Here is a 57671-nt window from a genome sequence, read left to right as displayed (position 1 = left end):
TTGTAAAAGAAAATTATACCCCATCTGAAAAACTTGCCGCTATAACCGTAATGTATAAGATTGACGGTTATAATCCTGAAGGTGGTGACTGGTTTTGGGTTAAATACACTCCAAAAGGGGAAGTTCAGGTTTCTGGTAAAATCAAAGGGTGTATCACATGTCACTCTGATGTCAAAAATTATGACTGGTCGTTCTTAAAAGCTCAAATGTAAAAAAAAAAAATGCCCCTCTTCGGGGCTTTTTTTAAATGCGTCAACCTGACGCATATAACATCTAAACTCAGCTAAATCCGCTTGGACCACCACTACATGATGATCCACCACTTCCTCCAGAAATGGATGAAATTGTAGAAATTAATTTTTCTACATTCTTACTTTTACAGTGTGGACATTCTACTTCATCATTAAGCCTAAAAACAAGCTTTGTAAATTCCTTGCCACACTCTTTACATTTGTACTCATATATTGGCATACACTGCCACCTCTTTATAAGTATTTGTTTAATGCATCAAGGTAAACGCCTTTAGGTTGAACACCAATAAATTGTTCAACAACTTTACCATCTTTAAATATCATAACTGTTGGGATACTCATGATACCATATCTTGCAGCAAGACTTTGATTCTCATCAACATTTACCTTACCAACTTTAACCTTACCTTCTAACTCAGTAGCGAGTTGGTCTATTGTAGGTGCAAGCATTTTACATGGTCCACACCATACTGCCCAGAAATCCACTAGAACAGGAATATCACTTTCCAATACCTCTTTCTGGAAATTTTCTTCTGTAAAATTCAAAGCCATATTCAAACCTCCTTCAAATATTCATCGTTAATATATAACTTCTCTTATAATTGTCAATTAAAAAGCATTGCTTTTTCCATTCACAAGATTCACACGACTCAGATTTTGTATATTTGCATCTATAAATCATTCCAAGCCTTGTTATTGCAAAATCATATTTCACAGGATCATCCTCATCAATACTTTTAAAAAAATCAGTTATTTTTTCTACGTTTTTTCTGCTATTAATTTTATTATTTATGATATTATGTTTATATGCATATGTCAATATATGTATATCCAAAGGGAATTTCAACTCCTTTTTATTGTATCCTGCCCAAAGTCCGAAATCTATTTCATCTTTTCTAACCATCCATCTAAAAAACATCCTAATTCTTTTAGCAGCTGATTTCATTATATCTGGTAGCAAAAATGTTAATCCATTTGTTACATCATGGTCAAAATAATCAAAAAATTCATTTCTAAATTTGTCATAAGCCACTTCAATATTAGCAGATTGTTTTATAAAATAGTTATATAGGGATCCATAATCTTTATATATTTTGTGTAAAAACTGATAAAGTTTGTAAATATCGTCTTCTTTCTGAAACCTATAATATATACTCTTTTTATTCTTTTTCTTAAAAGGATCTACCCCATATTCTGTAAAAAATAGGTCTAAAAATCTTTGAATTAAACTAACTTTGCCGTAAGCAAAAACTGACGAAATAAAAGCAATAAACTCTTTATTACCAGCTAATTTATGGGGATAGATTACAGGATCAGTACCAATATAATCTTTATTATTGTACTTTTTATAAATGATATCCAAGAAATCTTTCATAAAAATAAAAGGAGGGACTTCCCTCCTAAATGAGCTTATTATTCTTTCTTTTCAAAGCTGTTTTGAGAACCACATTCAGGACATTTTCTAGGTTTACATCTACCTTCTTTTTCGTAACCACAGTTTTTACATTTAAAAACTGCCATTTATACCTCCTCTTTACTGTTTTTTACAGTTTTTACAAACACCAGAAATTGTTATATCAATATGGTCAATTTCAGCTATTATTGTTTTATCATAATCAAGATTAACTGATTCTAAATCATAAACCTTTTTACATACCCTACACACAAAATGACCATGTTCGCTTGTATCAGGGTCAAATCTGCTACAATTTGGATCTACATTTATCTGCTTTACAGCTCCAGATTTTACAAGAGTATCAAGAGTATTATAAATAGTCGCAAATGAAAAGTGCTTATTCTGTCTTCTCAAATCATCATAAATTTCTATTGCTGATGGATGGTTTTTATTGCCGTCAAGATATTCAACAATCCACATTCTTGGCTTAGTTAATTTAAATCCTGCTTTTTTCATGGCTTCCACAGCTTTTTCTTTAAACATAAGCAACTCCTGAAATTATTTTATTGGGTATATATTTGTTCTGCTAATATTTAATTTAGAAATATTATAATCCCAAAATTTAAAAAATTCAAGTAGATTAAATCCTCCCATAGGAGTTATTTTTAACTCTATTCTGTTTTTATCTTTGTGTATCAGATAATTATCAATACATACAATTTTCTTTTTGCCTTTTTTACTTATTTTCTCATAATAGTTTTTACCCTCAATTAACATTGATGAAAATATTTCTTCTGTAGCATCATCAAATTTGAACACTTGAATACAGTTATCAAAATTTTCACCATTATACTCAGTTATTGATTTTATTTTAAAACCTGATCTGAATTTTTCATTTAATTCATTGACTATTCTTTCAGTATCTAAAAATTCACTACATTCTACTACCATTATTTCATTTTCTCCGCTTATTCCCAAAGGAAGAGGATAAATGTAATTGATTTTCGGTTGTGGATTAAAACCACGGCTAAATTGTAGCTCAATATTATGTATTATAAAAATATGCTGGAAATATCTAGAGGTATCAAGAGCAGAATAAAAAATAGCATCACCTTTTTTTTCAAACCTTACTATATAGGTTTTTATATTTGTTTCTTTTTTACTTTTTATAGTTACAGCTTCTTTTTTCGCAAAAATATTTTTTATATTTTTAAAATCACAAACTCCACAACCCGTACACTTATCAAATCTACAATCTTCTGTAACTAAGCTATTTTTTGCTTTCTCAAGTTCATTCATCAAATATTTTTTCTCTAAACCAACATCAATATTGTCCCACGGCAAATCTTCGTAAAGACTATAGCCTTTGCTTGCATATTCATAAATATCTTGTCCATTTTTCTCAAAAATATTTTTCCATTTATCAAAATTAAAAAATTCACTCCATCCATCAAATATTAGCCTTTCATTGACAGCATCATAAAGCACCTTGCCCAGCTCAACCCCTCCCCTTGAAAAACAAGCCTCAAGAATACTCTGACCTACATCATGTAATTTTAGTTTTATTTTTCTTTTGCGCATTTCTTTTCTAAGTAAATCTTGCTTCTTTTTAAGAGAATAAACATGATCCTGACCTAACCATTGATAAGGAGTAAAAGGTTTTGGAACAAAATTTGAAACAGATACTGTTATTTCAAATTTTCTGTCAACTTTTCCTTTTATCTTTTCAGCAAGTGTTGCGATTGCAAGGACATCTTCATCTGTTTCAAAAGGCAAGCCTATCATAAAATAAAGTTTTGCATGATTAAAACCACCCTTATTTGCTAATTCAACCGCTTCTATTATCTCCTCTTCAGTTAAATTTTTATTAATACTATTTCTTAATCTCTGTGACCCTGCCTCAGGAGCAATTGTAAAACCAGATTTTCTTACTTTGGATAATTCTCTGAATATGAAGCTCTTTATTTGATCAGCCCTTACAGAGGGTAAACTAATAGAAATACTCTTATCTGATAAGCACTTGTTAGTTTCTACCAATAATTGTTCAAGATTACAAAAATCTGCTGCTGATAGAGATAAAAATGACAACTCAAAATAGCCTGTATTTTCTATTTGCGTTAATGCATTTTCTATTAAAGAAACTATTCCTCGCTCCCTTACTGGGCGGTAAATGAACCCTGCCTGACAAAAACGGCACCCTCTCGTACATCCTCTGCTTATTTCCAAACTAACTCTATCTTGAACAACAGAAAAATTTGGGACAATCGGTTTTTTACAAAAACCCTCCAAAGGAAAATCAACAAAAATTTTTCTTCTCACTTTCTTATCTTTTTCGACTTGAGGAACATATGTAAAATGAAATTTATTGAAAAACTCTAGCTTTTCCTTTCTACTCACATTTGCATTGTTACTAAATACTTCTAAAACATTCACTAGATCTTCTTCCATTTCTCCAATAAAAAAAACATCAACAAAATCTATTAAAGGTGCTGGATTTACAACACAAGGACCACCAGCAATAATTATGGGATCACTATCTTTTCTTTCTGTAGATAAAAGGGGGATATCAGACATTTTTATGATATATAAAAGATTTGTATACGAAAGCTCATATTGAAGAGAAAAACCAATTAAATCAAATTCTTTTAAAGGAGTATTTGTTTCTAGTGAAACAAAAATATCCTTACCAAAATAATCAATAGCATCTATCCATGGCATAAAAAATCTTTCACAAGCTATCTGACTACATTCATTTAATTTTTCGTATAAAAGTTTGAATCCATAATGAGACATTCCTACTTCATAAACATCAGGAAATGACAAACAAAAACGTATTTTATAATTATTCTTTACAACTGAATTAAGCTCACCACCTATGTAACGTAGTGGTTTGCTTATCATCAATAATTCTTTCTTATCAACTGACAATGTCATATCTCCTCATTGATATTGAATTAATTATTCCTGTTAACGTGAAAAATGTTATAATAGATGAACCACCGTAGCTTACAAAAGGCATCGGAATACCTACTACAGGCATTAACCCCACAGTCATAGCACTATTTACAAATGTTTGGAAAAAAATCAATGAAGCTCCCAGTAGACAAATAATCTTTCCTCCCGGTTCCTTAACAACTAAACCTACATACAAAATCTTAAAAATAAGCAAAAAAATGATACTCAAAATGGCTATACCACCAAAGAAGCCAAATTCTTCGTTAATTAATGAAAAAATAAAATCTGTATGTCTTTCTGGTAAGAATCTTAAATGGGATTGCGTCCCTTTTAAGAAGCCTTTTCCTTTCAAACCGCCTGACCCAATAGCAATTTTAGATTGAATGACATGATAACCTGCACCGAATGGATCTTTTTCTGGATACAAAAAAGTTATAATACGCTTTTTTTGATAATCCTTAAGTTGGCTCCATCCTATAGGTAAACTTATCAACATAAGTATAATTGTAACAAATACTGTGTACTTCCTAACTCCACAAAAAAGAAGAGCAATCCCCCAGAGAAACACATATACAAGAGCCGTACCTAAATCTGGCTGTAAAAAAATTAGTATAAAAATAGGGGCCAAAAACAATGCTTTTTTAAAAATATCTAAAAATGTAGAATAGTATATTTCATGGGTACTAAATTTTTTTGCCAAAAACAGAATCCATACAACTTTTATAAATTCTGATGGTTGAAGTCTAAATCCACCTATATTAATCCACCTTTGTGCACCCATACCAATATGTCCTTTGATAAGAACAAATCCTAAAATAATTAAACTTATATAATAAAAGATATGTGAATATTTCAGTAAGAACCTGTAATTAATAAATGTAAACAAAAAATAACTTATGATTCCAATAGTAATCCAAATTATCTGCTTTATATAAAAACCTTTAAAACTATTAGTATTTAAATCATATGAAGCAGAATATATAGCAATAACACCAAAAACAGAAATTAAGACAACCAATAAGGTCAAAATATAATCAAAATATTTAAAGTGTTTTCTATTTAATTGAAACATAACCTAAATCCACCAGTTTATTCGCTATTGCTCCAACAACTGGAGCTGCTCCCTTACTACCAGAACCACCATGTTCAACAAATGCCACAATTACATATTTAGGAGAATCAACAGGGACAATTCCTGCAAACCAAGAATGATCTCTATACTTCCATGGAATTTCATTTTCATCTTTATCTTTAAATTTTTTCAATGATATCACCTGTGCAGTTCCTGTTTTACCACCTATTTTTATTTTACTTACTCTTGCCCTATAACCAGTTGCATGTTTTGAATAAACTGTATCATATAATGCATCTAATATTTCTTTTGCATAAGTTTTATTTATATTTAGTTTATTATTAATTTCTACTTTTTTCTCAATAAAACCTTTATCTTCAAAACCATAAACTACTGTTGGCTTAAAGACTATCCCACCATTAAAGAGAGCCGATAACATCACAGCAATCTGAATAGGTGTTGTTGAAATGTAACCCTGACCAATAGAAGCAATAATTGTTTCACCTGGATACCAAGGCTGATGAAAACGTTTTTTCTTCCATTCTCTTGTTGGAAATATCCCAGCTTTTTCATTAGGTAAATCTATACCAGTTTTTTTCCCAAGATTGAAATTTAATGCATATTCTGAAATTTTATTTATGCCTAATACAAGTCCAACATTATAAAAATAAACATCACAAGATTGAACTATTGCATCATGCAAATCTAAATTGCCGTGTCCACCCTTTTTCCAACAACCATATTTATATCCATTAAAATCCAGCTTACCACCACAGAAGTATTGTGTATTGAAAGTGATAACTCCTTCGTTGAGTCCTATATAAGCCATCAAAATTTTAAAAACAGATCCAGGAGGATATGCATCTTCAATTACCCTGTTTGTCAAAGGTTTGTATGGATTTGTTATAATTTTATCCCAATCATCTTTTTTTATAAAAGGTATAAATTTATTTAAATCATAGGTAGGAGAAGAATACAAAGCCAAAATTCTCCCCGTTTGAATATTCATTATTACTACACCACCAACTTTATCACTAAAGATGTTTTTGACTGCCTTTTGTAAATCGTAATCAATACTCAAAATAAGGTTTTTACCTTTAACTGGTTTTTTAACCGATAACTCTTTTGAAACAAAACCTAAACTATCAACCTCAACCTGTCTGGCTCCATCAATTCCTCTAAGTTCATCTTCATATACTTTTTCCACCCCTGATTTACCTATCAAATCACCTACCTGATACCCTTTATTCTTCCTCAAATCATATTCTGTAACTTCTCCCATATAGCCAATTATATGACTCAAACTTTTACTGTCATAATAAGACCTTACGGTATCTACATCCAGTTTTATCCCTGGGAATTGTTCGTGATGTTCTAAAAGATAACTCAATTGCTGTTCTTTTAATCCTCTATAAATCATAAATGTACTATAATAGTATGCTTTTTTATATCTTTCACGAACAAGATCTTCATCAATTTCAATAATATCTTTCAGCTTTTTTATGAGATTATCAAAATCTTTTATATCAGATTTTGTAGCCATTAAATTATAACTAGGCTGATTCGTTACGAGAAGCGTACCATTTCTATCTCTAATAAATCCTCTGTCAGCTTTAATTCTCAAAATCCTAATTCTATTATTTTCAGACAAGTTCTTATATTTCTCGTATTTAACTATTTGTAAGTAAAATAATCTTCCCATCACACTCGAAAAAAATAAAAAAAACACAACTGTATATATTAATAACCTTTTGTTAAAAATATTATTTACTCTGTCACTCAGTGCCTTAAACAAAATATCTCTCCAATACAAAATTTAATAAAAGCATACTTATGGAGTTTACTAATAAAACTTCAAACAATAATGTTATATTGTTATTATGGTAATATAAAAAAACAAATCCAATAAAGACCAAAAGTACTGCCACTTTACCCAAAAAGATATAATACTTTCTTGTATAAAATAAATTAAGATATTTTGAAAATAAAAATTTTAAAATAAAGAAAACCAATAAACTAACTCCAAAGAACAAATCATTGATGTAATCTGAAAATAAAGATAAAATTATATCAGTTTCATTAATATTGATAATATTTATCCTTTTTGAAGCAATTAAAATCAAAATTGGATATTGAATCAAACCTAGAAATCCATCAAATACATTTGTAATAATATAAAAAAAAAGTAGTAAAAATAAATACTTACTAATTGTTTTGAATCTTTTCATTTTTTAGTATTACCAATACATTTTCTAATTTATTAAAATCCACAATGGGCTTTAAATAAACTTTTTTAAAAAGACCATAATCTTCGTTTTCATATTTCACAACAACACCCACAGGTAATCCTTTAGGATAAAGCATACCAAAACCTGATGTTATAAACAGATCTCCAATATTTACTTTACCAATATTCGAATAAAAATTTACTTCTAACAAACCATAGTCGGTACCAGACACAACTCCCGTCTCTCTCGTATTGAAATTCATAACAGCAACTTTCAAGCTTCTATCAAGCACAATTTTTACTTTGGCACTATGCCTGTACAATTCTACTACTTTCCCTACAAGCCCCTTGCTACTTATCACAGGCATATCCACATCTAAACCGTCATTACTACCTCTATCAATAATTATATACTTAATTAGCCCATAATTATTCCTACCGATCACATTGCATGCTATAGTATTAAATTCAAAAGCTTCTTTAAAATTAAGAAGTTTTTTTAACCTATCAAGTTCTTTCAATTTTTCTCTAAGTTTAATATTTTCAAAGTTTAATTTATCTAATTCATTTTTTAGTTTTTTATTTTCTTCCTTTACATTTATTAAATTGATATATTTATCAAAAGTTGATGTAAAAAAATCTACCGTATTATCAGCTAAATAAATAAAAGGATTTAAAATATTTCCCAGCAACCCCTTGATAGGCCTGTAAGTTTGGGGCATTTCAAACTGCATTAGAATTATAAAGAGTAAAATCAAAAATAAAAAAATATATCTTTTTTTAATAGCAAACATTAATCAATGGCAACTTTCCTCAATAAATCTAATTCCTCTAAAACTTTTCCAGAACCTAAAGCAACAGCAGTAAGAGGATCATCAGATACTATTATCGGTAAACCGGTCTCCTCAGATAATCTTTTATCCAAACCTTTTAACAACGCTCCTCCACCAGTTAAAACTATACCTTTATCTACAATGTCAGCTGCAAGTTCAGGAGGAGTTTTTTCTAAAGCAATCTTTACGGCATCAACAATTTTGCTAACTGCATCATTTAACGCTTCTCTAACCTCGTCGTCAGTGATTTCTATTGTTTTAGGTATTCCTGTAACTAAATCCCTCCCCTTAATTTCCACACTCATTTCTTCTTCTGTTTTAAAGGCAGAACCTATCTTCATTTTAATCTGCTCTGCAGCATTCATCCCTATTAAAAGATTGTATTTTCTCTTGATATAATTCACGATTGCTTCATCCATTTCATCTCCGCCCACTCTTACAGAGTTGGCATAAACAATACCAGAAAGAGAAATTACTGCCACTTCCGTTGTCCCACCACCAATATCCACAATCATATTACCTGTGGGCTCTTGAATAGGTAATCCTGCACCAATAGCAGCAGCCATTGGCTCTTCAATTAAATATACCTCTCTTGCGCCTGCTTGTATTGCAGAATCCTTTACAGCCCTTTTCTCTACTTGGGTACCACCAGATGGTATACAAATAACTATTCTTGGTCTTACAAGTGATTTTCGATGATGAACTTTCTGTATAAAATAACGCAGCATCTTTTCGGTAACTTCAAAGTTTGCAATTACTCCATCTTTCATAGGTCTTATAGCAACAATATTTGCAGGCGTTCTACCCAACATGCTCTTGGCTTCATTCCCTACAGCCAGTATTTCATTAGTATTATTGTTTATAGCAACAACAGATGGTTCATTACACACAATCCCTTTTCCTCTTACATAAATCAATGTATTAGCCGTTCCCAAATCTATGGCTAAATCGTTAGAAAATATGTCAAATATTTTATTAAAAATCATCCTTCACCTCCAAAATGCACTATATCAAACTTTTCAAATTGTATCAACATCTATAAATTCCACATTAAATTCGTTGGTATCTAATATTGCAAAAGTAGCAGAATCTGCCAAATAACCTGCTAATGTCCCTGGATTAACAATAAGTTGCCCATTTTTATTAAAGCTATACTTCACATGAGTATGACCGTAAAAAACAAAATCTATACTATTATCAATAAACATAGCAATATCACCCTCATGTAACAACAAGAACTTTTTATTATCTAATTCAAATAAGTAGGGAGGTTTAAAAATTCTGTTCTTAGATATCTCTTTTAGGTTTAACCATTCACCATCGTTATTTCCAAAAACTGCCCTATAATCACATTTCAATTCATTCATAACTTTTATTGTAAATGGTGAAATTATATCTCCGCAATGAAAAACAAAATCTACTCCAATATTATTCAGATAATGCACACACTTTTGCATATTGATTAAATTATCATGACTATCAGAAATTATCCCTATTTTCATAACACACCTCTATAATCAGTTATCGCTGAAAATGCTAACTGATTAAAAAACATCATGTATAAAACCTCCACCCAAAACCAAGTCATCCTGATAAATAGCAACCATCTGTCCTTTTGTTGGTGCAAATTGTGGTTCATCAAATAGAATTATTGCTTTATTCTCAGGTAAAATTTCCACCATACAATCAGCTTCTTCCATCCTATACCTTATTTTTGCTTTTGCTCTAAATATCCTTTTCCTATCATTTACGATATTTACATTTCTTAATTTTACTCCTCTCTTAAAAACATCATCTTTTTTTGCTAAATAAATATTTCCACTTTTTGCATCAATATTTGTAACATACAATGGTTCATGATAATTGAGGCCTAACCCCCGTCTTTGTCCTATAGTAAAAAATTCTATCCCTTCATGTTGTCTCATCTTTTTACCATTATAAATCAAATACCCCTTTTTAAACCTTTTAGAATCAATCCTTTCTTTTAAAAATTCTCTATAGTCCTTGCCACATAAAAAACAAACTTCCTGACTATCTTTTTTGGAAGCCACTTTTAACCCTATTTTATTAGCTAATTCTCTAACTTCATCTTTAGATTCTACATCTCCATGTGGAAAATATAATAAACTTACTTGAAACTCATCCAGCAACGCCAAGTAATAAGATTGATCCTTTTTCAAGTTTTTAGCTTTGCCAATATATTTTAAACCATCTTTTTCAACAACCTTTGCATAATGCCCAGTCACAATCATTTCAGCATTGTTCTTTTGCATTTCATTGAAGAGATAAACAAACTTTGCATTTTTATTGCAAAAAGCACATGGATTTGGTGTTTCCCCTTTTCGATAACTGTTTATAAAATAAGATATCACTTCTTTAAAATAACTACTATAGTCTGCAAGATACCATTTTATTCCAAGTTTTTCCGCTACATTTTTTGCATCTTCTATAAACTTAGTTGGGCCATCAAACAGTTTAAGAGTTACACCAATAACATCATAACCTTTTTCTAACATTTTATACGCAGCAACAGAGCTGTCAACACCGCCACTCATTGCAACCAAAACTTTTTTACTCATAATTCACCTTGTATTAATTTTTATGTCAAACTATTATATATTTTCAAAACATAACTATTGAAAAAAAAACAAAAATGCAATAATGATTTTCAAAAATAACAAAAAGGAGTGGAAAGTATATGGATAATCACAGAGTTGAAAAGTTAAATGATTTAAAAGCAATGGGTGTAAATCCTTATGTAAACTCGTTTAAAGTTCCATTTAAAATTTCTGTTATCAAAGAAAAATATATAAATACCTCAAACAACGAATTATTAGATAAAAAGTACAGAGTTACTGTTGCAGGTCGTGCTATGGCAATAAGAGAGTTTGGTAAAGCTGCCTTTATAAGTATAAAGGATAGAAGTGGAGTTATTCAGATATATATTTCAAAAAAAGATCTAAGCGAAGAAGAATATACTGTTTTCAAAAAAACAGATATTGGAGACTTTATTGGGGTTTCTGGATACCTTTTTAAAACTAAAACAGGAGAACTAACTGTCTTCGCTGAAAACTATAAAATCCTGACAAAGGCATTAAGAGATTTGCCTGAAAAATGGCACGGTTTAAAAGACGTAGAAAAAAGATATAGACAAAGATATGTGGATTTAATTGTAAATGATGATGTAAGGGAACTTTTCATAACCAGAAGCAAAATAATTCAGGAAATGAGAAAGTATTTTATAGAAAATGAATTTATAGAAGTAGAAACTCCTATGATGCAACCTATTGCAGGTGGAGCAACTGCAAAACCATTCATTACTCATCACAATGCTCTTGATATGACGCTTTATTTGAGAATTGCTCCAGAACTTTACTTAAAAAGATTAGTTATTGGAGGGCTTGAAAGAGTTTTTGAAATAAACAAAAATTTCAGAAATGAAGGTATTTCAACAAAACATAACCCAGAATTTACCATGGTAGAATGGTATATGGCATATGCAGATTATTATGACCAGATGGCATTTACTGAAAATATGTTATCTACCATTGCCCAAAATGTACTTGGTACTACTAAAATTACTTATGGTGATTACGAAATTGATTTAACACCACCATGGGATAAATTAACTTTAGAAGAGTCAATTGAGAAATACACAGATATTAAAAAAGAAGACTTAAAAGATTTTAACAAAGCAAAATCGATAGCTGAAAATCTTGGTATTAAAATTGAGAAAAACTGGGGACTTGGAAAAATAGTCCTTGAAATTTTTGAGAAGACTGTTGAAGAAAAATTGATTCAACCAACATTTATTATTGATTATCCAAAAGAGGTTTCACCACTTGCTAAATCAAAATTTAATAATCCTGAAGTTACTGAAAGGTTTGAGCTTTTTATAGCAGGAATGGAAGTTGCAAATGGTTTTAACGAACTCAATGACCCTATAGACCAAAAAGAGCGTTTTCAAAAACAAGTTGAAGCAAAAGAAGCTGGTGATGAAGAAGCTCACATGATGGACAATGATTATATTAGGGCTTTAGAATATGGACTACCACCCACTGCTGGACAGGGGCTTGGCATAGACAGATTAGTTATGATATTTACCAACAAAAATTCAATTAGAGAAGTAATCCTATTTCCACATATGAGGCCTGAAGAGGTATAATGTATTTAATAACGGAAGGATTAGAAAAATTTTTAATGGAAAGTAATGTATTTAAAAACTTATCATTAAAATTCTTAGAAAATATTCATGAAGCAGAAAAACTAAACGATGAAATAATTATTTTAAGGTATAACAATTGGTTATCAAACATAATAAAGAAACTTTTAAAAAAAGAAAACTTATTAATTATTTTGTATGATGATACTAGTGAATCACCTGAAAAAAATATTACTCATGAAAACACAATTATTATTAATATGAGTTTTTTGGAAAATGAACATTTTCATTTATTTTTATCTTCACTTTTAAAATGTTTAAAGTCTAAGCTTAATCATATACAAATGTTAAATGAAAAAATTTTTGATCTTGCCATAGCTTCTACAAACGTATTAGAAGAAAAAGAACGAATAGAACAGCTTGCAATCAGAGATGGACTTACAGGACTATACAACCATGCTTATTTTCAAGAAACACTAAACAAAACATTCTTAGAAGCTAAAAGATATGGTAAAAACTTTTCTTTAATAATAATCGATATAGATCATTTCAAAAAAGTAAATGATACATATGGACATTTAGCAGGTGATTTAGTTCTAAAAGAATTTGCAAATATTTTGGTTTCTAACTCAAGAAAATCTGATATTATTGCTCGATATGGTGGGGAGGAGTTTTCCGTTATTTTGACAAACACTTTTTTTGAAGGAGCAAAACAATATCTTGAAAAATTAATGTTCAAAATTTCAAATCATATTTTTGATTTTCAAAATTCTGTATTTAAAATTACATTTAGTGCTGGCTTTACACAATTTAAAGATAGCTATGAATCTGCTAAAGATATGCTAGACAAAGCTGATAAAGCACTTTATATAAGTAAAAATAACGGTAGAAACAGATACACTTATCTAGAATAAATATGGAGATGGTAGAAGGAATAAATTCTCTTTTAAAAAGAATTTATCACGAAAAAATTCTTGCTAGAAAAATAATAGATGATTTTATTAGAGAACAAAATTTAAGTTCTAAAGAAAGAAGAAAAGTAACAGATTTTTTATATGATTGTATAAGATTTATTGGATATGTGAAAAATAAAAATTTCAATGTTACATTTAATGAAATTTCAGAACTTAAAACCAAAGAGTTTACTTTAGATAAAAACACCTTGATAAATACTTTTGGATTTAATGAAGAAATTGCCGAAAAAATTATAAAAAGTATTGATTCCTTAGACCTATTCAAGCTTTTTTTAAATCGTGCACCATTAACCATAAGAGCAAATATGTTAAAAACAACTAGAGAAAAGCTCCTTTTGGAGTATTCTAAAAAATTTAAAAAATATGAATTAAAATTTACAGAGTTTTCACCTTACGGATTACAATTTGATAACCATATCAATGTGAGAGCCCTAGATAAATTTAAAAAAGGATACTTTGAAATACAAGATGAAGCCAGTCAGCTTGTAACATTTATAATACCTTTAAAACCTGGAAATAATATATTAGATATTTGCGCAGGAGCAGGAGGCAAATCACTATCTTTAGCAAGCCATTTTTACAACAGTGTATATATTGATGCTTATGATATTGATAAAAAAAGATTAGCTATTTTAAGACAAAGGGCAAGAGTATCTGAAGCAAAAATAAATATTGTTAAAAAACCAAAACCTTTTTACTACGACGTTGTACTAGTAGATGCACCCTGTTCTGGACTTGGAACTTGGCGTCGAGATGTGGATTTGAATATAAGAACAACTAACAGTTCCTTAAAAAAGAAAATTGAATTACAACAAAATATTTTTGATAACGCATTAAATGCAGCAAAAAAAGGGGGATATATAGTATACGTCACTTGCAGCTTCTTAAAAGATGAAAATGAAATGCAAGTAGATTATTTTTTAAACAAATATAAAAATAAAATTGAACTAATACCTGTATCTGAGTTTCTAGATCCTAATTATTATTCGCAATTAATTGACAATGATTTTTTCAAAACAACTCCAGCTCAAAATAGTATGGATTCATTTTTTGGAGCTATTTTCAAAAAACTAGTTTAAAGATTCTTCACTTCGCTCAGAATGACTAAAAAACCGTAACGATAATACCGTAACACGTAACGCGTGACAACCGTAACGCGATTTACGCTTTACGCGTTACGTATCACGCTTCCCACATTACGTGTTACGCATTACGCGTTACGATTTACGGCATCTGAAGGCGCATAATCCGGAAAATCTTTACGTATCAGTTAATTGTAAGCTTAAATTCTTTCTATTATGCATCCCCTCAAAATATTTTTTTCTTTTCGCTTGATTTTAAAATTGCGAAATGCCATTATATTGTTAAACAAACTCATCACTGCATGAGAAGTTAAATCAGGAGAGAAATTATGGTAAAAAAGGTACTTGTATCAATTCTGTTGCTATTGGTAACAGTAGTATTTGCTATCGCTGAAGACAAAATGGTAGCTAAAGTAAATGGTTCTCCCATTTATGAGTCTGAGGTAAACACAGTTTTTGCAGAAATTTTATTAAAAAACGGTATCGCACCAAGTAGTGTCGACTTTAACAATCCACAATTCAAAGAAATTAAAGAAAAAATACTCGATCAATTAATTGATAGAGAAGTACTTGCTCAGCACTCTGAAAAATTTGCTTATAAAGATATTGAAGAAGATATTAATAAAAAGCTTTCTGATTTAAAATCAAGCTTCAATAATGATAAAGAGTATCAAGATGCATTAAAAAGAAATAATTTAACTGAACAAGAACTAAGAAATAAAATAAGGAAAAATATTCTAGTTAGAAAACAAATTGATGCAATTAAAAGCAATATTAAGGTAACTGAAGTAGAAAAAAAAGAGTTTTACAATAAGAATATAAATAAATTTAAAACTACAGATAGTGTCCACGTAAAACATATTATAATTTTAACCGGAGAAAAAAGAAGCGATGCAGATGCAAAGAAGCTAATAGATGAGGTTTACAACAAGCTTAATAAAGGTGAATCCTTTGAAGAATTAGCAAAAAAATATTCAGAAGATGCTTCCGCTCAAAAAGGTGGAGATTTAGGCTTTATTACAAAAGGAAAAACTGTTCCAGAGTTTGAAAAAGTAGCTTTTGCTACGGAAACAGGAAAAATCAGCAAACCATTTAAATCACAATTTGGTTATCATATTTTAAAAGTAGTAGAAAATAAAAAAGGAAAAACGTTAACTTATGAAGAAGTTAAAGAGCAAATTGCTAAGTTGTTAGCAGATAATAAATTAGAGGAAACGATTCAAAACAAAATAAAAGAATGGCGTAAGAGTGATAAAATTGAGAAATACTTATGAAAAATAAACCGTTTATAGTGTTTATCTTATTTATTGTGATGTTTGGTGTATTATACGCAGTTTTTTCTTCAAAAACTGCTGTTCTTTCACCAAAACAACTTGCTGAAGAAAAATGTTCAAAATGTCATCATACATTTGAAGTCGTTAAAGATAAAAGACTTACAAGATTAGAATGGATTTCCATAATGGATAAAATGCAAAAAAATGGAGCAAATCTCAATAATAAAGAATATAAAATAATACTAAACTATCTCGTAAAAGAGTTTGGTAAAAAAAATAATTGATTATGAAGTTAAAAATAAGAGAGCCGGTCAATGCAGTTACACATTTGATTGGCTCTCTCTTCAGTATTGCAAGTTTTTATTTACTAGTTAGTGATAACTTACCTTTTTATAAAAAAATTGCTTTTTCTATTTACGCATTGGGAATGTTTTTATCTTTTACATCAAGTTTTATTTTTCACTCCATTACCAATAAAGAAAAATTGATTTTTCTTCTCAAAAAGATTGATCATATTATGATTTATATTTTCATTGCAGCTTCTTATACTCCAATATCTCTCATTGTATTAGAAAAAAAATGGGGTATTTCCATATTTGTAACTGTTTGGATAATAGCTATAATCGGGATATTAATTGAAATCTTATTTAAAAATATTCCTCGTAATCTTTCTACGGCAAATTATCTTCTCATGGGATGGACTGCAATTGTAGCAATTTATCCTTTATATACTTCTTTACCTCCTAATGCTTTTTTCTTATTAGTATTAGGCGGAATTTTTTATACAGTTGGTGCTGTTATTTATGCTGTTAAAAAACCGAATATTTTACAAGACGTTCTTGGATTTCATGAGATTTTTCATCTATTTGTGTTGATAGGAAGTTTCACACATTTTTTATTAATGTTTTTTTACATTAAAGGATAATTTCTGCAAAATAATTGAAGGAGGTTATCAATGGCTAAAATATTGATTTGGTTAGCTTCCGGTAAGAAAGAACTTCTTGAGCCTGGCATTACGTATGGTATTAATGCAAAAAAATACGGCTGGGTAGAAGATGTTAAATTTGTAATTTTTGGACAAGCTGAAAAATTATTGTTAGAAGATGAAGAGCTTTTTAAGACACTGCAAGAACATGTAGAACCTGTTTATTGTAAATTTGTTGCTGATCAAAAAGGAATCTCTGAAAAACTCGAGGAAAAAGGAGCAAAAGTGATATATGTCGGAGAATTTATATCAAATCTTATAAAAGAAGGATACGAAGTCCTCACCTTTTAAAAGGTCGTAACACGTGAAGCGTTATACGTAACATGTGATGCGTAACGCGTGACTCGTGATATAAATACCTTGACACGTAAGAGGTGGCAACCATAATGCGTTTCACTATTAACTCTTTACTGATCACGCTTCACGTATCACGCATCACGCGTTACGTACTATGGGGCACAGCTTTTCCCCTTGATTTCAAAAAAATTTTCCTTATTATCACACTTCATGAAAATACTTGTATTTAATCCATCTTTTATTGGTGATTCCATTCTAACAACCCCTCTCATAAAAGCATTAAAACATTTTTATCCTGACAGTAAGATTGATTTTTGTGTAAGACCAGAAAGTGCACCTCTTTTCAAAAATTTAAAATTTATTGATGAAGTAATAATCTTCGATAAAAGAAAAACTGAAAAAGGGGTGAGGAATTTATTCCGTTTTGCAAAAAAATTAAAAGAAAAAAATTTTGATTTGATTATCTCCTGTCACAAATCTTTAAGAAGCACATTAATAAATTATTTTGCAAATCCTAATAAATCTATCTCTTTTAAAGAATCTACCCTATCATTTTTATACACAAAAACTATCAATCGAGATATGAGCTTACATGAAGTGGAAAGAAACCTATTGCTACTCAAACCACTTCTAAAAAATATTAACTTTCAAGAGATTAAGAAAATTGCCGGAAAACCAGAAGTTTCTTATGATGACATATTATACATAAAAATTAAAAAATTTTTGAAAGCTTCATTTCCAAATAGAAAAATTGTGGGAATAGCTCCAGCGAGTGTGTGGCCTACAAAAATGTGGCCTGCAGAATATTTTTCAAAGCTCATCGAAAAATTATATAAAAATAATTATATACCCATAATTTTTGCATCCAAAAATGAAATTCCAGTGGTTAATAAAATTAAAACTTATACTTCCACACCATTTATAAATTTAGCAGGCAAAACATCGATTTTAGAATTATCCACGTGGATAAAATCTGTGGATCTGCTTATTTCAAATGATAGTGCTCCCCTTCACATAAGTGTAGCCCACAATAAGCCTGTTGTGGCTATTTTTGGGCCTACTGTAAAAGAGCTTGGTTTTTACCCCTATGATGATAAAAGCATTGTAGTTGAAAACAAAGGGTTAGATTGTCGTCCCTGCGGACTGCACGGGGGTAAAAAATGTCCTAAAAAACATTTTAAATGTATGCTTGATATCAGTCCAGAAGAAGTTTACAACGCATTTTTAAAGGTGATTAATGGGTAAGAAAGTACTTTTCGTAAGATTTTCATCAATTGGAGATATAATTCTAACCACTGGAGTAATAAACCTTTTTCATAAACAATATCCTGAATATGAAATTCACTTTTTAACAGCTAAAGGATTTGAAGATTTAATAGCTTCAAGACCTGAAATTAAAAAAATTTTATCAATAGACAGAAAAAGCTCTCTTTTTGAATATCTAAAATTTATACAGGACAATATCAATGATTACGACTACATATTTGATCTGCATAGTAATTTAAGGACTTTTTTTCTAAAGATTTTTTCTCCATCAGAAATAAGTTCTTATAAAAAGGATTCGTTTAAAAGAAGAATGTTTGTCAAATTTCGTCTATTTAAAAACTCATTGGAAAAACATGTGGTTGAAAAGTATTATGATGCTGTAAATAAAATACTGCCTGTAGAAATCGATACTATCGAAGATTTGCGCCCTACTCTAAAAAAAATAAGTCAAAAAGAAGATACAATTGTTATCCACCCCTTTGCTAGTAAAAAAACTAAAGAATGGCCTCATTTTGATGAGCTTGCCATAAAACTAGCTGATAAAGGGGAAAAAATTACTATTGTAGGCAACGGTAATTTTAATATTAAACATAAAAATATTTGTGATCTCACAAATAAAACAACTTTTACGGAACTGATAACAATTATAGCAAAAGCAAAACTTTTAATAACAACAGATTCAGGTCCCATGCATATCGGTATAGGCTGCAATACAGCTACAATTGCTATTTTCGGCTCAACTACAAAAGAATTAGGTTTTTACCCTATCTTTGAACACTCCCATGTTATAGAAAACAATTCTCTTGACTGTCGCCCTTGCCACATACATGGTTTATCAAAATGCCCCAAAAAACACTTTAAATGCATGATGGATATAAATGCAGATGAGGTATACGAAAAAATAAAAACTTTTTTAAGAAGTATATGAAAAATGACTTTTGTAATTTCTAAACTTTTTACATATTTTTTATTGCCACCAGGAGTTTTCATCTTACTTTTATTAATTATATCAATAAGTTTATCACATATTTTAAAGTTATTAAAGAATTTTAAAGGTTATAGCATTTATAACAAACTAAACAAACACATTAAACTTATTAGACTCTTTTCAATTATATCTATTTTTACAATTTATTTGCTTTCCATTGAACCGACAAAAGATTTTTTACTTTTACCTCTTGAAAATAGTTACCCACCTTTAAATTTTAATACTATAAAAAATGCTGACATTATAATTGTTCTAGGTGGTGGCAGTTATGACAGATCTCCAGATGAACATTTCCATGCATCAGTAAAACCTGACCCATTTAAAAGATTGATTTATGCATACTACATTCATAAAACCACTAACCTACCAATTCTAGTAAGTGGCGGACGCGTATTTAAATCCGAAAGAATTGAATCCGAAGCAAATGCTATGAAAAGAGTTTTGATCAAGCTGGGAGTAAGCGAATTCATGATCTTCACTGATACAAAAAGTAAAAATACCTATGAAAATGCTTTCTTTTGCAAAAAGATAATGTCAAAATTGAAAATAAAGAATGCTATATTAGTAACATCAGCATACCATATGAAAAGAGCAGTATTATCTTTCAAAAAAGTAAATGTTAAAGTAATTCCTGCTCCCACCGACTATAAAACAGATAGAACAGGTTACAATTTTGACAGCTTTATGCCAAAAATGAGCTATCTTTACGATACATGGTGTGCCCTTCACGAATACATAGGCTTAATTTACTACTCATTTAAATACTAAAATAAAATTATTATAAATGCACAAAAAAGATATTGACATATGATTATTCACAAAATAACATTACTTATTATAAGGAAACTAGGAGGTATATTATTATGAACAAAAAAGGTTTCACGTTAATTGAGCTTGTAATTGTAATAGTGATTCTTGGTATTCTTGCAGCAGTAGCTGTACCAAAGTTCATTAATTTGCAAAGTGATGCTAAAAAAGCAGCTGTGAGTGGATTGGGTGGAGCTGTTAAATCAGCAGCAAATTTAGTGAAAGCACGTTGGATGGTTGATGGAGGGACTTCTGATAATGTTACAATAGAAGGTAAAACTGTTAATGTTTTAGGCGGTACAGGTTATCCTGATGCGACAGCAAATGGTATAGGTTCAGCAGTTGATTATGATAATGAAACATTTGTTTTTACTAATTCTGGTGGTGCTACAGGTACTGCTACATTTTTATATGACAATACTTCAAATTGTGGTGTAAAATATGAGGTAAATTCCTCAGATAATACTACTACTGTTACAATACTTACAGATGGTTGTTAATAATATATACATTTATAAGAAAAAGGGGCTTTTTGGCCCTTTTTTGTCATGAATAAAAAAAATTATAGCGGATTTACATTAATAGAGTTGATTTTAGTTATTGTAATCTTGGGTATCCTTGGCTCTCTTATCTTTGCAAAGTTTACAAGTTTAAAAAAAGACAGTGAGATTGTCAAAGTAAAAGCTATTGCAAGAGCATTTCAAGAAGGTGTAAGATTAATTCATGCCAAGTGGATAGTATCTGGTGCCTCTTCTTGTGTGGAAAATATTGTTGATGATATTGATGTTAAGAATGGTTGGCCAATAGGTGTAAATGGGTGTGTTTTTGCATGGCAGGACTGTGATGATATATTAACATCTGTATTAGAGTTTTCTCCAACTGCTGGATATTCTACAACAAAACAATACAAAGGAGAAGAATTTAAAACTAGAAAAGTCAATGAAACTTGTGAGTATTGGCTGGCAAGTGATGAAACATTAAAGTTTGTTTACAACCCATCTGATGGCTCAGTTGTATTGTTATTTAAGTGATTTTTTGTTAAAATAAAATAAAACTTTAAACAGGAAACTTATCTATGCGTTTTTACTACAGTGCAGTAGCTCCTCGAGGACAAAAGGTCACTGGCTCACTTGAGGCAATCTCGAAAGAAGATGCTCTGAGAATGTTATTGGATGAAGGTCTTGATATTGAAGAAATCAGGCAATATACAACAATAGATTTTTTAAAGGAAAACTTTAAAAATTTAAGTAGAAAATTTACAAATGTCAAATTAGAGGAACTGATTGTTTTTACCAGACAATTTGCCACCCTATTTTCTTCCGGTATCCCTGTTTTAAAAATTCTTGAAAGATTATCTTCTCAAAACTTTAGCGATAAACTTTTAACAGCCCTTAGACAAATCAAAAATGATGTGGAAGCAGGTCTATCATTATCCGCAGCTTTTAGTAGACATAAAAACATTTTTTCTCCTCTTTATATAAACATGATAAAAGTGGGAGAAGAAGGTGGTGTGTTAGACATTACTTTACAAAGGCTTGCATCAATCCTTGAATCTGATCTTGAAACAAGAAACAGGATAAAAACAGCCACAAGATATCCAAAACTTGTTGTCAGTGCCATTGTAATTGCTTTTACAATTTTGGTGACCTTCGTTATACCAAAATTTGCAAACATGTTTGCAAGATTCAAAACAGAACTACCTCTACCCACAAAAATTCTTATCTGGATAAACAAGTTTGTGCAGGGGTATTGGTATATCATCATTTTTATTATACTTTTTTCAATTTTTGCTTTTAAAAAATATAAAAAAACAGAAGAAGGTAAAAAAAAGATCGATGAATATATATTTAAAGTACCTATCATTGGTCCCCTTGTACATAAAATTTATATCTCAAGAATTGCCAGAATCTTAGCGTTACTCTATAAAAGCGGTATCAATATTTCAAAAAGTTTTGATATCGTCTCAGAGATTTCTGGAAACGAAACTTTGAAAAGAGAACTACTTATGATTAAAGAACAAGTAGCACGTGGTTCTAATATTTCTTCAGCATTTAAACGTTCAAAATATTTTCCTCCTGTAGTATCTGATATGATAGAGTCTGGTGAAGAGACAGGTAATTTAGACGATATGCTTTTCAAAGTAGCCGATTACTATGATGAAGAAATAGATTATTCAATAAAGACTCTATCTCAAGCTATAGAACCTATTTTACTAATATTTATAGCAGGTATGGTAATTCTACTGGCCCTTGGTGTATTCTTGCCAATGTGGGACATGATAAAAGCATTTAGATAAAGTTGAAAGATTACATTAGTTTATTGAATTATAAAGTTTTTTCAAGCAAAATAACTTGAAAGTATGAAATATAAACTGTATCATTTAAATATAAACTATCTACCATAAAAAGTTATTAAGGAAAAACATGATAAGTCAATCGACTAAAGAACTTGATAATCATAAATACGCATATCAAGATTATCTCACTTGGTCAGATGATAAACGATGGAAGATTATTGATGGTGTGCCATATAATATGAGTCCTGCATCTCCTATTAAACATCAGATAATTTCAGAAAAAATTTATGGCACAGTTTACGAGCAAAGAAAAAAACTAAAAGGATGTAATTTGTTTAATACTCTTACTGATATTGTTTTTGACTATTTTAATGTTGTCCAGCCTGATATATTCATAGTTTGTGATAAAAATAAAATCACTGAGAAAAACATTGAGGGTTCACCAAATTTAATCATTGGAATGAAACTTTTGGAAATTTTTAAAAAAGAAAGCCATAATGATACAGAATAAAAAAGGATCCAAACCATTAGAGATATTAATTGTTCTTCTGATTATATCTATTATGATTGCAGTTATTTATAAACGATACAATATGTACCGAAAAAGAATGATAGAAAATCTCGTAAAAATGGATTTAAATAATATCAAGTTTGTCATAAAGTTATATCAAATAAAATATGGAAAACTCCCTGACAATCTGTTAGAATTAAAGAAAAAAGGATTTCTCCTTGATGAAAATGGAAATCCTATCCTTGCCGCAAGTAAATTTGAAAACAATAAATTAATAACAAAAGATGGGAGAAAAATACTATATGACAATGGTACAATTTTTATTACTAATTAATATATTGGAATGTTGTGTTTTTTAATTTAAAAGAGGATCAGTATTACCACTGTTTATGAAAAAAGTAAAAGATAATAATATGAAATGGCTTTCGGTTTTGGTATTTTTACTGCTAACATCTACACTATATGCTGCTGTACCCCCACCTATAGCTGAATGGAGAATGGACGAATGTCAGTGGAATGGAATTGTAGGAGAAGTCAAAGATAGTAGTGGAAATAACTATAATGGAACAGCATACAATAGTACAACAATATCAGGAAAGATTTGTAGAGCAGGAGATTTTAGCAAAGATAGTAAAACTGACTATGTGAGTTTAGATTATAGAGTAATGAATGGTTTAGATGATTTTAGTGTTTCAGTTTGGATAAAAACCTCAAATAAGTATGATTATCAGACTATTTTATCAGGGAAAAAAAACAATAGTTGGTTTAATAATGAATTGCTTATATGGCTCAAAAATGCAACGACACTTGAAGTATGGGTAAATAGTAAAAAAGCTTCCATAGATATTCCAGATATAGCTGATGACCAATGGCATCATCTAGTTTGGACAAGAAGTGGAAAACAAAATTGTCTTTATGTAGATGGTGAACAAATAGAATGTATAACCATTGCTAGAAGTGATGGAATAATAGAAATAGCTAATGGTGGATTAATAGTAGGACAAGATCAGGATAAAGTTGGTAGTAATTTTGATGAATATCAGGATTTTGAAGGAAAAATAGATGAATTAAAAATATTTGATACAGTATTAACAGCTTCTCAAATCCAAGAAATCTACAACAATGAAAAGGCGGATAAAAATTATGATAATAGTGAAAGAACTTGTGAAAATTGCCAGCTATCTTACCCTATAGTCGAATATCATTTTGATGAATGCAGTTGGAATGGTACAATAGGAGAAATAAAAGATAATACTTCTAATGGTTATAACGCAACGGCACAAAATGATTCCACAACTATTGATAATGGTAAAATTTGCAAAGGAGGAGATCTTACAGATAACAATTATATTGTTCCTGAAAAAGACATTCCTATCGGTAACGAATATACAATATCTTTATGGATAAAATTTCCTTTGGATGAAAAAGGACATACTGATTACAGTAATAACCCGAATCGAGAAATATATTTTTTTAATATTGCAGATAGACCTACTGAAAACGATGATTTTATCTATTTTACAATGGAAAAACGAAACAATAAGACTTTGTTAACCTGGACAGTTCAGGGTGATATTATAGCTGATAGTGAATACTTTCCAAGCGACTTGAACGATTGGCATATGATAACCTTTGTAGCGCAAAATGGAATAACAAAACTATATATAGATGGAAACTACTATAATTATGTTACAGCGGTTTCTTACGGCAAACTTTCCTTGATAGGCGCATCAGATTATAATAATGATGAAAATGGACAGACTATAGGTGCATATATTGATGAATTTAAAATTTTCAATTATGCTTTAACTTCTTCTGAAATTAAAGATATCTACGATAATGAATTTTTTGGTAAAAACTGGGATGGAACAGAAAGAATTTGTCAAGCATGTGCATATCTTCATCATTATCTCATAGAACATGACGGGACAGGTCTTACTTGTCAGCCTGAAAATATAACTGTTAAAGCGTGTGCAGATTATAATTGTACAACTTTTTATTCAGGTGCCACATTAACATTAACTGCTACAAATAATGCCACTTGGGTTGGCGGCAGTGATAAAACTCTCACAAATGGCTATGAAACTTTCCAGCTTAGTGATAAAATAGCTGAAACAGTTAAAATTGGAGCTATAAATCTAAATCCTGATGCGCCAGTTGAATGTTTTAACACTACAACCAGTGACAATTCATGTGACATAACTTTTTACAATGCAGGATTCATATTCGATTTTCCCAATACAGATTCATGTGAAATTTCAACAACCAAAATAAAAGCTGTAAGAACTGATGATACAACATATAAATGTGTACCCGCATTTACCGGTTCAATCCCTATATACTTTTGGTTTGATTACTCAATACCAAATAACAATCCTAATAATATATTGTTATTAATCAACAATCAACATATTAGTAATGACTCAAACTCTCCCACTTCTATTCCACTAACGTTTGATGATAATGCTACGGCCGCTATTAATGCCGTTTACAAAGATGCGGGAAAACTTACTATCCATGCACTTTTTGATAATGCTACAGCTCACCTTGAGGGAGTTGATACAGTTGTATTTAAACCTGCAAAATTTATTTTCGATAATCTTAGTAATTCTACAATAAATCCTGCCTATAATGCTTCTTGTTCAAATGATAGTTGCTGGGCATCTATATCACCATTTAAAAAAGCTGGCGAAGATTTCAGTTTTACAATAAAAGCTGTTTGTGCCGATAATACAACCACTCCAAATTACAAACCTCTTGATATCAATGGGAATGACACAAACATATTAATATCTGCAATATTTTTAGCCCCTGACAATGGAAGTAATGCAACAAATTATTTACATTTAGCAAATGTTCCAGCATCCAACTTTTCAAATGGGCAGGTAGAATTAATAGAAAAATTTAATGAAGTGGGGGTAATCGAATTAACAGCAAAACAAGATGATTATCTTGGAGCAGGTTCTATTTCATCGTCCATTGAAGTTGGTAGATTCATCCCTCATCATTTCAAAATTACATCAAAAGATAACGGGACATTAGCCGATGCTGCAACTAACTTTACATACACAGAACAGACAACCACATATTCAACAGTACCTCAATTTGAAATCACCGCACAAAATAAGGACAATCAAACTACTCAAAATTATAAAGACTCCTTTTTTAAGCTTACCTTGAGTAGCTTTAATATAACCTCTCCAACCACCGATGATTATCAGTTAGGTAGAGATGGTGTTAGTAAAGTATCTCTTCAGATAAATAGAGCAATTGCTAATCTAATATCGCATAACAATGGAACTGCCACATACATTTTTGGCAGCGATAATATAACTTACATAAAAGATAACAACTCACAGATTGCACCTTTTACACCGCATTTTACTTTTACAATAGACAATATTACAGATTCAGACGGTGTAGATGCAATTAATTTACCAGATAATATCAGCGTATCTGGCAGTGAAATGAGATATGGAAGATTGAAAATTTATGATAATTACGGCCCTGAAACAGATAATTTAACTTTAACTGCCAACACCGAATACTGGGATGGTAATTACTGGAAGCTAAACAGCGATGATTCACATATCAGCATCAATCCAGACGATTTTATATTAGGCAACTTTACAGATGAGCTAAACTCTGGAGAAACAAGTATCACAGGCACATCTGGAATAAATAATGGAGAAGGTAGTCTTACCCTCTCTGAACCGGGTGATAATAATTATGGAACTGTAGATATCTGCATCTCAAGTACAGCTTCATTTTATGACTATTTAAACGATAATGATTCTTGTGGCACAGCTACCTTCGGAATCTATCGTGGTAGAGACAGGGTTATTGAATGGAAGGAAGTACCAGCAAAGCCGTGAAATAGGGAAATGGGGAAATAGAGAAGTGGGAAATTGATGAGCGAATTACTATGAACAAACCTCATAAAAAATTAAAAGTATGGCAGTTAGCTGTCGATTTTTGTATTATAATTTATAATATTACAGAAAATTTTCCTAAAAATGAGCTTTATGGACTATCTATGCAGATGAGAAGAGCTGTAGTTTCAATTCCTTCTAACATTGCTGAAGGTGCAGCAAGGTACTCTACAAAAGAATCAGCTCAATTTTACAATATAGCCAGAGGCTCAATTAGTGAACTTGATACCCAAATTGAAATAGCTTTTCGTCTAAATTATATTTCAGAAATTGATAAAAATAAGTTAATAAACTTACTTAATGAAATTGACAGGTTACTTTACGGACTATGGAAAAAATCATCATTAATTTAATCATCATTTTAAGTCTACTTCCCTACCTTTTTATCTCTCTATTTCACTATCTCCCCACTTCCCTAGTTTTTTACTTCCCTACTTCACTATCTTCCCATTTCCCCATTTCCCCCTCAAAAAAAGGTTTTACCCTTGTTGAGCTTGTGATTATCATCGTTTTAATTGGAATTTTGGCTATAGTAGTTGCTCCCAAAATTGAAATTGATTATTTTAAAACAGATGCTGATTTTATAAAACTGTATTCAGATATCAGATTTGTTCAGCACAAATCTATGGTAAGCGGCGGAGGATGGAAGATTACTTTTGATGGAGCTAATAAAAAGTATACAATATACGATAATGATGGAAATATTGCTCAAGTTCCATCAGGAGATAACCCTGTAGAGCTTAAAAATAGTTTTTCCTCAAATAAAAACGAATTATTCTTCGATTATCTTGGAAGACCTGATTCTGACAATATTTCAACAAATGATAATATACTAACAGATAATACAACTATAAGGCTCGGCAACTCAAAAATTATTATAATCCCCTACTCTGGAGGAATTGTCATTGAATAAAAATTGCAAAAAAGGTTTTACTTTGATCGAAATAGTGATTTTTATAGTTGTTTTCACTATAGGGGTAATGGGAATAATGATGTTATTTTATAATGTGTTAGGGAAAACCAGCGACCCAACAGTCAGACACAAAGGGGTACAGATAGCTCAAACTGTAATGGAAGTAATTGTAGCCAAAAAGTTTGATGAAGATACTCCAAATGGTGGAGGAACAATCGATAAAAGCTTGATTAATATAGGTAGTGAAACGGGGGAAACTATATCAAAATATGATGATGTGGATGATTATGTTGACAACTGCGATGAAGAAAAACAGTGGCAACCATCAGATTTTGGACTATCAGGAAATTTTGAAATCTACGTGACTGTTTATTACATAGATATTGATAACGATGGCAATATTGTTAAATCTGAATGTACCACTCCAACAAACTACAAACTTATAAAAGTGAGAGTTCATAATAGTGCCATAAATGAAGATTACACTTCAACTCATATAAAAGGTAATTTTTGATGGAGAAAAAGGGTTTCACTCTGGTTGAACTTGTTATTGTAATCGTTTTATTAGGAATTATTTCTACTCTTGGTATTAATTTACTCCTACCTATATTTACAGGCTATACAGATGCAAAAATAAAAGACATTCTTTATAATGAAGCCAAGTTTTTAGCAGAAAGAATGGAAAGAGAGATGAAATATGCAATTCCCAATACATTCGCAGATTTAAATGGTGATTGCACCTTCAGTGATTCAGATTATATAAAATATGCCACATTTAGAGATATAAATTATTATGAAAAAATAAGTAAAGATACCATAAAACTAATAGATAATGGAACCTTGCATGTGAATGACAATATAACCATTTATGTAACAAGATGTAATCAATATTATGACGGAATAAGAGTTTATGAAGTAATAGATAATACAACAAATTATCAATTAAACAAAAATATAAAAAAAGACTCTCCATATGAAAGGTTATTCTTAATTAATGAAGACAGAATTTATAAACTAATCGGAACCACACTTTATTGGTGCAAAAATGATGACAATAATTGCTATCCATTTGGTAATTATATCAAATCATTAAGTTTTACTTACAACCCTGGTAGTAGATGGAGTAATGCAAGAATAGATATTAAAATGGTTTTGGAAAAGAGCGATGTAAGTATAACATATAATCATAGTGTTCATGTAAGAAATGTTCCATAAAATAGATAGTGTTGAGTGTTAGTGTTAAGTGTTAAATGTCGAACTTATATAATTATGTGAGATAAGATAATGGACAAAAATTTTTTTGTAAAATTGAACAACAAGGGAGTTTCACTTCTTTTTGCTATTTTTCTTTTACTCGTTTTTAGTTTTATCGGTGTAACACTTATAACAATTTTAATTAATGAAACTATATCAAGTTCCGAGGAATTACTTTCAATTCAGGCTTTTTATCTGGCAGAATCAGGATGCGAAATCGCTATAACTGATAATCTTACTGACAGAAAATTGAGTTATAATTCAAATAATACAGCAACCATAAATTATAATAATTTTACTATTGAAATTAAACGAAAAATATATGATAATGTTACTGTTTTTGAATGTGAAGCTTATACAGGTGATATAAAAAGAAAAATAAGGGTGAAAATTAAAAACAATATATGAGCGTATATAAAGAGTTTTTCAATTTCATTGATGATCCTTTTAAATTAACGCCTGATCCTGATTATTTTTACTGCTCTTCAAGCCATGAAGAAGCAATTAATTTAATTGAATATTCCATAAGTACACGAAAAGGTTTTATGGCTCTAATTGGAGAGGTGGGCACAGGGAAAACTACCCTAACCCGAGTTTTGATTAACTCACTCGAGAATGTAGAAACATCCTTAGTTTTAAATCCCTTTTTAAATTCAGAAGAAATGCTTAGATACATTTGTAGCGACTTTGGTATTATATTACCAGATAAGTTTGATAAAGGTAAAGTGTATGAACTTTTGACCAAGTTTCTCGTGAGACTTTATGAAGAAGGTAAAAATGCTCTTGTAATAATCGATGAAGCTCAAAATCTCTCTTTTGAAACAATGGAGCTTATTAGACAGCTATCAAATATTGAAAAAGAAGACGCAAAACTTTTACAAATTCTATTTGTAGGCCAACCTGAATTCCTTGAAGTTTTAAACAAACATGAATTAAGGCAGTTAAAACAAAGGATATCAGTTATAATACAGTTAAAGCCACTTAACGAAGAAGACCTTGAAAACTACGTTAATTATAGAATTCAGAAAGCATCAAAATACCATAAAATTCTATTTTCAAAAGAGGCTATAAAACTTTTATATGATTTAACTCAAGGAAATCCAAGAGAAATAAATAAAATTTGTGAATATGCCTTAATCGCCGCTTATAACGAACAAAACAAAAAAATTACGAAAAAGCACATCGAAAAAGCCTTCAAAGAAATCTCACCCACACATATCATTCATACAAAAACCTTTGAACCAGATCACAATACAAAAAAACTATCCTTAACTTTAATTACGTTTTTACTATTAGTATTTTTATCTGGTATTATTGTTTATTTTATCTTTTTGCAAAATAATAAACCATATGCTGAAAGAAAAGCAGTAATTTATTCTTCATCAGTAGAAAATTTTAACATTAAACCTCAGCTTGATAATAAGACTGTAACAAACGACAACAAAAGCGATAATAAAAGTGTGCAAAAAGAAAAAGTTAAAATAAACCTTACAACTGACAATAATACAAAAGCTACCTTATCTAAAAATTGTATTCATTTTCTAGTAAATCAAAAACTCAGGAAATCGCCTTCTTTAAAATCAAAATCTAATTTTACAATTCCTAAAAATAGTATAGCTGAAATAATTGAGAAAAGAGGTAATTGGGCAAAAATTAGCATTGACAATAAGATAGGTTGGGTGTTAATATATAATAAATATAACTCATTAATAAATTGTGAAAATAAATGAGCCTAATAGCTGAAGCGTTAAAAAAAAATAAAAAGAAAAAAAAAGTTATAAAGTATAAAAAAGTTAAAAGTTTCTCATCTCTGAATTTTGGCTATATTTACTTTTTAGTTTTTATATTATTCATCTTACTCATAGGAGTTGATTATATATTTATAAACAAAAATTTTATAAACATTAAATTAAAAAAACGTCCACCTATAAATAAGTTTTCTAAAATTAAAAATAATAAAATTAATAACTATAATAAAAAACTTAAAGAACTCGAACAAGATGGAATTGTATTAGCTCTAATGGAAAATAATCTTGAAAATTCATTTAATCTGATGCGAAAAAATAATAAATACGATTATCTAGGTATATATAACTTTAAAAGAGGAAATATTGGTTTAGCTGAAAAACAATTGTATGGTTGCTTTAAAAAATATAAAGAAACTCACGAAAATGAAAAAATGCTATGTGGTTATTACTTGGCTCTCATTAAACATATGAAAAAAGATTTTAACACATCTTTAGAAATCTTATTGCAATTAAATGAATCAAGTACAAACGGAATAAATATAAAATGTGAAAAGAACTTACTTTATGCCACTAATTATGAAGCACTTGGTAGACTCAAGCAAGCTTTATTATACTATGAAAATGCTAAAAATAACTGTGAATTACCACCAGTAAAACATAAAATTTTACTCAAAACGTATTTTTTAAAAAATAGAGGAAAGTTGTAAATGCAGCCAAAGAATTTAAGTGTATTATGTTTTGATGATAAAAATGTAGAGTTTATCAATGGAACTATAAAATCATCAGTATTGGAACCTTTTTACTTTGCTAAATGCAGTTACAGTACTTTCGATGAATTAATTAGTTCATCCCAACAGTTTATCAAAGAATCAAACTCAAAATTCTTAAAAATAATATATGCAGGCGCAGAATTGATTGATGCTGTTTATTTTTTTTCAAAAAATTTGCCAAATATTGCCACAGAAATCTTTCAAAAATTGAAAAATGATTTTGAAATCGAACTTAAAGATTATCTAATTGATTATGCAATATATGAAGGAGATTATGATCTTGCAGTATATGTGTGCTGTTTCCCTAAACATATTCAAAATCTATTTGAAAAAGTAAAACAAACAAAACTAATTTCAGCTTTTAGTGATGTTTATGCCCAAAACCTCTTTTATCAAAATGAAGAACAAACTACACTTTTTGTAAATGTAAGAAGTTATAATTCAACTTTGATCATTAAACAGTCTGAAACAATATTTTTAACACGTGGTGTAAATGTAGGATATGAACAAATTATTGAAAATGTGGCAACTAAAGGGGGAGTTAATAGTGCGGATGTAATTAAATATTTACAGGAAATAGGCGTAGAAAATTACGAATTGGAAGAGAAAAAGATTATTTCTGATACAATAAAAAATAGTATTGACAGAATAAGTTTAGAAATTCAAAGAACAATTGATTATTATAATAGATTTATTAAAAAAGGGAGCATCAATCGTATTTATATAACAGGAAAATTAAACAATATTAAAGCGCTAACAAAATATTATAGTAAACTTTTTAATATCAAAACTGATTTAATAATTACTGAACAAAATATAAAAGAAACTGATTATGATTTAGATAACTTTGATTACCTTACAGAAATATTAGGGGCGTTTTATGAGCTATAAAAAAGTTAAAGCTTTAAACCTTGTCCCTCAGCAACTTAGATATGATTATGTAAAAGATTTGATATTAAGGGGTTCAATCGCTTTTATCTGCTGTTTGACGCTTCTAATAATTTTTGATTACTTGTATTTTTCATATAAAAATAGTTTCCTTCAAAAACAGCTGAAACAATTAACTGCATATAATGAATCTCTATTAAAAGAAATAAATTCATTAAACCAATATGAAAAAGAATATAACAAATTAAAAAAAGAATTAACAAATGCTAATAAAACAAAAAATGAATTAAAGTTATTTTATCCATGTGAAAACTCATCACTTTTATCTACCATAATTGCACTTTCATCAAAATCTAAGGATATATATTTCAATAAGCTTTCATATAACAATGGCCAAATAACCATTGATGGGTATGCAATGTCCTCATCTGCATTTTATAAATATTATAAAAAACTTGAACATGAAAAAGATATAAAGAATGTCAAATTTCAATTTATTAAAAAAACAGAAAAAGGAAGATATAACTTCAAAATAATTATGGAGCCTAAAAAGATAAATGAAATCAGCTAAAAGAAGTCATATTATAATTCTTACTTTACTGATAAGTATACTTACTATAGCAATTTATTTTAAATATATCAGAGTAATACAAATCAAAAAATACAATTTACTTAAAAAAAATATTGCAGATATTGAGCGGAAAATTGACACCAATATTTCAACTTTCTATAGTAAAATTGCAAATATTGATAAAATAATTAGCATCAAAAAAAATTTAATAAACATAAAAGAATCATTGGCACAAATAAAAACACACATTAGTAATAAATCAATAGTTTCTTCATTAATAAAAAAAGTAATTTTGGATAGCGGTGTAAAAATAAATGAGTTTGCATTTTCGGGTTATGAAGTGAGTAAAGAAAAATATCAAACCTATTATACCATCTCTGTAGAAGGTCGTATATTTAACATTTTAAGACTACTAGAAAATATTGAGTATGAAATTGACTGGCTTATCCTTAATGATTATAATTTATTATTCAAAGACAACGGCTTCGTTGAAATGACATTTAGTTTGACTGCTTATGGAAGAGTGAAATGAGAGTTTTAGTTTTACTACTATTAACAAATTCACTTTTATTTGCTTGGGATATGACTGATATACCAAAAAATAATTTTTATTTTATAAATAAATACAACTTTATTGCTCCTGTGGCAAAAAAAGAAATTCCTAGCAGCATAAATTCTATTACTAAAAATCATCAGCTGAAATTAACCGGAATAATAAAAATGGATAATATTTTCTATGCTATAATTAATGGTGAAAATTATAAAATCGGTGATGCAATTAAGGGGTTTAAAATTATAAGTATTAATATGGAAAAAGTTGTATTAGAAAAAAATAGAAAAAAGGTTGAGCTCTATGTGGGTAAAAATTAAAAGCTTAATAATAATTTTGATATTTACATCGATTGTTTATGCAGTAAATCTTGAGAAAGAAATTTCTGTCAACTTTAAGGGAGCAGATATCAAGGATGTTATTATAACTTTATCAAAACTTTCTGATACCAATGTAATTTTACCAAAAAATATAAGTGGTTCGGTTACCTTACACCTTGAAAATATACCTTTAAAAGAGGTTTTTGACAATATTGCGAGACAATTTAACCTTAGCTACGAAATGAAAAATAATATTATCTATTTCTATTCTACTGGTATTAAAGAAAATAACATCATCCCACTTGTGGATTATTTTTATTCTCCAAAAAACATAAATTTAAATGATTTGGTCAAAATATTAAATAACTTTAAAAGTGAACGAGGCAAAATTGTAGTAGATAAATATAGTGGAACATTGATAATCACTGACACTAAAGAATCCATTGAAAAAATAAAATATTATATCAGCAAAATAGATGTTCCAATCAAACAGGTAATGATTGAAGCTAAAATTGTGGAAATTTCAAAAACAGGCAGCCGTGAACTTGGAATTCAATGGTCAGCAAATACAAATATCAACTCAACAAATATAAATTTTCCAAATACCATTACCATTGGTGGTGGCACTACAACAGGATATATGGTAAATCTACCTGTAACTGACCCAACAGGTAGTTTAAGCATTCTTTTAGGAAACTACTCAGGTTCTTTTATTTTAGATGCTAAGCTACAAGCTCTAGAACAAGAAGGACTCGCAAAAATAGTTTCCCAACCAAAAATTGTAACTCTAAACAACAAAGAAGCAAAGATCGAAAGTGGTTTTGAATTTCACTACAAAGTCATAGGTAATGATGATACAGATGTAAAATCTGACGAAGCAAAACTTTCTCTCACTGTTACTCCGCAAGTTACCCCTGATAACAATATACTTTTAAAAATTGTTGTAGATAAGAGTGAACTTGATTTTTCAAGGACAGTTGATGGGTACCCACTTAAATATACACGCAAAGCCGAAACATTTGTAAAACTTAAAGATGGGGAAACAACTGTAATTGGTGGGCTTGTTCAGGAAAAGAAATCAAAAAGCGTTTCCAGTGTTCCTGGGTTGAGTAAAATCCCATTAATAGGCTGGCTATTCAAAAGCAAATCTAACACTAATGATTTAAATGATCTGGTTATATTCATCACCCCAAAAATTTTAAAGGAATAATTATGAAATTTAAAAATATCCGAATCGGTGATTTGTTAATTTCAAAAGGATATTTAACAGAAGCTCAACTTAAAGTTGCACTGGAAGAACAAAAAAAAACAGGAAAAAGATTAGGTGAAGTCCTTGTTGAGTTGGGCTATATCAATGAACACACATTGTTAGAAATCCTATCAGAACAACTTAGCATTGAAAAAATAACATTAGATGAACTTGAATTAAACAGTAGCTTAAAAAATCTTGTTCCAGAAAATATCGCAAGAAAATATAGGGTGATCCCTATAAAGGTTGATGCAGACAGGTTGTATGTCGCAATGAGTGATCCTAGCAACCTAATGGCAATAGATGAGCTTTCTAGGGTAACTCGTAAAGACGTTATCCCTATGCTTATCTCAAATGATGAATTTCTTGCTGCTTTCAACAAAATTTATGGAGGAGAAGATCACCTATATAAAATAGCTAAAGATGTTGAAGAACAAATTTCAAGATTATCTCAAGATGAAGAGCTTCTTGAAACACTTGCAGAAGATTCCTCAGCAATTAACCTTGTAAACAGTATTATTGCTAAAGCCATCAACGAAAAAGCATCTGATATACATATAGAGCCTGATGAGGATGTTCTTAGAGTTCGTTTTAGAATTGACGGGCTATTACATGAAATTTTAACCTTAAACAAAATGCTTGCACCTACTATTATTTCACGAATAAAGATTATGGCGAATATGAATATTGCAGAAAAAAGAATTCCTCAAGATGGACGTTTTAAAATAAAAATAAATTTTAAAGATATAGATTTTAGAGTATCCACATTGCCAACAAATTTTGGTGAAAAAGCAGTTTTAAGAGTTTTGGACAGAAGTAGAGCTCTCTTGGAATTACATCGCATAGGTATGGATACTCATTCACTAGAAATATATGAATCTTTAATTTCAAAACCTTATGGAATTATTTTAATATCTGGTCCTACAGGTAGTGGTAAAACTACTACACTATATGCCACATTAAACAAACTAAACTCTATCGATAAAAATATTATAACAATTGAAGATCCTATTGAATACAACTTTAAACTTATTAATCAGGTTCAAGTGGATGAAACTGCCGGTGTAACTTTTGCGTCTGCTCTCCGTTCCATTCTTCGTCAAGATCCTGATATTATTATGGTGGGTGAAATCAGGGACAAAGAAACTGCTCAAATTTCTATACAAGCATCTTTAACTGGTCATCTAGTTCTTGCAACAATACATACAAATGATGCTGTGAGTAGTGTGGTAAGGCTTGTTGATATGGGAATTGAACCATATCTTGTTTCCTCCTCTTTAGTAGGTGTAGTAGCTCAGCGTCTTGTTAGAAAAGTATGTTTAAACTGTGCAGTAGAATATACCCCAAGTGAAGAATTATTAAAAAGAATAGATGCTAAATATCAAAATGTAAAATTTGTACGTGGTGAAGGATGTCATGAATGCCATTATACAGGGTACAAAGATAGAATCGGCATATATGAAGTATTAAAACTAGATTCAACCTTGAGAGAAATGATAAGCAACAATGCAAATACTGAGGAAATTAAAAAATATGCATTGCAAAGTGGTTTTCGGACTATGTTTGATTCTGGAATGAAACTTGCCTCTGTTGGTATTACTACTTTAGAGGAAGTTTTAAGAGTTACAACAATAGAAAACGAATAAAATTAATTAGTTAGCACTTTTTGTTTAACAAAAACTATAATAAAATAATTATTTTTGTTTGAAATAAAAGTAAAAAACGCTTTGCAATTGGATGAACTCAGCACCTCGAATGTTTTTTAAGCTCTTTTGATATTTGACAAAAGGTAAGAATAAAAACAACAAATGGATAATTTACATCGAAATGTTAGAAGTTTTATCGGAAAGGATTTTTTCAGTCTTAAATATTTAATCCTTCTTCAAATTCATTGAAATTATTACATATTTCTTGTAAATCATATTATATGAATGAACTAATTTTAGATCGCTATAAGAAAATAGATTTTTTATCCACGACACCATCGGGCGATTCATATCAAGCTATTGATACAAATTTTAACAGAAAAGTTCTTTTAAAAATAATTCCCAAAACATCTAACGACTTAAATAAAAGATTTCGCAACTTAATCACTACAGCAGGTCAAATCATCCATCCCAACGTATTGACCATTCTTGATTATGGAGAAGATGAAAAATATTTTTATTTGATTCAAGAGTTTATTGATACAAAAAATGATTCTTTAACATTATCTAAAATTAAACAATTAGATGATAATGACAAAATAAATATAGTCACAGATATAATTGATGCGCTACAATTTGCAAAAGAAAGTCATATTATCCATAAAAATCTTTACTTTGATTCATTATTCCTCACAAAATCACTAAAAATTAAAATAGACAATTTTAACTTGGAAAGAGTAATCACAAAAAATAATCTTATTAGCGAATTAGGCTTTTCTACGTCTTCTCCCCCATTTATACCACCAGAAAAAATCAAAGGAAAACAGTCTACATACCTATCAGATATTTTTCAACTAGGATGTATTATTTACACCCTATTCACAGGAATTTACCCTTTTGGAGAAAAAATAAACGATGAAAATATACAGAAAATAAAGCTTTTAAAATACCCTGATTTGAATCTTTTCTCAAATTTAAATAATAACATTAAACAAGCTATTAGAGCCTGTTTAAAATTATCTCCTGAACAAAGAATTAATAGCTACACTGAACTTTTAAAGTTATTAACCGAAACAGACAAAAAATCTGTCACAATTGCAAAAGAACCTTTTAATATCATCGAACTTGATAATAAGCTGTATTTAATTGTTAATGATAATAACATCTCACCTGAAACAATAGAAGATTCACTAATAAATGAAGGCTATATCATACACAACAATGATAAGATCTTAGAAGCCATAAAATTTTCAAATGGCTCCCCTTATTTAATTTCAGAATTTACCCAAAAAATTGATTTAAAAAAATTCAAGGATGTTGCAATAGAAATTACTCCTGACAAAATTAATGCATTTATTACACTTCCAAAAAATTATGACTTTACAAAAGATGAAATTATCTATTTCTTAAAAATGAATAACATAAAATATGGTATCGATGAAAAAGCTATTGATAAATTAATTCACAAAAAAGACAGACTACGTATTCCTGTCGCTAAAGGTAAACCTCCAATAAATGGAAATGACGCATTTATAATCTATTTTTTCGAAAAGGATAACATATTAAAACCAAAAGAATCAGATTCAGACAGAGTTGATTTTAAAGAAATAAACTTTATTCAACCAGTAAGAAAAAATGATATCCTTTGTATTAAAATCCCATACACAGAGGGTATAGACGGAATAGACATTTACGGCAATAGGATAAAAGCAAAACCTGGAAAAGATATTAAGCTACCAGTTGGAAAAAATACATATGTCAGTTCAGATGGATTAAAATTAATTTCTACTGTGGATGGACAGATTACATTTAATGGAAAACATGTTAATGTGGTAGAAGTGATAATTATCCATCAGGATGTAGACTATTCTGTGGGCAATATCAATTATCATGGTGATGTTATAATAAATGGAGATGTTTTAAGCGGATTTAATGTTATAGCTGGCGGAGATATCAAGATTAATGGTATTGTTGAAGGGTGTAAGGTTGTTTCAGAAAAAGGGACAATAACTATCAAAGGTGGTATTTTTGGGAAAGAAAAAGCTAAAATTCAAGCATTAAAAAAAATCACTGCAGAATTTGTACAGGATGCCACATTAATATGTGAAGGAGATATAGAAGTTCTTGATTATGTGAGAAATAGTAATGTTATTTGTAGTGGATATTTTAAATGCACAAAAAAAACGGGAACAGTTCACGCATGTTCAATTACTTCTTCTGATTTCATTGAAGTGGATATTGCAGGAACAATTCCATACACAAAAACTTTTTTAAAGATAAATCCACTTCATCAAGTTATAATAAAAAATAAAATTAATATTTTAAATGACAAAAAAGAGAAATTAACAGAATCATTTAATTATATTAAAGAACAGTTAAAAAAAATTATCATTAAATATGGAAATGTTGAGGACGCTCTTTTGGATAAAGAATATAAATTATATGTAGAAAGAATGAAAACTGTTGAAGATAAACTTCACTATATAAATGAACATTTACTTTTATTAGAAGACTTATTTGAACGATCAATTAAACACACATCTTTCATTAAAATTAACAAATCATTATACACTGATGTCACATTGAGAATTGGTAATTATTCTATAAAAACAACAAAAGACCACACTGGTCTACATATTATAAAAGTAGAAAAAGGACAGTTAACACTACCAGAGGAGGAATCATTATGAATAAAATAACAGTAAAGCTTGTTGAAGAAAAAATTAATATCCAAAGCTTATATGATGAGTTCTACAACGAACTTAATGATTCTACAGGTACAATACTCATTCATCATGGAAAAGCAAAATATCCAGGAAAACATAAAAAAGATTATAGCAAAATAAGACTTTTTATTAAAGATGAACAAGCCTATGAAAAAATTTATGAATTTACTGAACACACATTTCAAGAATACAATTTAAACAAAATATTTGTATATCATCAAATAGGTACGATTGATAAAAATGATACTATCCTTTTTTTAGCAGTTGAAGCAAAAGACAGAGATAGTGCTTTTAATGCAGTAAGAAAGATTTTAGAATTTATTAAAGCTGAAACATTAATCGGCTTAGAAGAAATTTAAATATTAACAACTTGCTACCATATTTTTTTATAAACTGTTCTACCAATGTAGTAAAATAGAAAACCACTCACTACCCCTCCAATTAAATCCATCCCATAATGGTATCCGCAATACACCGTAGCCACAGAAAGGGATGGCACAAGAATTAACATCACTTTATAAAAAGCCCCTTTCACCTTCTTTAAATTCATTAGACATAATATGGCTATACCAACATGTGATGAGGGGAATGCTCCGCCGTCAATCTCCTGAGTTAGATATATATAATCAACAATTTTCTTAAAAATATACCCTCCTCTTGCATATATATCCACATAAGTCCTACCACCTATAGCAGGGAAATAAATAAAAATTGTATAATAAAGATAAAAAGAAAAACAAAGCGTAAACATATATTCAAGAATATACTCACTTCTTTTCAAATCATCTGTTTTTAATTTCATAAATATATAAACAAAAGTTAGCGGCACCATAAAATAATAAAAAGCATAAGAAAAATGAAAATACTCTGATACCAACTTCTGTGGAAACAGTTCATAAAGCCAAAAAATGGGTGATTTACCAAAAATTATGCTATCCCATTTCAATAATAACTCATCAAAATACCCTTTATAAAAAATTTGATTTAATCTTCCCGTTTCTTGATAAATAAAAGAAAACAGCAAAATTGGATAAAACAAATGAATCAACCTGAGTAACTCTTTCTTACCATTATCATATTTACTTAATAAAAAAATAAAGAGTAAACCTACTAAATGAAATAGAATATGCCAGTGAGCATTACTAATACTGCCATAATGAGTAGTAACAATAAAAATTACAAAAACAAAATAAGTAATGGTAAGAAAATCATGAGGTAGAAACCTATAACCATTTGTTTTCTTTATACCATATGTACGTCTCTTCAAGGGCAACCTCAATGGGAGTTTCTCGATACTTAATAAATTTTTTTATTTTACTATTATCACAAATCCAGTTACCTGCCACAATTTCCCGCACTTTATCGATAGAGAAAATATCTGCTTTCCCCACAATTTTTGCCTTTATTTCATTTAAAAATGCAAAAACAAACGCAATCATTTCGGGTATTTTAACAAATTTAATATTTTTTTGCATAATTTTTGCAATAATATTCATAAAATCTGTTTGAAGTATAGGATTATCAGCAGAAACAAAAAATATTTCTCCACTTGTCACATCAACTTTTGTAAGTTCTAAGATAGAATAGACCAAATCTTTCACAAAAACATAACTAAACTTACTATTTTTAACAATTGGAGCTATGCCACTTTTTACCATTTTAAAAGTTTTAAAAAAATCCGAATCATAAGGGCCAAAAACGGCAGGTGGTCTTACTATAACAATACAAATTTTATCTTTATATTTTAAAACCTCTTTTTCAGCTAATAATTTGCTCTTACCATATATACTTACAGGCTCACACTCATCATCTTCTTTGACAGCTCTATTTCCAGCAGCAGCCTGAGATGAAACAAGGATGAATCTTTTAACTCCAGCCTTTACAGAAGCCTCTATTAACTTTTTACTCCACTCAACATTCACCTTAAAATAATCTTGCTTATTGATAGTTTTCGTACATCCAGCAATATGGATTACAGTATTTATATCCTCAGGAATTACAATTTCCTTATCAGATGCAATATCAAAGGGAATAAAATTGGCAAAGCCTACATTTCTTCTACCCATAACATAAAATTCATCAGGACTCAGCTTCTCAATAAGATTTTTCCCTATAAAACCCGTAGCACCAGTAATCAGATAAATATCACACCCCTATAAATAAATTGACATTAAATCCCTTGCTTTAAAAACTTTGAAATTATAATTGTCTACGTTAATTTCAAATTTATCAGAATCCGGATAAAAATGAGAAAATAAAAGATTTTTTACACCTGCATTAATAGCTACTTGCAATACTTCATCATAAGACATATGTCCCTCTATTACATCTCCCTTTATCTTTCCACAATCAGCTACAAACAAATCCGCTTCATTAACATGAACAATTAAATCATCAAAGTACTCGGAGTCACCAGTGTAAACAATTTTCTTCCCATCAATGTAAAGTTTTATACCAACAGATTCATCGGTATGTACCGTTTTAAATAGTTCATATTCAAAATCATCAAAAGAAAATTTTGTATCTTCAACAATTTTTATATCAATTTCAGGCTCTATCCAGTGTCCAAGTATTTTTCTAAACCCATTTATATAACTTTCTAACCCCTTAAATCCAAAAATAGTTACAGGATTATTAGAATATGAAGTTATACTCTTTCTAGCAAAAAGAAAATGTATAATACCCATAAAATGATCAGGATGTTTATGAGAAACAAAAATATAATCTATCTCATCGGCAAGAACCGATACCTTTTCAAGCCTATCAAGCAAACAGAATCCAGCATCAAGAATAATCTTTTTGTCATTATATTCAAGAAGATAGGATGCAGAACTCCTATTTTCATACTGAACAGCCGAACCAGAACCCAAAATTGTAAATTTAACCATTTTATCTCATACCCTTTTATTTTTACACAACATATGATATATAAAAAGTAATAAATTGATGCAACATAAAATATTTTTGGACGGGGGTTGAAGTGACTTTAGGTTATATAATTATCGGATTAATCATTTTATTATTTCTTATGCTTATCTATTATTATAATAAATTTGTTAAACTGAAAAATCAGGTAGATGAATCTTGGAGTGGAATTGACGTACAACTTAAAAGAAGATATGACCTTATACCAAACTTAGTTGAAACTGTAAAAGAATACGCTAAGCATGAAAAAGAAACTCTTGAAAATGTAGTAAAAGCAAGAAATATGGCAATGAATGCTAAAAATGTAGAAGAAAAAGCCCAAGCTGAAAACATGCTTACAGGTGCTTTAAAAACTATTTTTGCTCTTGCTGAAAATTACCCTGATTTAAAAGCCAATAAAAACTTTTTGAATCTTCAAAATACTCTTTCTGAAATAGAGGACAATATTCAGAATGCAAGGAGGTATTACAACGCTGTCGTTAGAGATTACAATATACTTTGTGAAGCCTTCCCATCAGTAATTATTGCAAATATGTTTGGCTTTAAAAAACGTGAATTCTTTGAAATAGAAGAAGCTGAAAGGAAAAACGTTAAAGTAAAATTTTAACAAATTTGTGAGAGTGAATAGTGAAAGTGAAGGTGAAAACATTGCTTTCTATCATACTCGCAAGGATACCTAATTTTAAGGGGATAAAATGAAAAGATTATTAATCTTCTTTGTAATATCACTACTATTTGCTTTTTCAAGTATAGCAAAAGCAGAATATTTTTACATAAAAGATTACGTAGTAAACATTTTTATCAATAAAAACTCCGTTATTGATGTGGAAGAAAAAATATTAGTTCATTTCAACTCCCCTCGTCATGGTATTTTTAGAAAAATCCCCTACAAATATCATGTAGAAAATAAAGATGATGATCTTAACAGACCGTTTATTTACGGCAGTACTTATAAAATTAAAATTTATGATGTTGAAGTGGATAACTTTAATTTTACTACTTACAAGAAAGGTAATTATTTTTTCATAAAAATTGGTAGTGCTAATAAATTTGTGAGTGGTGATGTTCGTTATATTATCAGATATAAAATTTATGGTGCCATCAATTTTTTTGATGATCATAGTGAATTTTACTTCAATGTTATCGGTCAGGAATGGCCTGTCCCAATAGAAAAAGCAAGTTTCAATATCCAGTTTCCTGATAATTATAAACCTGCTGAAGAAAAATATTTTATAGTGACAGGAAGATACGGGGAAAGGAAAAAAGATATATCTTATCTTGTAAGAGAAGGGTTAATAACTGGAGAAACAAATCGTACCCTACCACCAAAAAACGGTATCACAGTAGGAATATGGTTTCCACCGAATGTTATTTCAAAAGGATCTTTTTTCTCTAGACTTTCTTTTATTATTCTCAACAATAAAATCTATCTATTGCCTTTAGTGGTTTTTATCGTAATGTTCATACTCTGGTATCTTTTCGGAAGAGATAAAAATATCATAAGAATTGTGCAATACAAACTACCAGAAAATATTACCCCTGCAGAAGCCGGTGTATTGATAGATGATAAAACTGATAACAGAGATTTGATTTCTCTCATTTTTTATTGGGCGGCAAACGGCTATCTGGAAATTGAAGAAACGGAAGATAACGGCTTAATACTCAAAAAGAAGGATTACATATTGAACAAGTTGAAAGATTTACCTGAAAATGCAAAATCTTTTGAAAAAACTATATTTTACGGATTATTTCCTGGCTCCACAAAAAGTGTCAGAGTCAGTACATTGAAAGATCAATTTTATATTTATATGAATGATGCGAGAGAACAATTAAATAGTGAAATGACTCTACAGGACTATTATGAATCATCTTCCCAAACCTTAACGACTATATCATACTTTGCAGCAGTTGTTATGTTTTTCATCGGTATCGGATCAGGTGTATTATTTCAACGTATGGACTATCTTATTGCCCTAATCATTTCAGCCTTAATTACCTTTATCTTTGCCAGAATAATGCCCAAAAAAACGGATAAGGGTGCAAAAGTCTATCAGCTTGTTGATGGATTTAGAGAATTTATCGAAAGAGTTGAAAAACCAAAATTAAAGGTCCTTCTTAAACAAGATCCTAATTACTTTGATAAAATTCTTTCTTATGCTGTAGCTCTTGGTATAGAAGATAAAGTTGCAGAAAAATTCAAAGACCTGATAACTGAACCTCCAAAATGGTATAGAAGCACATCGCATCGCAGATTCAGTACTGTATATTTTGTTCACAGTTTAAATGATTCTATGAAAGTTATGAATACAGCTTTTACTTCATCACCACAATCCAGCAGTAGCGGTAGTGGATTTTCCGGTGGGGGTGGAGGAGGATTTTCAGGTGGAGGATTCGGTGGTGGCGGTGGAGGTAGCTGGTGAAAATTTCGCTTTTTGTTGACAACTACACAGGTTACAAATTTATTGAGCTTTTAATAGAAAAAAAAGATTTTGATTATAAGATATATACCTATCATCCTAATTTTAAAAGGTCACAAAAGATTTATGATTTTTCTAAATTTGCTAAATATTTCAACATTACCTATCTTGCAAGTAACCGTTATGAAAATTGTAAAACCAAGATAAAAAACTGTGATTTTGCCCTCTGTATTGACTGGACAAAGGATTTCTTCACTAATTCAAACTACCCTTTTTGCACACTTTATTATCACCCTTCCCTCTTACCAATGTACAGAGGATATGGCGCCATTTCTGAGCAATTTTATAGAGGAGTTGTAAAAAGTGGGTTAACCATCTACCTACCAAATGAAAAGGTAGATGCTGGAGATATAATATATCAGAAGAAAATTAATATCCAGTTTACAGATTATCCAGTAGATTTCATAAACAAGTGTATTGTTGAGCTTTACCACTTTTTGAATTTATTAAAAAACAATCAAATTAATTTAAATGAGAAGAAAAAACAAAATGAAAATCTTTCTTTTTACCTTGTGAGAAAAAGACAGAAAGATGCCTTAATAGACTTTAACAAATCAGCTTACGCAGTTTACAACCACATCAGAGCTTTTTCTCACCCTTTTTTCGGTGCACATGCCTTCATTAATTCTGAAAAATTTATAATCTGGAAATGTGCAATCGAAAAATGGGAAGGAAATTTTGGCACACCAGGAGAAGTTATTGAAAAAAATAAAAATGGCATTGAAATAGCGTGTGGTAGCGGCAGTATATTTGCACATACTATTGAAATAAACAATCAGCTTTTTAAGTATGAAGACATCCCCATTGAAAAAAATAGCCTAATAAACCAACTTTAAATAAATCAGCTACACATTATCAGCGTTAGCGAAGCAATCTCACCACTACGACACACATTATTCGTCATTGCGAGCGGTAGCGAAGCAATCTCTTGTGTGAAAGATGAGAGTTGTCGACGAAAAAGATTGCTTCGGGACTACATCCCTCGCAATGACGAAGGAGGATCACTTCGTCGCGCTATCGCTTTTCGCAAAAATGCATTAGACCTTGAACCTAAATTAGTAGCCACTGATAAAGGGTAACTATTCAAATTCTTACACAAAAATAGTTGCACTATGAGAAAATTCTTGACTTATTAAACAATGTTTTATATTACTTAACCGTGCGGTTAAATATTTTTTAACTATTTGTGGAGGTTTTTATGAAAAAATTAATTCTTATATTGTTAATGGTTATTTTCAGTATTACTTCAGTTTTTGCTAAAATAAAGATAGGTGCCTTGTTAGCCATATCTGGTCCTGCCTCACATATCGGCAAACCAGCTGAAATCATAATTAAAACACTTACAGAAAATTTTAACAAAAAAAATAATTTAAACGAACAAATAGAACTGGTTATCTATGACACAAAAAGCCAGCCAAAAATTGCTATACAGTTTGCAAAAAAATTAATCAATAAAGATAAAGTGGATGTAATTATAGGACCCAATACTACAGGAAGCGCTCTTGCTATTATCCCTTTTGTCCAGAAAGCTAAAATCCCAACAATGACTCTCGTAGGCGGCACATCAGTAGTTGAACCAGTTAAAAAATATGTTTTCAAATCACCTCAAAAAACATCTACTGCAATCAAGAAAATTAAAGAGTATTTACTAAAACATAATATAACAAGGATTGGTGTAATAGCAGACTCTGGAGGATTTGGTCAGGATGGAATAAAGTCTTTGAAAAAAAATGCAAATGGATTGGAAATTATTGGAATTGAAAAATTTCATAAATCTGATGCAAACATGACATCTCAACTTGCAAAGCTGCTAAAAAAGAAACCTCAAGCAATTTTAGCATGGACTGTAGGTTCAGCTGGAGCAAAAATAGCCAAAAATTTAAGACAGCTTGACAAAGAAGTTTTACTAATCCAATCACACGGTCTGGCAGACTATTATTACATAAAATTAGCTGGCAATTTTGCAGAAAACTCAATTCTCCCAGCTACAAAGTTTATAGTGGCTTCTCAGCTACCTGACTCAGACCCTCAAAAGAAAATTTTAATTGATTTCAATAATCAGTTCGGAAAGTTAATAGAAAATTCTTCTGTTCATTCAGTTTATGCCTATGATGGGTTTAATCTAATAATTGAAGCATTTAAAAAATCAAAAGAAAAAAATATTCCTTTAGTAGATGCTTTGGAATCCATCAAAAATTATGTTGGAGTAACAGGAGTATATAATTTGTCAAACAAAGATCACTGTGGACTTGATGAATCTTCTATGGTAATTATAAAAGTAAAGGATGGTAAGTTTATATTGATAGTATAGGAGGATGTCATGTCCACATTTAAAGCAATGGTCGTATATGAAAAAGGAGAAAAATTTGAAAGGATTATTGAAGAAAAAAATATCTCTGATTTACCAGACAATGAAGTTCTAATTAGAGTAAAATATTCATCTCTCAATTATAAGGATGCTCTTTCTGCCACAGGACACAAAGGCGTTACTAAGAATTATCCTCATACACCAGGGATTGATGCAGCTGGAATAGTTGAAAATTCAAAATCTGACAAGTTTAAAAAAGGTGACGAAGTAATCGTTATAGGTTATGACCTTGGAATGAATACACCAGGTGGTTTTGGCCAATACATCTCCGTTCCTGCTAATTGGGTGGTAAAAAAACCTGATAACCTTACTTTAAAACAAGCAATGATTTTTGGTACAGCTGGATTTACTGCAGCAATGTCTGTGGATAAACTTATAAAGTATGGTACAAAAAAAGGAGGCAAAATTCTTGTTACCGGCGCAACAGGAGGTGTGGGATCAATAGCTGTAAGTATTCTTGCTAAAGAGGGATTTTATACCGTTGCAGCCACTGGAAAACTATCAGAAGAAAATTTTCTAAAGACTCTTGGAGCACAAGAGGTTGTTAATAGAGATGATATTATTGATGAAAAAAGGCCTCTACTGAAAGAAACATGGGATGGAGTAGTGGATACTGTTGGTGGTACTATACTTTCATCAGCCATAAAAGCTTTAAAATACGGATGTTCTGCCACATCCTGTGGTCTTGCACAATCTCCAAAACTTGATTTAACAGTTTTCCCTTTCATACTAAGAGGGGTTAATTTGCTTGGTATTGATTCTGTGGAATGTTCGATAGATTTTAAAGAATATATATGGAACAAAATAGCTAAAGAATGGAATATTGAATTTCCAGAAGGATTTTACGAAGAAGTTTCTTTAGAAGGTCTAAACGAAAAAATTGATTTAATTTTGAAGGGTAAAATAAAAGGTAGGATTTTAGTAAACTTAGAAAAATAAAGGCGCGAATACTCGCGCCTTTTTATAATACAATATTTTCTTTATATTCTCCAAATACATTTTTAAGAGACTTTATAATCTCACCAAGAGTAGCATAACATCTTGCACATTCAATTATTTTAGGCATCAAGTTTTCATTAGATTTTGCTGCTTCTTCAAGCTTTTTTAATGCATTTTGCACAGCCAAATTATCCCTTTTCTCTCTAAGAGCTTTTAACTTCCTTTTCTGATTCTCTTCAACAACAGGGTCTATCTTCAAAATATCCTGTGGTGGTTCCTCCTCAATCTGATATTTATTCACACCCACCACAATCTGCTCCCCTTTTTCAATCATAAGCTGATATTCATAAGCACTGTTCTGAATCTCTTTCTGTACATACCCCATTTCAATAGCCCTAATCATACCACCAAGCTCTTCAATCTTATTTATATATTCCTCAGCTTTCCTTTCAATTTCATTTGTCCAGGTTTCTATAAGATATGAACCTGCGAGTGGATCAATAGTATCGGCCACACCACTTTCATGGGCAATAATTTGCTGAGTTCTCAAAGCAATCCTAACCGATTTTTCTGTTGGAAGAGCAAGAGCTTCATCAAAAGAGTTTGTATGAAGTGATTGAGTACCACCCAAAACTGCAGCAAGGGCTTGAATTGCAACCCTCACTATATTGTTTTCTGGTTGCTGTGCTGTAAGAGTACTACCAGCTGTCTGAGTATGAAATCTAAGCATGCATGACCTAGGATTCTTAGCCCCAAACCTTTCTTTCATAATTTTGGCCCAGAGTCTTCTTGCTGCCCTGAACTTTGCAATTTCCTCAAGAAAATTATTGTGACCATTAAAGAAAAATGACAATCTACCAGCAAAATCATCCACATTCAAGCCAGCTTCAATAGCAGCTTTAACATATTCCATACCATCTGCTAAAGTAAAAGCCACTTCTTGCACTGCAGTGGACCCAGCCTCTCTAATATGATAACCGCTAATACTTATTGTATTCCACTTAGGTACATGATCTTTACAGAATGCAAAAATATCAGTAATTATCCTCATCGACTCTTTAGGAGGAAAAATATACGTTCCTCTTGCAATATATTCCTTTAATATATCATTTTGTATTGTTCCGCTTAATTTTGTAGAGGAAACTCCTTGCTTTTCTCCCACCGCAATGTAAAAGGCAAGCAAAATAGCTGCTGTAGCATTAATTGTCATAGATGTGGAAACTTTATCAAGAGGAATACCATTAAATAGAATCTCCATATCTTCTAAAGAATCAATGGCAACCCCTACTCTTCCCACTTCACCTTCTGCCATGGGATCATCAGAATCGTAACCAATTTGTGTAGGTAAATCAAAAGCTACGGATAATCCCATCGTTCCCTGCTGTAACAAGTAGTGATAACGTTTATTTGATTCCTCAGCTGTTGCAAACCCAGCATACTGTCTCATTGTCCAGAATCTACTTCTATACATCGTGGGTTGTACGCCCCGTGTAAAAGGATAAAGTCCCGGATAACCAAGCTGATTATCATAATCCAAATCTTTAATATCTTCAGGAGTGTAAAATGGCTTAATTTCAATGCCACTTGTTGTCTGAAATTTTTCTTTTCTTTCAGGAAATCTTTCAATAGACTTTTTATAAATCTCTTCCCACTTTTTTATCATAACTCCTCCTACAAAAAGAAAAAGCCGCATTAAGCGGCTTTTTCTATTCTACAATAAAGAGCTTATCACCAATTGCAACAGTGCTTTCATTAGGATCTTCACTTGCCTCAACAAAAATTTCTGTAATAACCCCCTTCTTAGGAGATTTAATCTCATTCTCCATCTTCATAGCAACAAGAATCATTACAGTTTCACCCTCTTCTACCTCATCCCCCACATCCTTCAATCGCTTCCAGATATAACCAGGCATCTGAGCTTCTATTACCTGACGGCCTTCTAGTGCTGCAGAAGCCCTCATCTTCATAAATCTCTTCATTTCATCGAGAACTTCAACTTTGTAGTTATCGCCATCAACTATTACTTCAAAATTATTCCCATTTTCACTAATTTCTATAGCATAAGATTTTCCATCAATTATCAGAGAGTATACAACTTCATTTATCTGCGCAAAATCCACATTATACTTCTGGTCATCTATTTCAACTTCATAGAGAAAAGGCTCCTTTTCTTCTAAATCAACTTTAATCTCCTCTTCTCTACCTTCAACAGTAACATAGTAATCTCTTTTAACTGGCATGATATCCTCCTAAGCAAGCCTGTTACAAATATTATAAAGTTTACCAGAGCGTTTCCATGTAGATTCACCAACATCAGGTCTTGTTACTGCACGCTCAGCGGCAATCTTCTCAGATAAAAACTGCTTAATAGCTGCAGCAATCACAGGCACAGTCACATCCTCATTTTCTCTTCTCTTTAAATCTTCCATATCAAATTTATTGTCTATAAAACCTGTATCGTAATTTCCTGACAAAAATGTTTCATTCTTCAGTACTCTGATATGGAACGGTATAGAGGTTTTTATACCTGCAATTTTATATTCAGAAAGTGCCCTTCTCATATTTCTTATTGCATATTCTCTATCTTTTCCAACAGTACAAAGTTTGGCAATCATTGGGTCATAGTATAGTGGCACTTCATAGCCCTGATATGCACCGCTGTCCACTCTCACATTTGGACCACCTGGTTCTTCATAAACTGTGATAAGTCCTGGAGATGGAGCAAAGTTGTTAGTTGGGTCTTCAGCGTAAATACGGCACTCAATAGCATGGCCTCTTCTTTGAATATCTTCCTGCTTGTACATTAATTCCTGTCCAGCAGCAACTCTTATCATCTGATTTACAAGGTCAACACCTGTTATCAATTCAGTAACAGGATGCTCCACTTGAAGCCTAGTATTCATCTCAAGAAAGTAAAAATTCTGGTCTGCGCCAACAATAAATTCCAGTGTTCCAGCGCTATAATAGCCAAGTTTCTTCACGGCCTTCACAGCAACTTCATACATTTTTGCCCTTGTCTCATCAGTTATAAACGGAGATGGTGCTTCTTCAATGACTTTCTGGTGCCTTCTCTGTATTGAACACTCCCTTTCAAATAGATGAAGTGCATTTCCATGCTTATCGCCGATAACCTGAATCTCAACATGGTGAGGCTGAACGATAAACTTCTCTATGTAAACTTCACTGCTGCCAAAAGCATTTAATGCCTCGGACTGGGCTGTTCTGAAGGCTGACTCAAGGTCTTCTGGCTTTTCCACGAGCCTCATACCTTTACCACCACCACCATGTACAGCTTTCAACATTATAGGATAGCCAATTTCATCTGCCACCTTTCTAGCTTCTTCTAAATCCTTTACAGGATCTTCCGTCCCAGGTACAACAGGTACACCTGCTTCCATCATAGCCTTTCTTGCACCTGTTTTACTACCCATAAGCTCTATATGCTCTGGAGAAGGCCCTATAAAGATTATTCCAGAATCAGCACAAGCTCTAGCAAAGTCAGCATTCTCTGCATAAAAACCGTACCCCGGATGAATTGCAGCTCCAGTTTTTTTGGCTATATCTATGATTCTATCCATTTTAAGGTAACTTGTATCTGCAGGACTATCAGTAATGCAGTATGCCTCATCGGCATATCTCACATGGGGAGCTTTTCTGTCAGCATGAGTATAAATCGCTACAGTTTCTATCCCCATTTTCCTACATGTCCTAAATACTCTGATTGCTATCTCACCTCTATTTGCAACTAATACTTTTTTTATCTCAGGCATAATCTTCCTCCATACAACTATTAAAGTGGGATATTACCATGTTTTTTAGGCGGATTTGTCTGTCTCTTATTGGCAAGCAATTCGAAAGCCTGTATTAGTTTTGGACGTGTTTGCTCTGGGATAATAACCTCATCAATAAATCCAAGTTCAGCAGCTCTATATGGATTAGCAAAAGTCTCTCTGTATTCGGCAACAAGACGTTTCTTCATTGCATCTGGGTCATCCGACTTAGCAACCTCTTTTGCAAAAAGAATCTGAACGGCACCTTCTGGCCCCATAACTGCAATTTCAGCAGTAGGGTAAGCAAAGTTGATATCACCGCGCACATGTTTAGAGCTTAAAACGTCATATGCACCACCATACGCCTTTCTGGTTATTACAGTTACTTTAGGTACAGTTGCTTCACAGTAAGCATACAGTAGTTTTGCCCCGTGTTTAATAATACCGCCGTATTCCTGCGCAGTCCCTGGCATAAATCCTGGAACATCAACAAAAGTAAGAAGAGGAATATTAAAAGCATCACAAAATCTAACAAATCTCGCACCTTTAATCGAGGAATCTATATCAAGAGCTCCCGCAAGAACTGCAGGCTGGTTTGCAACAATACCAATGGTTTTACCATTCAATCTAGCAAAACCAACGATTAAGTTTTTCGCATAATGCTCATGTATTTCAAAGAAATTGCCATCATCAACAATTTTTAAAATCACATCATGCATATCATATGGTTTATTTGGGTCAGTAGGTACAACATCGTTGAGTGATTTTTCAATCCTGTTAGGGTCATCCTTGCATGGAATTACTGGAGGATCTTCCATATTGTTGGATGGGAGATAACTTAAAAGCTCTCTAATTTTAAGCAGACACTCATCATCATTTTCCGCAGCAAAGTGAGCAACGCCACTCTTCGTATTATGAGTCATAGCACCACCAAGCTCTTCCTTTGTAACCACTTCATTGGTAACAGTCTTTACAACTTCTGGCCCTGTGATAAACATGTAACTTGTTTCTTTAACCATGAAAATAAAGTCAGTCAGTGCAGGAGAATATACTGCACCACCTGCACAAGGTCCCATAATGGCACTAATTTGAGGAATAACACCAGATGCCAATGTATTTCTTAAAAATATGTCTGCATAACCTGCAAGAGAAAGAACACCCTCCTGTATCCTAGCACCACCGGAGTCATTCAAACCGATTACAGGTGCACCAACCTCCATTGCAAGATCCATTATCTTACATATCTTTTTAGCAAACATCTCTGATAATGAACCACCAAAAACAGTAAAATCCTGAGAAAAAACAAATACTGTTCTGCCATTAACCTTACCATAACCGGTTACAACACCATCACCAAGTATTTTGTTTTTTTCCATACCAAAATAGTTACATCTGTGAACTACAAACTTATCAAGCTCTACAAATGTCCCCTTATCAAGCAATTTGTCAATTCGTTCGCGAGCTGTTAATTTCCCCTTTTCATGCTGCTTTTCAATTCTAGCAGGTCCACCACCCAATTCTGCCTGGCGATTTAATTCTTGAAGCTGTTTGATTTTATCTTCCATAAAACTCCCCCTGAGTTTTTTGTTGTAATAATAAAACATAATTTTTATTTTTAGTCAATATAAATTTATTAACAATGGTGCGTTAAAAATTCACAGTTATTACTTAACTATTTATCGTTTTATAATAAAAATCAATTTCTTTATTAGGGATATTTACAGGAACATTATTTTACAGATAATAAACTGCATAGAGTATTCTTAAGGTTTTTAAAAGCTAATTTGATATTCCATTCTTGATGCTTTCTATTACCACAATAATTTGAAATACTTCTTATCTGATAACTATTAATATTATATTTCGCACACACAAGGCCAAATGCAGCACCTTCCATTGATTCAATAGATGCACCAGTTTTATTTTTATATAGTTTGGCCAGTTGATCAGTGGAAGAAAGCAACGATACTGTATTAGCATCTACATGCTTTAAACCATCTACTGTTTTAAATACTGTTTTATTATCCTCACATATTGCAAATCCTATTTCATTTAACATTTTTAAATAATTATCTTCTATCAACCCTTCATCCACAAAGAAGTCGTTTTCCACTGTAACCACATCACCTACATTTAATCCACTTTCTCTATATGCTCCAGCTATTCCTATAAGATAAGCTTCCTCCACATCATGATGATTACAAAAATAATGTGTAGCAGAAATTGATACATTAACTTTCCCAATGCCAGTTACAACAATAGTTATATCATTATATTTTGCATAGTAATAGAAGTTATTGTATTCTAATGATAAATTCGGAAATAATTTTTCATACTCTTTTTTTGTTGGTATAAAAATTACTTTTGACATTTGTAAAAATAAAGTTTCGGAAATCTTTTTTTAGGATAATCCAAATCAAATATTAGCTCACAATCATCAACATTTTTATCTGTGACAAAATAATATTTTTGAAAACTATTCACTGCAGCAGAATAGACCCTTTTTTTACTTATCCTTTCGTAATTAAACATTAATTGTATTGGATTAATTCTGGTATCTACTACTAAAGGCAAATCTTCTTTCAATCTTGTTACCACTTTTTTTGCAGCATCTTTATAGTTATAATAATTTTTCACTTTATAGAACTCATAAACGTGTGTAAAAATTGTAAAAATGAATAAATTTAAAAATAAAATGAGAAAACTAACTGACTTCGTAGCTCTTGCAAAAAATAAAAACAATAACCATCCTACAGAAATTATTAATATCTGAAAATAAAAACCATAATATATTAAAATACAAACTGAAATCACCAGTAAAGAACTAAATACATAAGTTATAATCTTCTTATAATTTGAATTGTATCTTAAATCATTAGATAAAAAATATGAAATAACAATCGCAAAAAATGGTACTGCCGGCATGAAGTATCTTCCTCTACCTCCAGGCAATATAGCCATAATTAAAAAGGAAACTAAAAAAATAACCAAAGAAGAATTAAATAACTCATCTTTAACTCTAAAAGAAAACTTTTTATAAAACATCAACAAAATACTCCATGGAAAAAGAGCTAAGAAAATCCTAAAAGAAAACATAAAAAAATGAGCAATTATTTTTCCAACCCCACCTTTTACACGGTCAACTGCTTGAGAGGAAAAACCTGACAAAAGATTATTAATATCTCCACTAAAATAATACATGCTAAGCCATGCTATAGGTAGTATTAATGATAATATGAAATGTAATAACAAAAACTTAAAATAACTATAAAATTCATTTCTTTTATACAAAAATAAATAGATAATAATACCTGGATAAAAGAACAAAGGTGATACCCCTTTTGTAATTATACCCAACCCCATAAAAATAGATGATACAAAAATAAACTTAAAATTCTTTGGGGATCTAATATAAAAGAAAAAAGCTAACAACGTAAATAAAGTCAACAGTAAATCAGGCTCGGATTTATTACCATAAGAATAAAGCATTAAATAATTAGTCATTGCTATAATCGATGCCATTACAGCAATTTCTTTATTCCTAATAAAAATTAATAGAGAAAGTCCAATTAATAAAAGAGCTAATACAGACGGAAATCTAGCATCAAAATTTGATACATATTTTTCTTTGTAACCTAAAATCGCTATTAACCAATTTTGTAGGGGAGGTTTTTTTATATAAGGTTTTGAATAAACCGTTGGAACAACATAATTTCCACTTAGGAGCATCTCTTGAGCAATAATAGCTCTTCTAGGCTCTTCATGAATTAAAGGTTTTTTTTCAATGTATATCAGTAAATTAAACAAAATTACTATTGCAGTAAAGAAAAAGATAAAATATTTTTTCACTAAAACTCTTCCTTGTAATAATCTGGATAAGTATCAAGTATATTTTTTGAAGCAAGATATAAATAAACTTCATCAAGATAATTTAAGAGCTTTTCTTTATCTTCACTTAAAACACCTTTTAAAATAAACATATTTGAAACATGATTTGAACGAAAAATTATCCCGTTACCATTAATATTTTCAATCATCATTCGAGCTTCTTTTATCAAATGCTTTATCATCGGTTTTTCAATCTTTTCAAAGTAGTTCTTTTTTCTGCGAATAAAAAGAGTAAGCATACCAAGATATTTTGGATTCACATCACTTATCCATTTTGCAGTATCCAAAGCATGAGGTTCACTCAACTTGATTCCCCCACCGCCAAGAATAACCATAATTGAAAAAGCAAATCCTATTTCTTGTAGTTTCAACACCTTTGGCTTTATCTCCTCTGCATCCATCCCTTTATTCATTATCTTCAAAACTTCATTATTAGCACTTTCAAGACCAAAATAAAGCAGATTCAATTTCCTTTTTAAAATCTGGGTCCATTCATCTATTCCTTTAGCTAAAATTGCCTGTGGTCCTGCGTAAGAGCTAATCCTCTCAAGATTTGGAAAGTTAGCATTTATATAATCAAGAATTTCAATTAATCCATCAGTAGGATAAATCACTGCATCCCCATCTGCAAGAAAAATTCTCCTAACAGAGTTTCTCACATAATCTGGTATTGTGTCCACCTCTTTTTTGAAATCTTCAAAACTCTTTAGCTTGAACTTTTTGGTAACATACATTCCACAAAAAGAACACTGATTATAAGAACATCCTTCTGTAATTTGAAATATCAACGAATTAGCTTCACTAGGAGGTCTATACAAAGGGTAGCTATATTCTGGTAAGAAATCTAAACTACTCAGCAGCATACCCTAGACCTTCTAAAATTTCTTTTGTGGCATTATATTTGTTCAATGTATAAAAATGAAGACCTCTAACATTATTCTCAATAAGCTCTTTACATTGTAAAACAGCATATTCTACACCGATTTTATACATATCATCTGGAGTTCTACCCTCAAGCTTCTTTACTAGTTCATCAGGGACTGTTGCACCACACATCTCAACAAATCGCTGAACTTGTGAAAGATTTACTACAGGCATAATACCTGGAATTATTGGAACATCTATCCCCACTTGTACTGCTCTATTTAAAAACTCAAAATAATAATTATTATCAAAAAACAATTGAGTTATTACAAAGTCAGCACCACTATCCACTTTTAATTTAAGATATTCTATATCCTTTTCAAGACTTTCAGATTCCAAATGACCTTCTGGATATCCTGCCACACCAATGGAAAATCCATTTTTTTCACGTATATATTTAACTAACTCGTATGCATAGTTAAAATCTTTTTTAATAT

Annotated in this window: 61 protein-coding genes (2 of these 61 cut by a window edge); 37 read left to right on the top strand and 24 right to left on the bottom strand. The window is 30.6% G+C overall.

Features of this window, described 5'->3' with window-relative positions:
- On the top strand, window positions 1-212 hold the 3' end of the coding sequence (locus FHQ18_RS10125; RefSeq protein ID WP_149267064.1) for a cytochrome P460 family protein. Its footprint begins 262 nt before the window's first position; 212 of the gene's 474 nt are visible here — the last part of the coding sequence; the start codon falls outside the window, past its left edge; its stop codon occupies window positions 210-212.
- 67 nt (window positions 213-279) lie between these two features.
- On the opposite strand, the gene FHQ18_RS10120 is transcribed toward FHQ18_RS10125, so the two are convergent.
- Genes FHQ18_RS10120 through mnmA form a run of 13 tightly spaced genes read right to left on the bottom strand, consistent with a single transcriptional unit; the run spans window position 280 to window position 11313 of the window.
- Window positions 280-471 (bottom strand): FmdB family zinc ribbon protein, encoded by a 192-nt coding sequence (locus tag FHQ18_RS10120; protein ID WP_149267063.1) that lies wholly within the window; start codon window positions 469-471, stop codon window positions 280-282.
- 14 nt (window positions 472-485) lie between these two features.
- Window positions 486-803 carry a thioredoxin gene (trxA, locus tag FHQ18_RS10115; RefSeq protein ID WP_149267062.1) on the bottom strand — a complete coding sequence of 106 codons (318 nt, stop codon included), beginning with the start codon at window positions 801-803 and terminating at the stop codon, window positions 486-488.
- A gap of 13 nt (window positions 804-816) precedes the next feature.
- On the bottom strand, window positions 817-1626 hold the full coding sequence (locus FHQ18_RS10110) for a TIGR02757 family protein (protein WP_149267061.1): 810 nt from the start codon (window positions 1624-1626) through the stop codon (window positions 817-819).
- Window positions 1627-1664: 38 nt separating this feature from the next.
- Window positions 1665-1772, bottom strand: coding sequence for an RCKP-type rubredoxin-like domain-containing protein (locus FHQ18_RS10105; protein ID WP_149267060.1), 108 nt, complete (start codon window positions 1770-1772; stop codon window positions 1665-1667).
- A gap of 13 nt (window positions 1773-1785) precedes the next feature.
- Window positions 1786-2190, bottom strand: coding sequence for a Fur family transcriptional regulator (locus FHQ18_RS10100; protein WP_149267059.1), 405 nt, complete (start codon window positions 2188-2190; stop codon window positions 1786-1788).
- A 15-nt stretch (window positions 2191-2205) separates the two neighbouring features.
- Window positions 2206-4581, bottom strand: coding sequence for a TIGR03960 family B12-binding radical SAM protein (locus tag FHQ18_RS10095; RefSeq protein ID WP_149267058.1), 2376 nt, complete (start codon window positions 4579-4581; stop codon window positions 2206-2208).
- Window positions 4565-5674 (bottom strand): rod shape-determining protein RodA, encoded by a 1110-nt coding sequence (gene rodA / locus FHQ18_RS10090; RefSeq protein ID WP_149267057.1) that lies wholly within the window; start codon window positions 5672-5674, stop codon window positions 4565-4567. Before rodA ends, FHQ18_RS10095 begins: the two co-directional genes overlap by 17 nt.
- Complete coding sequence (gene mrdA, locus FHQ18_RS10085) at window positions 5658-7469, bottom strand: penicillin-binding protein 2 (RefSeq protein WP_149267056.1); 1812 nt, start codon at window positions 7467-7469, stop codon at window positions 5658-5660. Before mrdA ends, rodA begins: the two co-directional genes overlap by 17 nt.
- Window positions 7462-7902 (bottom strand): hypothetical protein, encoded by a 441-nt coding sequence (locus FHQ18_RS10080; protein WP_149267055.1) that lies wholly within the window; start codon window positions 7900-7902, stop codon window positions 7462-7464. The genes mrdA and FHQ18_RS10080 overlap by 8 nt, the downstream gene beginning before the upstream one ends.
- The gene (gene mreC, locus FHQ18_RS10075; RefSeq protein WP_149267054.1) at window positions 7880-8695 is read right to left on the bottom strand and encodes a rod shape-determining protein MreC; all 816 of its coding nucleotides are present in this window, start codon (window positions 8693-8695) and stop codon (window positions 7880-7882) included. Before mreC ends, FHQ18_RS10080 begins: the two co-directional genes overlap by 23 nt.
- Entirely contained in the window at window positions 8695-9720 is a 1026-nt protein-coding gene (locus FHQ18_RS10070; protein ID WP_149267053.1) for a rod shape-determining protein, read from the bottom strand. The genes mreC and FHQ18_RS10070 overlap by 1 nt, the downstream gene beginning before the upstream one ends.
- A gap of 33 nt (window positions 9721-9753) precedes the next feature.
- Entirely contained in the window at window positions 9754-10236 is a 483-nt protein-coding gene (locus FHQ18_RS10065; RefSeq protein WP_149267052.1) for a metallophosphoesterase, read from the bottom strand.
- 42 nt (window positions 10237-10278) lie between these two features.
- Window positions 10279-11313: a tRNA 2-thiouridine(34) synthase MnmA gene (gene mnmA / locus FHQ18_RS10060; protein WP_149267051.1), complete on the bottom strand. Its 1035-nt coding sequence runs from the start codon at window positions 11311-11313 to the stop codon at window positions 10279-10281.
- A 119-nt stretch (window positions 11314-11432) separates the two neighbouring features.
- Between mnmA and lysS the strand changes: the two genes are divergently transcribed.
- The 31 genes from lysS to FHQ18_RS09905 all read left to right on the top strand — a co-directional run bounded on the left by lysS (window position 11433) and on the right by FHQ18_RS09905 (window position 40302).
- Window positions 11433-12899, top strand: coding sequence for a lysine--tRNA ligase (lysS, locus tag FHQ18_RS10055; protein ID WP_149267050.1), 1467 nt, complete (start codon window positions 11433-11435; stop codon window positions 12897-12899).
- Window positions 12899-13810, top strand: coding sequence for a GGDEF domain-containing protein (locus FHQ18_RS10050; RefSeq protein WP_149267049.1), 912 nt, complete (start codon window positions 12899-12901; stop codon window positions 13808-13810). The genes lysS and FHQ18_RS10050 overlap by 1 nt, the downstream gene beginning before the upstream one ends.
- A gap of 2 nt (window positions 13811-13812) precedes the next feature.
- Entirely contained in the window at window positions 13813-14949 is a 1137-nt protein-coding gene (locus FHQ18_RS10045) for an RsmB/NOP family class I SAM-dependent RNA methyltransferase (protein WP_149267048.1), read from the top strand.
- Between the two features lie 332 nt (window positions 14950-15281).
- Entirely contained in the window at window positions 15282-16226 is a 945-nt protein-coding gene (locus tag FHQ18_RS10040) for a peptidylprolyl isomerase (RefSeq protein ID WP_149267047.1), read from the top strand.
- The gene (locus tag FHQ18_RS10035; protein ID WP_149267046.1) at window positions 16223-16510 is read left to right on the top strand and encodes a hypothetical protein; all 288 of its coding nucleotides are present in this window, start codon (window positions 16223-16225) and stop codon (window positions 16508-16510) included. Before FHQ18_RS10040 ends, FHQ18_RS10035 begins: the two co-directional genes overlap by 4 nt.
- A 2-nt stretch (window positions 16511-16512) precedes the next feature.
- Window positions 16513-17151, top strand: a complete 639-nt coding sequence (trhA, locus tag FHQ18_RS10030; RefSeq protein WP_149267045.1) for a PAQR family membrane homeostasis protein TrhA — start codon at window positions 16513-16515, stop codon at window positions 17149-17151.
- A 30-nt stretch (window positions 17152-17181) separates the two neighbouring features.
- Window positions 17182-17502 (top strand): hypothetical protein, encoded by a 321-nt coding sequence (locus FHQ18_RS10025; protein WP_149267044.1) that lies wholly within the window; start codon window positions 17182-17184, stop codon window positions 17500-17502.
- A gap of 216 nt (window positions 17503-17718) precedes the next feature.
- Entirely contained in the window at window positions 17719-18753 is a 1035-nt protein-coding gene (gene waaF, locus FHQ18_RS10020; protein WP_149267043.1) for a lipopolysaccharide heptosyltransferase II, read from the top strand.
- A complete protein-coding gene (locus tag FHQ18_RS10015) occupies window positions 18746-19702 on the top strand; it encodes a glycosyltransferase family 9 protein (RefSeq protein ID WP_149267042.1) in 957 nt (318 codons plus the stop codon). Before waaF ends, FHQ18_RS10015 begins: the two co-directional genes overlap by 8 nt.
- Window positions 19703-19705: 3 nt before the next feature.
- The gene (locus FHQ18_RS10010) at window positions 19706-20530 is read left to right on the top strand and encodes a YdcF family protein (RefSeq protein WP_149267041.1); all 825 of its coding nucleotides are present in this window, start codon (window positions 19706-19708) and stop codon (window positions 20528-20530) included.
- A 95-nt stretch (window positions 20531-20625) separates the two neighbouring features.
- Window positions 20626-21069, top strand: a complete 444-nt coding sequence (locus tag FHQ18_RS12880) for a type II secretion system protein (protein ID WP_149267040.1) — start codon at window positions 20626-20628, stop codon at window positions 21067-21069.
- A gap of 48 nt (window positions 21070-21117) precedes the next feature.
- Window positions 21118-21600, top strand: coding sequence for a type II secretion system protein (locus tag FHQ18_RS10000; protein ID WP_149267039.1), 483 nt, complete (start codon window positions 21118-21120; stop codon window positions 21598-21600).
- A 44-nt stretch (window positions 21601-21644) separates the two neighbouring features.
- The gene (locus tag FHQ18_RS09995; protein WP_149267038.1) at window positions 21645-22865 is read left to right on the top strand and encodes a type II secretion system F family protein; all 1221 of its coding nucleotides are present in this window, start codon (window positions 21645-21647) and stop codon (window positions 22863-22865) included.
- A 127-nt stretch (window positions 22866-22992) separates the two neighbouring features.
- Window positions 22993-23376: a Uma2 family endonuclease gene (locus FHQ18_RS09990; RefSeq protein WP_149267037.1), complete on the top strand. Its 384-nt coding sequence runs from the start codon at window positions 22993-22995 to the stop codon at window positions 23374-23376.
- Between the two features lie 52 nt (window positions 23377-23428).
- Window positions 23429-23710 carry a hypothetical protein gene (locus FHQ18_RS09985; RefSeq protein WP_149267036.1) on the top strand — a complete coding sequence of 94 codons (282 nt, stop codon included), beginning with the start codon at window positions 23429-23431 and terminating at the stop codon, window positions 23708-23710.
- A gap of 55 nt (window positions 23711-23765) precedes the next feature.
- Complete coding sequence (locus tag FHQ18_RS09980; protein ID WP_149267035.1) at window positions 23766-27251, top strand: DUF6701 domain-containing protein; 3486 nt, start codon at window positions 23766-23768, stop codon at window positions 27249-27251.
- 50 nt (window positions 27252-27301) lie between these two features.
- Entirely contained in the window at window positions 27302-27661 is a 360-nt protein-coding gene (locus FHQ18_RS09975) for a four helix bundle protein (protein ID WP_149267034.1), read from the top strand.
- Entirely contained in the window at window positions 27637-28221 is a 585-nt protein-coding gene (locus FHQ18_RS09970; protein ID WP_149267033.1) for a prepilin-type N-terminal cleavage/methylation domain-containing protein, read from the top strand. Before FHQ18_RS09975 ends, FHQ18_RS09970 begins: the two co-directional genes overlap by 25 nt.
- Window positions 28214-28735 carry a type IV pilus modification PilV family protein gene (locus FHQ18_RS09965; protein WP_149267032.1) on the top strand — a complete coding sequence of 174 codons (522 nt, stop codon included), beginning with the start codon at window positions 28214-28216 and terminating at the stop codon, window positions 28733-28735. The genes FHQ18_RS09970 and FHQ18_RS09965 overlap by 8 nt, the downstream gene beginning before the upstream one ends.
- Window positions 28735-29436 carry a type II secretion system protein gene (locus FHQ18_RS09960; RefSeq protein ID WP_149267031.1) on the top strand — a complete coding sequence of 234 codons (702 nt, stop codon included), beginning with the start codon at window positions 28735-28737 and terminating at the stop codon, window positions 29434-29436. The genes FHQ18_RS09965 and FHQ18_RS09960 overlap by 1 nt, the downstream gene beginning before the upstream one ends.
- 69 nt (window positions 29437-29505) lie before the next feature.
- Entirely contained in the window at window positions 29506-29883 is a 378-nt protein-coding gene (locus tag FHQ18_RS09955) for a pilus assembly PilX N-terminal domain-containing protein (RefSeq protein ID WP_149267030.1), read from the top strand.
- Window positions 29880-31205, top strand: a complete 1326-nt coding sequence (locus FHQ18_RS09950) for an AAA family ATPase (RefSeq protein WP_149267029.1) — start codon at window positions 29880-29882, stop codon at window positions 31203-31205. The genes FHQ18_RS09955 and FHQ18_RS09950 overlap by 4 nt, the downstream gene beginning before the upstream one ends.
- Window positions 31202-31930: a hypothetical protein gene (locus FHQ18_RS09945; protein WP_149267028.1), complete on the top strand. Its 729-nt coding sequence runs from the start codon at window positions 31202-31204 to the stop codon at window positions 31928-31930. The genes FHQ18_RS09950 and FHQ18_RS09945 overlap by 4 nt, the downstream gene beginning before the upstream one ends.
- Window positions 31931-32884: a hypothetical protein gene (locus FHQ18_RS09940; protein WP_149267027.1), complete on the top strand. Its 954-nt coding sequence runs from the start codon at window positions 31931-31933 to the stop codon at window positions 32882-32884.
- Entirely contained in the window at window positions 32874-33452 is a 579-nt protein-coding gene (locus FHQ18_RS09935) for a PilN domain-containing protein (protein ID WP_149267026.1), read from the top strand. Before FHQ18_RS09940 ends, FHQ18_RS09935 begins: the two co-directional genes overlap by 11 nt.
- On the top strand, window positions 33439-33984 hold the full coding sequence (locus tag FHQ18_RS09930; protein WP_149267025.1) for a hypothetical protein: 546 nt from the start codon (window positions 33439-33441) through the stop codon (window positions 33982-33984). The genes FHQ18_RS09935 and FHQ18_RS09930 overlap by 14 nt, the downstream gene beginning before the upstream one ends.
- Window positions 33981-34322 carry a hypothetical protein gene (locus FHQ18_RS09925; RefSeq protein WP_149267024.1) on the top strand — a complete coding sequence of 114 codons (342 nt, stop codon included), beginning with the start codon at window positions 33981-33983 and terminating at the stop codon, window positions 34320-34322. Before FHQ18_RS09930 ends, FHQ18_RS09925 begins: the two co-directional genes overlap by 4 nt.
- The gene (locus tag FHQ18_RS09920) at window positions 34306-35532 is read left to right on the top strand and encodes a secretin N-terminal domain-containing protein (protein WP_149267023.1); all 1227 of its coding nucleotides are present in this window, start codon (window positions 34306-34308) and stop codon (window positions 35530-35532) included. Before FHQ18_RS09925 ends, FHQ18_RS09920 begins: the two co-directional genes overlap by 17 nt.
- A 2-nt stretch (window positions 35533-35534) precedes the next feature.
- Window positions 35535-37217, top strand: a complete 1683-nt coding sequence (locus tag FHQ18_RS09915) for a GspE/PulE family protein (RefSeq protein WP_149267022.1) — start codon at window positions 35535-35537, stop codon at window positions 37215-37217.
- Window positions 37218-37498: 281 nt separating this feature from the next.
- The gene (locus FHQ18_RS09910; RefSeq protein WP_149267021.1) at window positions 37499-39907 is read left to right on the top strand and encodes a FapA family protein; all 2409 of its coding nucleotides are present in this window, start codon (window positions 37499-37501) and stop codon (window positions 39905-39907) included.
- A complete protein-coding gene (locus FHQ18_RS09905; RefSeq protein WP_149267020.1) occupies window positions 39904-40302 on the top strand; it encodes a molybdenum cofactor biosynthesis protein MoaE in 399 nt (132 codons plus the stop codon). Before FHQ18_RS09910 ends, FHQ18_RS09905 begins: the two co-directional genes overlap by 4 nt.
- Window positions 40303-40316: 14 nt before the next feature.
- Here the strand turns inward: FHQ18_RS09905 and FHQ18_RS09900 are convergent, their stop codons facing one another.
- From FHQ18_RS09900 to FHQ18_RS09890, 3 genes are read right to left on the bottom strand one after another with little or no spacing between them, the layout of a single operon-like run.
- Window positions 40317-41210: a phosphatase PAP2 family protein gene (locus FHQ18_RS09900; protein WP_149267019.1), complete on the bottom strand. Its 894-nt coding sequence runs from the start codon at window positions 41208-41210 to the stop codon at window positions 40317-40319.
- Window positions 41167-42078 carry an NAD-dependent epimerase/dehydratase family protein gene (locus FHQ18_RS09895; RefSeq protein WP_281285458.1) on the bottom strand — a complete coding sequence of 304 codons (912 nt, stop codon included), beginning with the start codon at window positions 42076-42078 and terminating at the stop codon, window positions 41167-41169. The genes FHQ18_RS09900 and FHQ18_RS09895 overlap by 44 nt, the downstream gene beginning before the upstream one ends.
- 18 nt (window positions 42079-42096) lie before the next feature.
- Window positions 42097-42831 (bottom strand): MBL fold metallo-hydrolase, encoded by a 735-nt coding sequence (locus tag FHQ18_RS09890; RefSeq protein WP_149267017.1) that lies wholly within the window; start codon window positions 42829-42831, stop codon window positions 42097-42099.
- Between the two features lie 92 nt (window positions 42832-42923).
- Here FHQ18_RS09890 and FHQ18_RS09885 point away from each other — a divergent pair, with 92 nt between their 5' ends.
- From FHQ18_RS09885 to FHQ18_RS09865, 5 genes are all read left to right on the top strand, one after another.
- Window positions 42924-43475, top strand: coding sequence for a LemA family protein (locus tag FHQ18_RS09885; RefSeq protein WP_149267016.1), 552 nt, complete (start codon window positions 42924-42926; stop codon window positions 43473-43475).
- An 88-nt stretch (window positions 43476-43563) separates the two neighbouring features.
- Window positions 43564-45288: a DUF2207 domain-containing protein gene (locus FHQ18_RS09880; RefSeq protein ID WP_149267015.1), complete on the top strand. Its 1725-nt coding sequence runs from the start codon at window positions 43564-43566 to the stop codon at window positions 45286-45288.
- Complete coding sequence (locus FHQ18_RS09875; protein WP_149267014.1) at window positions 45285-46181, top strand: formyltransferase family protein; 897 nt, start codon at window positions 45285-45287, stop codon at window positions 46179-46181. The genes FHQ18_RS09880 and FHQ18_RS09875 overlap by 4 nt, the downstream gene beginning before the upstream one ends.
- Before the next feature lie 362 nt (window positions 46182-46543).
- Window positions 46544-47656 (top strand): ABC transporter substrate-binding protein, encoded by a 1113-nt coding sequence (locus FHQ18_RS09870; protein WP_149267013.1) that lies wholly within the window; start codon window positions 46544-46546, stop codon window positions 47654-47656.
- A gap of 9 nt (window positions 47657-47665) precedes the next feature.
- Complete coding sequence (locus FHQ18_RS09865) at window positions 47666-48652, top strand: YhdH/YhfP family quinone oxidoreductase (protein ID WP_149267012.1); 987 nt, start codon at window positions 47666-47668, stop codon at window positions 48650-48652.
- Between the two features lie 22 nt (window positions 48653-48674).
- On the opposite strand, the gene FHQ18_RS09860 is transcribed toward FHQ18_RS09865, so the two are convergent.
- The 8 genes from FHQ18_RS09860 to metF form a co-directional block, all read right to left on the bottom strand.
- A complete protein-coding gene (locus tag FHQ18_RS09860) occupies window positions 48675-50315 on the bottom strand; it encodes an acyl-CoA mutase large subunit family protein (protein ID WP_223144613.1) in 1641 nt (546 codons plus the stop codon).
- A 43-nt stretch (window positions 50316-50358) separates the two neighbouring features.
- Window positions 50359-50892, bottom strand: a complete 534-nt coding sequence (locus tag FHQ18_RS09855) for a biotin/lipoyl-containing protein (RefSeq protein ID WP_149267010.1) — start codon at window positions 50890-50892, stop codon at window positions 50359-50361.
- Window positions 50893-50901: 9 nt separating this feature from the next.
- Window positions 50902-52422 carry an acetyl-CoA carboxylase biotin carboxylase subunit gene (gene accC / locus FHQ18_RS09850; RefSeq protein WP_149267009.1) on the bottom strand — a complete coding sequence of 507 codons (1521 nt, stop codon included), beginning with the start codon at window positions 52420-52422 and terminating at the stop codon, window positions 50902-50904.
- Between the two features lie 20 nt (window positions 52423-52442).
- Complete coding sequence (locus FHQ18_RS09845) at window positions 52443-53987, bottom strand: acyl-CoA carboxylase subunit beta (RefSeq protein WP_149267008.1); 1545 nt, start codon at window positions 53985-53987, stop codon at window positions 52443-52445.
- 164 nt (window positions 53988-54151) lie between these two features.
- Window positions 54152-54793 (bottom strand): phosphorylase family protein, encoded by a 642-nt coding sequence (locus FHQ18_RS09840; RefSeq protein WP_149267007.1) that lies wholly within the window; start codon window positions 54791-54793, stop codon window positions 54152-54154.
- The gene (locus FHQ18_RS09835) at window positions 54781-56271 is read right to left on the bottom strand and encodes an ArnT family glycosyltransferase (RefSeq protein ID WP_149267006.1); all 1491 of its coding nucleotides are present in this window, start codon (window positions 56269-56271) and stop codon (window positions 54781-54783) included. Before FHQ18_RS09835 ends, FHQ18_RS09840 begins: the two co-directional genes overlap by 13 nt.
- Complete coding sequence (locus FHQ18_RS09830; RefSeq protein WP_149267005.1) at window positions 56271-57173, bottom strand: radical SAM protein; 903 nt, start codon at window positions 57171-57173, stop codon at window positions 56271-56273. The genes FHQ18_RS09835 and FHQ18_RS09830 overlap by 1 nt, the downstream gene beginning before the upstream one ends.
- Window positions 57160-57671 carry the 3' portion of a methylenetetrahydrofolate reductase [NAD(P)H] gene (metF, locus tag FHQ18_RS09825; protein ID WP_149267004.1) on the bottom strand. Its footprint extends 352 nt past the window's final position, so the window shows 512 of its 864 coding nt (coding positions 353-864); the start codon falls outside the window, past its right edge; its stop codon occupies window positions 57160-57162. Before metF ends, FHQ18_RS09830 begins: the two co-directional genes overlap by 14 nt.

The sequence above is a fragment of the Deferribacter autotrophicus genome (genome assembly GCF_008362905.1).
GTDB lineage: Bacteria > Chrysiogenota > Deferribacteres > Deferribacterales > Deferribacteraceae > Deferribacter > Deferribacter autotrophicus.
This window is presented reverse-complemented; position numbering and strand designations above follow the sequence as displayed.

What these genes read in the sequence shown, in the direction of transcription:
- FHQ18_RS09995 (WP_149267038.1), top strand. Translation starts at nt 21,645, where the DNA reads ATGCGTTTTTACTACAGTGCAGTAGCTCCTCGAGGACAAAAGGTCACT.
- FHQ18_RS09980 (WP_149267035.1), top strand. Translation starts at nt 23,766, where the DNA reads ATGAAAAAAGTAAAAGATAATAATATGAAATGGCTTTCGGTTTTGGTA.
- FHQ18_RS09975 (WP_149267034.1), top strand. Translation starts at nt 27,302, where the DNA reads ATGAACAAACCTCATAAAAAATTAAAAGTATGGCAGTTAGCTGTCGAT.
- FHQ18_RS09865 (WP_149267012.1), top strand. Translation starts at nt 47,666, where the DNA reads ATGTCCACATTTAAAGCAATGGTCGTATATGAAAAAGGAGAAAAATTT.
- FHQ18_RS10100 (WP_149267059.1), bottom strand. Translation starts at nt 2,190, where the DNA reads ATGTTTAAAGAAAAAGCTGTGGAAGCCATGAAAAAAGCAGGATTTAAA.
- FHQ18_RS10040 (WP_149267047.1), top strand. Translation starts at nt 15,282, where the DNA reads ATGGTAAAAAAGGTACTTGTATCAATTCTGTTGCTATTGGTAACAGTA.
- FHQ18_RS10080 (WP_149267055.1), bottom strand. Translation starts at nt 7,902, where the DNA reads ATGAAAAGATTCAAAACAATTAGTAAGTATTTATTTTTACTACTTTTT.
- FHQ18_RS09910 (WP_149267021.1), top strand. Translation starts at nt 37,499, where the DNA reads ATGAATGAACTAATTTTAGATCGCTATAAGAAAATAGATTTTTTATCC.
- FHQ18_RS10105 (WP_149267060.1), bottom strand. Translation starts at nt 1,772, where the DNA reads ATGGCAGTTTTTAAATGTAAAAACTGTGGTTACGAAAAAGAAGGTAGA.
- FHQ18_RS10110 (WP_149267061.1), bottom strand. Translation starts at nt 1,626, where the DNA reads ATGAAAGATTTCTTGGATATCATTTATAAAAAGTACAATAATAAAGAT.
- FHQ18_RS09930 (WP_149267025.1), top strand. Translation starts at nt 33,439, where the DNA reads ATGAAATCAGCTAAAAGAAGTCATATTATAATTCTTACTTTACTGATA.
- FHQ18_RS10010 (WP_149267041.1), top strand. Translation starts at nt 19,706, where the DNA reads ATGACTTTTGTAATTTCTAAACTTTTTACATATTTTTTATTGCCACCA.
- mreC (WP_149267054.1), bottom strand. Translation starts at nt 8,695, where the DNA reads ATGTTTGCTATTAAAAAAAGATATATTTTTTTATTTTTGATTTTACTC.
- trxA (WP_149267062.1), bottom strand. Translation starts at nt 803, where the DNA reads ATGGCTTTGAATTTTACAGAAGAAAATTTCCAGAAAGAGGTATTGGAA.
- FHQ18_RS10120 (WP_149267063.1), bottom strand. Translation starts at nt 471, where the DNA reads ATGCCAATATATGAGTACAAATGTAAAGAGTGTGGCAAGGAATTTACA.
- FHQ18_RS10035 (WP_149267046.1), top strand. Translation starts at nt 16,223, where the DNA reads ATGAAAAATAAACCGTTTATAGTGTTTATCTTATTTATTGTGATGTTT.
- FHQ18_RS09860 (WP_223144613.1), bottom strand. Translation starts at nt 50,315, where the DNA reads ATGATAAAAAAGTGGGAAGAGATTTATAAAAAGTCTATTGAAAGATTT.
- FHQ18_RS09960 (WP_149267031.1), top strand. Translation starts at nt 28,735, where the DNA reads ATGGAGAAAAAGGGTTTCACTCTGGTTGAACTTGTTATTGTAATCGTT.
- FHQ18_RS09855 (WP_149267010.1), bottom strand. Translation starts at nt 50,892, where the DNA reads ATGCCAGTTAAAAGAGATTACTATGTTACTGTTGAAGGTAGAGAAGAG.
- waaF (WP_149267043.1), top strand. Translation starts at nt 17,719, where the DNA reads ATGAAAATACTTGTATTTAATCCATCTTTTATTGGTGATTCCATTCTA.
- FHQ18_RS10095 (WP_149267058.1), bottom strand. Translation starts at nt 4,581, where the DNA reads ATGACATTGTCAGTTGATAAGAAAGAATTATTGATGATAAGCAAACCA.
- FHQ18_RS10045 (WP_149267048.1), top strand. Translation starts at nt 13,813, where the DNA reads ATGGAGATGGTAGAAGGAATAAATTCTCTTTTAAAAAGAATTTATCAC.
- FHQ18_RS10025 (WP_149267044.1), top strand. Translation starts at nt 17,182, where the DNA reads ATGGCTAAAATATTGATTTGGTTAGCTTCCGGTAAGAAAGAACTTCTT.
- FHQ18_RS09830 (WP_149267005.1), bottom strand. Translation starts at nt 57,173, where the DNA reads ATGCTGCTGAGTAGTTTAGATTTCTTACCAGAATATAGCTACCCTTTG.
- rodA (WP_149267057.1), bottom strand. Translation starts at nt 5,674, where the DNA reads ATGTTTCAATTAAATAGAAAACACTTTAAATATTTTGATTATATTTTG.
- trhA (WP_149267045.1), top strand. Translation starts at nt 16,513, where the DNA reads ATGAAGTTAAAAATAAGAGAGCCGGTCAATGCAGTTACACATTTGATT.
- FHQ18_RS09945 (WP_149267028.1), top strand. Translation starts at nt 31,202, where the DNA reads ATGAGCCTAATAGCTGAAGCGTTAAAAAAAAATAAAAAGAAAAAAAAA.
- FHQ18_RS09905 (WP_149267020.1), top strand. Translation starts at nt 39,904, where the DNA reads ATGAATAAAATAACAGTAAAGCTTGTTGAAGAAAAAATTAATATCCAA.
- FHQ18_RS10050 (WP_149267049.1), top strand. Translation starts at nt 12,899, where the DNA reads ATGTATTTAATAACGGAAGGATTAGAAAAATTTTTAATGGAAAGTAAT.
- FHQ18_RS09940 (WP_149267027.1), top strand. Translation starts at nt 31,931, where the DNA reads ATGCAGCCAAAGAATTTAAGTGTATTATGTTTTGATGATAAAAATGTA.
- FHQ18_RS09990 (WP_149267037.1), top strand. Translation starts at nt 22,993, where the DNA reads ATGATAAGTCAATCGACTAAAGAACTTGATAATCATAAATACGCATAT.
- FHQ18_RS09920 (WP_149267023.1), top strand. Translation starts at nt 34,306, where the DNA reads ATGTGGGTAAAAATTAAAAGCTTAATAATAATTTTGATATTTACATCG.
- FHQ18_RS09880 (WP_149267015.1), top strand. Translation starts at nt 43,564, where the DNA reads ATGAAAAGATTATTAATCTTCTTTGTAATATCACTACTATTTGCTTTT.
- FHQ18_RS09935 (WP_149267026.1), top strand. Translation starts at nt 32,874, where the DNA reads ATGAGCTATAAAAAAGTTAAAGCTTTAAACCTTGTCCCTCAGCAACTT.
- FHQ18_RS09955 (WP_149267030.1), top strand. Translation starts at nt 29,506, where the DNA reads ATGGACAAAAATTTTTTTGTAAAATTGAACAACAAGGGAGTTTCACTT.
- FHQ18_RS09925 (WP_149267024.1), top strand. Translation starts at nt 33,981, where the DNA reads ATGAGAGTTTTAGTTTTACTACTATTAACAAATTCACTTTTATTTGCT.
- FHQ18_RS12880 (WP_149267040.1), top strand. Translation starts at nt 20,626, where the DNA reads ATGAACAAAAAAGGTTTCACGTTAATTGAGCTTGTAATTGTAATAGTG.
- mnmA (WP_149267051.1), bottom strand. Translation starts at nt 11,313, where the DNA reads ATGAGTAAAAAAGTTTTGGTTGCAATGAGTGGCGGTGTTGACAGCTCT.
- FHQ18_RS09985 (WP_149267036.1), top strand. Translation starts at nt 23,429, where the DNA reads ATGATTGCAGTTATTTATAAACGATACAATATGTACCGAAAAAGAATG.
- FHQ18_RS09890 (WP_149267017.1), bottom strand. Translation starts at nt 42,831, where the DNA reads ATGGTTAAATTTACAATTTTGGGTTCTGGTTCGGCTGTTCAGTATGAA.
- FHQ18_RS09915 (WP_149267022.1), top strand. Translation starts at nt 35,535, where the DNA reads ATGAAATTTAAAAATATCCGAATCGGTGATTTGTTAATTTCAAAAGGA.
- FHQ18_RS10000 (WP_149267039.1), top strand. Translation starts at nt 21,118, where the DNA reads ATGAATAAAAAAAATTATAGCGGATTTACATTAATAGAGTTGATTTTA.
- FHQ18_RS09845 (WP_149267008.1), bottom strand. Translation starts at nt 53,987, where the DNA reads ATGGAAGATAAAATCAAACAGCTTCAAGAATTAAATCGCCAGGCAGAA.
- FHQ18_RS09840 (WP_149267007.1), bottom strand. Translation starts at nt 54,793, where the DNA reads ATGTCAAAAGTAATTTTTATACCAACAAAAAAAGAGTATGAAAAATTA.
- FHQ18_RS10065 (WP_149267052.1), bottom strand. Translation starts at nt 10,236, where the DNA reads ATGAAAATAGGGATAATTTCTGATAGTCATGATAATTTAATCAATATG.
- FHQ18_RS09970 (WP_149267033.1), top strand. Translation starts at nt 27,637, where the DNA reads ATGGAAAAAATCATCATTAATTTAATCATCATTTTAAGTCTACTTCCC.
- FHQ18_RS10070 (WP_149267053.1), bottom strand. Translation starts at nt 9,720, where the DNA reads ATGATTTTTAATAAAATATTTGACATATTTTCTAACGATTTAGCCATA.
- lysS (WP_149267050.1), top strand. Translation starts at nt 11,433, where the DNA reads ATGGATAATCACAGAGTTGAAAAGTTAAATGATTTAAAAGCAATGGGT.
- FHQ18_RS09950 (WP_149267029.1), top strand. Translation starts at nt 29,880, where the DNA reads ATGAGCGTATATAAAGAGTTTTTCAATTTCATTGATGATCCTTTTAAA.
- accC (WP_149267009.1), bottom strand. Translation starts at nt 52,422, where the DNA reads ATGCCTGAGATAAAAAAAGTATTAGTTGCAAATAGAGGTGAGATAGCA.
- FHQ18_RS09870 (WP_149267013.1), top strand. Translation starts at nt 46,544, where the DNA reads ATGAAAAAATTAATTCTTATATTGTTAATGGTTATTTTCAGTATTACT.
- FHQ18_RS10015 (WP_149267042.1), top strand. Translation starts at nt 18,746, where the DNA reads ATGGGTAAGAAAGTACTTTTCGTAAGATTTTCATCAATTGGAGATATA.